We start from the raw sequence: 57671 nt of genomic DNA, 5'->3' as shown, positions 1-57671 counted from the left end.
TCTAGTCGCTCTAAAGTACGGGGAAAACCTGTCGCGGACACTGCCAGTAGTCGCCTTAGGCGGTGCTTGTTTGCTGCTGATTTGTGATATTTTTGGGCGGCTCGTCATTTATCCTTTTGAGGTTCCTATTGGCCTTACCGCAGGCGGGGTAGGCGGTGTGATATTCCTTGTGTTAATCATGAGGGGAGTAAGATGAGTACTGCGGCAAAGATTTGGACGACCTTGATAATGATTATATTGCTGGCGCTTATTTTCTTATTTATAGGCTCTGATTTAGATTTTAATTACTTAATTCCTAAGCGTTTGATGCGTCTAGCGACTATTGTTCTCGGTAGTATATGCTTAGCTTTTTCATCTATAATCTTTCAAACTATTGTTGGCAATCGTATTTTGGCACCTTCTATCATGGGCTATGAGGCTGTTTATTTACTGTGGCAAGTGCTGCTGCTGTTTGTGATGGGTACAAATGGACTGATGCTGCTGGGTGTCAGTGGTAATTTTATCGTATCAATCGTATTGATGCTGGCATATTCTTGGGCACTTCATCACTGGCTTTTCCCTCGATGTAAAAATGATGTCTATACCTTGTTGTTGTTTGGCTTGGTACTGACGATGGTCATCGGTACGATTACGCAGTTTATTCAGCTGCGTATTAGCCCCGGAGAGTTTTCGGTTTTTCAGGGGTTGAGCTATACCTCGTTTAATCGATCTCAGCCAGAGACTCTGTTTTATGGAGCGCTTGCGGTAGCCACCGTACTATGGGTTAGTCGTAAAACATTGCCTGTCTTAGATGTGATGGCGCTTGGCCGTGAGCAGTCGCTGTCTCTTGGTGTAAACCATCCTAAATACGTTAAGTTATATCTTGCTTTAATTGCCATTTTGGTGGCTGTGTCAACGAGCTTGATCGGTCCTACGGTATTTATGGGCGTGTTCATTGCCAACATCGCTTATGCGCTTGCAGGGAGTAACTGGCATAGAGTCACCTTACCCATCGCTTGCGCCATTACTATCGCCATATTTTTAATCGCTCAAATCTTTGTTGAGCATGTCTTTAATTATAAAACCAGTGTCAGTATTCTCGTCAACCTTGTGGGTGGCATCTATTTTCTCGCGCTGACTGTCCGTACTAGAGGGTTCACATGATTACCATCAACCATGTCCATAAAAACTATGGCAAAAAATCTGTGCTATCAGATATTAGCCTAGAATTTCAGGCTGGCAGTGTTACCTCTTTAATTGGTCCTAATGGTGCTGGAAAATCCACCTTGTTGATGATGATGGCAAGGCTATTGGAGCCAAGTAGTGGTCAGATATCATTCAATGATCGTGACATCCGTGAGATTGGTACTTCTGAATACGCGCATCACGTTGCGACATTACGGCAGTCTCCAGGGTTTAATCTACGATTAACCGTGGAAGAGCTGATCTCCTTTGGGCGCTTTCCGTATAGCCGTGGTGCGTTAACCACAGAAGATCGACGCATCATTGATGAGGCCATTGATTTTTTGGCATTAGAGCCTCTACGTCATTCTTATTTGGATGAATTAAGTGGTGGACAGCGGCAAATGGCTTTTTTGGCGATGACCATCGCGCAACAAACAGACGTGTTGTTATTGGATGAGCCACTAAACAATCTTGACATGAAGCATGCAGTACAAATCATGCAAGCCTTACGCCGTCTATGTGATGAGCAGGGGCGCACGGTTATTTTGGTGATTCATGATATCAATTTTGCAGCCAACTATTCTGACCATATTGTGGCGTTGAAGAATGGCACGCTTAGCTTTAGTGGTCTGTCTGAACAGGTCGTGACAGAAGCCAACTTAAGTGAGTTATACGATCTTGATTTTGAGATCATTCGTAGTGAACGTGGTTGCCTGTGCAACTACTTCAATTTATCAGGGGATGCAGTATGAATTTGAGTAAGAGAGATTGGGTTTGGGTACTGGTCATGTCGGCAGCGGTATCATTACAAGGATGCGAAAAAACTTCTACTGAGCTGACAAATGAGCCAGCACACGCGTCACAAAAACTTGAGACGCCCATCACGATCAAGCATGAGCTTGGTACTACTGTCATCAATAATCGACCGCAACGCGTCGCGGTACTGGATATGAATGAAGCTGATTTTTTGGATCAGCTCGATGTTCCGATTGCAGGAATGGTCAAAGACTATATTCCGCACTTTCTTTCGCAGTACAAAGCGGATGACGCAGTAGAGGACTTGGGCGCTATTGTTCAGCCAAATATGGAACGTATCCATGCGCTACATCCTGATCTGATTTTGATGACCCCGCTTCACGCCGCTAACTATCAAGAGCTGTCAGGGATTGCACCGACTCTACATTTCGATGTGAATTTTAATAACAGTCAGCAGCATATAGCCAGTGTTAAAAGCCACTTATTAACTTTAGGTCGTATTTTTGATAAGGAGGCATTGGCAGAACAAAAAGCCACGCAGTTAGATGCAAGAGTCAAAGAGGTTCAGGACTTCACAAAAAACCGCTCAGAAAAAGCACTGGTTGTCTTACACAATAATGGGGCTTTTAGCAATTTTGGGCTGCAATCACGCTATGGTTTTATCTTTAATGACTTGGGTGTCAAGCCTGCGAGTACGATTGTAGAGACCAGCCTACATGGACAGCCGATTTCTAGTGAGTTTATACAGCAGGCAGATCCAGACATTCTTTATATTGTAGACCGTACCGCTGTCATGGAGCATCGCGCTATTATCAATCCTGATGATGTGAGCAACCCTTTACTTCGTCAAACAACAGCATGGAAAAATGGTCGTGTTGTTTTTGTTGATGCAGATGCGTGGTATATAGCAGCCGCTAGCCCAACCTCATTAAACATCATAATGGACGATGTCCTCAAAGGCTATCAGCCAACGTCCTAGAGACACTCTAGGAACCTTCTAAGACGAACGATGTTTTTTAACGTAGGACTAGGACACGCTCTAGTGAATAATTAAGTGAGAAAGAGAGGGCTCTTTTTATCCTAAATTGTTAATGATTATCATTTGTGTTTTTATTCGCATTATTATTTTCCATCAAAACAAGAGGACGTTTCCATGCACCAACTTCAACACTTAGATCATAAAAATAGGGTCAAACAGCGGGCGACACTGACCAAACCTTCTTTCGCGCTCAATTATATCGTATCAGCAAGACTTGCCATGTCTTTGAGCCTAGTCGCTGGGACGGTATTCATCTGTATGCCATCAGCGTATGCACAGACAAATAGTAATGTGACACATAGTGAGCAAACCACTGAGTCTGGCAATGGAGCGCAAAACCCACCGTTAGAGGAGGATAACAACGTTCCTACAGTGACCTTGCCTGCGATAACAGTAGTGGCAGAACGCAACGACAATCCTATCTACTCAGGTGGGCAGGTGACCTATACCAATCACGCTGGATTCTTGGGAAATAAGGATTTTTTAGAGACGCCGTTTAGTGCCATCAGCTATACCGATAAATTTATTGAAGATCAGCAAGCCACCGATATTACGGCTGTCATCGCTGCTACTGATCCTGCCGTCTTTAGCAGTGGGGTTGGTGGCCAGAATCTTGAAAGTTATTCTATCCGTGGATTCTCTTCAGACGTTGGTGATGTTACGGTAGACGGGCTATTCGGTATGGCACCTTATTATCGTAGCTCACCTGAGATGTTTGAGCGTATCGAAGTACTCAAAGGGCCCTCAGCTTTATTGAATGGTATGCCGCCCAAAGGCTCAGTAGGCGGTGCAGTCAACCTAGTGCCTAAACGAGCAGGCGATGAGCCGTTGACGCGAGTGACGGCAAGATATTTATCAGACTCACAACTTGGTGGGCATGTGGATGTAGGACGTCGTTTTGGTGAAGACAAGCAGTTTGGTGTTCGGATTAATGGTGCTTATAGAGAGGGTGATAGTGCAGTAAATGATCAAAAAAAACAAGCGCAACTGGCTTCTGTTGCACTGGACTGGAAAGGAGAGCGTGCTCGATTATCGACAGATCTTTATCATAGTAAAGATCGTGTCGATGGACCGACTCGCGGTCTCACCCTAGCACCAGGATTGTCGATTCCTAAGCCGCCCAAACCAGAGACGCTACTGAACCCAAGCTGGGCATTTAATGATAGTGAAGATAAGGGGCTAATGATACGTGGTGAATATGATGTGACTGACGATTTAATGATTTATGGTGCGGGCGGAAATAGTAAAACAAAATTTAAGTCGCAGAGTGCCTCTGTCGCGCAGATTATCAATGCCGCAGGAGATTATCGGACTAACCTTGGAGAAGTTGATGATGAAGTCGAAAGACAGTCTGCTGAGATAGGGTTAAAAAGTAAATTCCAAACAGGACGAGTTAATCATCAATTGGCATTTAACATCGTTGACTATCAGGAAGATTATGATTTAAGTGCTAGAAGGGGTTTATTAGCTGAAGACTGGGTCACGAACATATATAAACCAGTATGGGAGTCGCGTAATATTCCCTTCAATTCTCCTGCGCTACTGAACACAAAAACGAATTTGACCAGCTATGGTCTTGCAGACACACTGTCTTTTGCTGAGGATAAATATCAGCTGACTTTAGGACTGCGACATCAACAGGTAGAAAGTAAACAAGCAGGTATGCTGGCATCAGCAAAGGATTACAACGAAAGTGCGACTACGCCATCAATAGCGCTACTAAGTAAAGTAAACGATCAAGTTTCTTTGTATGCTAACTATATAGAAGGTTTGAGCCAAGGTTCTACTGCACCGATAGATGCAGAAAATGCTGGTGAAATGTTTGCCCCTTATAAGACGCAACAAAAAGAAGTTGGCGTAAAGCTTGATCTTGGTGAGTTCTCACATACCCTAAGTGTTTATGAAATAGAGAAACCTAATAGCTATTTAGACCCTGTTAGTAATATCTTTTCTTATGCTGGCGAACAGCGTAACCGAGGTGTTGAATGGGGGTTTTTTGGCTCACCCATTGAAGATATACGCCTAATGGGTGGGGTTTCATATATTGATGCGAAGCTAACCAAGACGCTTGGTGGCGTTAATGAGGGTAATAGAGCTACAGGTGTCCCACAATGGCAGTCTAAGCTTGGTGTTGAATGGGATCTACCTTTTATTCAAGACTTGACATTGACAGCTAATGCAAACTCGATATCTAAGCAATATCTTGACGCAGGCAACTCACTGTCATTACCAGGTCGCACTGTATATGATTTAGGTGCACGTTATGCCACCTCTATTGATAAAAAGCCGCTGACATTAAGAACGAGTGTTGCTAACGTAACTAATAAAGCTTATTGGGCAAAGCCGCATTATACCAGTCTTGGCTTGGGTGAGCCGCGTACATTTATGCTGTCAGCCACAATGGATTTTTGATTTGAGTTAAGGCGTGTTTGTAATATCATTATAGATTAGTGAATTATAGTGCTAAAGATTTGCCGCACCCAAATAGGAAATTTATTAGCATATAATTCACTCTTCTGTGAGTTCAAGGCTCAAAAAGTAGATGAGACGTAGACTTAGCGATATCAATAATTACTCGTTATTCTACTGGCAAGTTGTTACCTAAAGCATAAATAGAATGGTGCCTATTGGAGTGCTTTTTATGGCACTTAAATTGCTAGCCACGTTAACCTTAGCATTGCTTGTGTTGGTAAATGAAGGAGTGAGCCACAGCTCCATAATCATGCTTAGCAGAACGAAAGTGACACCTACTGTACGCCCAGTATTTATCTCTCTTGCCGGCAAATTCATAAGACCGTATTGGACTAATATTAATGAAATGAGCAGTAGCATACTACCACGGCGAGCCACTTCTGGTAATTGTTGTTCTAAATCCATAGTACATCGACGTCGCCAGCAGCTTCCACCGCTCGTCCCAAGATCACAATCACCTTAGCTTGAGCATCCAGCTCATGACTACTACGCTAATCGTTGTCGAAATTAAGCAAACTAACAAAGCCACTGAAATAAAAATAGCAATGAGTTTGCCTTTTGAGAGGACGGCAATATAGTCAGTTCAATCTCATTTGGCGTTCTGGTACGTTTGGCATCTTCTATCGTACCAAGGCCATCATATGCTCTAAGAAGCCTTGTTCAGGCGCTTGGGTGATATGAATAATATATCAGTGTTGAGCCATATAGAAAGCTATTAATTGAATTATGGATACCGCTTAGATATCAAATCTTGAGTGACGCTGGAGTAGTATTTTTTCGGAAGCAATAGGGTTTTTAATATTGTAAATAATTATAGAAACAAAAATAATTATCATTTACAATATTGTTCACAAAGTTAGTACACACAGCATTATTAGCTAAATATAACTTTTACCACTCTTTGATCCTCCAATTAAGTGAAGTGAATATGAAACGCCACCATCAAGTTGCTCTATCCTTTCTTACCTTTTGTATCAGCCAGCAACTATATGCACAAAACAATGTCAGTGCTATGGACATCGCTTCAAATACGATGCTTTCAGAAGACTTAGCTGTCAACGCCGCCTCAAGTGAGTTACCAAACGCGACTTTAGATACCATTACGGTCACTGCTACAGCAAGGACAGGAACGGCTTTGGCACAAAAAATTAGTGAGATGCCCGCCGTCACACAGGTAATTACCGAAAATGAGCTACAAATGCAGGCGACAGGTAATCGTACTACTGGAGATATATTGGCTCAGCTGATTCCAAGTTTGGGGGCAAGTAGTGGCTCAACCAGTAACTATGGCACGACCATGCATGGCCGTCCCGTGCAGTTTTTGCTGAATGGTGTGCCATTGAGTGGCTCACGCAGCCTTTCACGCGAGCTAAACAGTATCGATCCTGCGCAGCTTGAGCGGGTAGAGGTGCTGTCTGGTGCGACCAGTATTTATGGGGCTGGCGCGGCTGGTGGTCTGATTAACCTCGTCACAAAATCTATGGTGGGTTATGGTCCTATTAGACAAACCAGAATCGGCGTCAGTAGCAGCCGTAATTTTGACTCAGATTCATTGGGCTATCATGTGGGGCAGACATTAGGCTATGGCGGTGAGCGAGTTTATGGTCGCCTAGATGTGGATTATGAAACGAAAGGCGGCAAGTTCGATAGTCATGATAATCGCATCAGCCCAGACGTCAATCAAACTGACCAACAAGATACCGAGTCGCTAAGTATTAATGGTAGCTTGGGTATAGAGCTCACTGACAGCCAACGTCTTGATTTGGCAGTGACTTACTATAATGATGAGCAGGATACTGACTATGGTCCAGATTATGGTAAAAATCTACAAGTATTATTAAAACCGAAAAAACTACCACCATCTTTAAAAGCGATTGACGGTGCTGACGTAGAAAACGAGCCTTATACGACTAAGACATCAGTCAACCTTAACTATAATAATGATGATATTGCAGGCTCAAATCTGAGCGTGACTGGGTACTATCGAGACGAAAAAGGCCGTTTTTATCCTTCTGGTAAAGTTTTCCCTGCACAAGCGGGCGAAGTCTGGGTGGCTAATGGCCTTACCGATGAGAGTACGCTAAAAGAATTACTGGGCGGGGCAGTCGTCGTCACTCAATCAGAAGCTAACATTGAGGTGATGGGTCTACGCGCCGCCATGCAAACGGATAGTAAAATTGCGGGTAAAAAGACGCTGTTTAGCTATGGTATGGATGTTGAGCGCGAAAAAAGCGAGCAAACTTATGAAGGTCAAGACTTAGATAAATTTAAGGCCAGTAACGGTCTAAGTGCTCAGCCAAGTGGTCTTAGCTATAATGGTGGACCAGATACCACCATTGATAAATGGGGCGCTTTTGTCAATGCCGATATAGACTTGACGGATAAGTGGCATACCAGTGCAGGCGTGCGCTATCAAAAATTGAAAGCAGAAACGGCTACTTTCACGCCCATTTATGAGCAATTGCTCGAAGAGTATTTTAATGATCCTCTCATCAACGGTGTCAGTAATGCTTACGGCATTGACTATCAGGCTGGTCAAGTGGAAAAGGGCAATACAGACCACGATAAAACCCTATTTAATATCGGTACCAGCTATCAATTAACCCCAAATGACCAAGTATTTGCCAATTTTTCACAAGGCTTTACGACTGCTGACATTCAGCGTGCGCTACGTGATGTACGGGCAGGCTTTGTCGTCAACTCAGACAATGTACAACCTATCGCAATCGACAATTACGAGTTGGGCTGGCAGGGCAAGCATGGCGATACAGCAGCACGATTGAGCGGTTTTTATAATAAATCAGATAAAACCGTGCGCTTTACCAATGACTATACGGTAGAAGTCGTCGATACTGATGAGCGCGTCTACGGAATAGAAGGTTCGCTCAGCCATGATATTGATGATCAATGGCAATTGGGTGGCAGTGTCGCCTATACTCGTGGTCAGTATGATAAAGATGGTGATTGGTTGGAGCTTGATGCCGTACGCTTGACACCCCTTAAAGGCACTGCATTTGCACAATACAACTTTGATGAAGGCAGCAATGTACGTCTACAAGCATTAGCAATTGGCGGTGATGATAAAGCCTTTAAGGATCAACAAAAAGATCCTGATTCTAGAGCATTACCAGTCACAGGTTATATGACACTTGATGTATTAGGACAAGTCAAAATGCCGGTAGGTCGAGTAAACTATGGGGTTTACAACTTACTCAATAAGGATTATCTAACGGTCTATCATCAAACAACCTATGGTGACTTGAATCGTCTACCTGCCTCGGGAACAACTTACGGATTGAGCTACACTGTGGATTACTAAAAATAATATCAGAAAACCTTTTACGCTAATTATTGGATAGCGTAAAAGGTTTTTACATTTTTCAAAATCAATGCCATTTCTTATAATAGTAAGCCTATAGCATTATCATATAGACTGTATTTAAACAGGCATTCAGTGACTAAGTTCATGAACTTCGAATATGATTAAAAATCTAATTTATCTATATCCTGATTCATAATAACTATCATTTATGTTAATCAACATTCTCCTAGCCGTTATTCGGTCTCAACTTTGTCTTTAAGTCTTTAAAAGACCTTTCAGTTAGTACACTGTCTATGAGTAAGGGTGTAGCAAAATACTGCTTCACTTTTTAACTCCTTGTTTAGTCTGTCTTGATTCTTCATAAACTTTTTATTTACTTCGTGAAGTCATTGTATTTCTCGCTTTTATTCTATTAATGTCTGAGACTGTGCTGATATGATATAGTCAGCGAAATACTAAACTGTTAGATATGATGCTCCCTTCGTTGTACTACTTGCATGATCTGCGGTTGCCGGTTTTTAATATGACTATTAAAAAAGATTTAATATATGGCTGCGAAAACCTTAAAAAACTATTTGGAAAAAATAGACGCTGGTGAAGCTATTAATCTTAGAGCTTTTCAGAAATTAATAGCGTCTATTTCATCCTTTGATGGATTTGCCGAGTCTGACCTACAATCGGTTAAAAAGGGTGCACATACTTACATCCTAAGTTATATCAACCCTGAAAAGTTGGCTTTTTTACACCATTATGCTGAGAGTCAAGGCGAAGATAGAGTCTCAGGAGCAATGCAAAATAATAGCCATGCATTTAAAGTAAATGGCTCACTACTCCTTATCCAAAAATACCAAAACCATCCTGACGTTCTGATATTCAAAGACGACGGTAGGATTCCTAAATATCAAACCAATAAGTCTGCGTTAATATTAGAAAACAGAGAGCTGTTTATTCATAGCGATAAAACATTTAAGTTTTTGAGCGAACACTACCAAATTACTGAGGATATGCGTAAAGACATTGACGTCATCTTTGGTGCAGGGACAGAGATTACTAATAGCTTACACCTTCCATTTTTAAGTCTTTATAACACCTTGTATTTATGTCTAGATCTTGACTTGGGCGGCATTAAAACGGCAACCTCACTGATTAATAACTTGCCATCAAGCATGGAGATTCACTTTGTCATTCCAAATGATGTCGAGTCTCGCCTTAAGCAAGTTATTGATAAATGTTCGCCCGAATATATGCAAAAGGTATACAACCTTGATGAGAATATGCCTCAAGCACTGCTCCCCTGCATACGCATTATTAAAAAACATAATACTATCTTAGAACAAGAGGCATATTTGTATGGCTACTGATTTTAATACTCATCACCTGTCTTTTAATGAGCTTACGGCTCACAATATAAATGCCCCTACTATGGATCATAAAGATAGTCCATTGATCGACAATGACTTAGAACAGGGTATTGATGACTATTTGAATGATGACTTTAGACTCAACTATTCTCTTAATAAGATTGTTTTAGTTAACTCCGCAAGTCATGCTTACTCAGAGATACCCATCGACGAGCCTTTAGTACTACTTGGTAAAAATAACCGCGGCAAAACCTCTAGTCTCGCCGCGACTAAGCTTATTTTATACCCTGAGGTCAATTTTAATAACTGTGAAAGCAAATTTAACTTTACGAACAAAGCAAATTTAACTTTACGAACAAAGCAAATGATTCCTACAGCAAGGAAGAGTCTTACAAACATTATTTTCCAATCAGTGAATCTTTTATCGCCGTAGAAGTAAAGAACCACGCTGGTTTATTTACGATGCTGCTATACCGTGTTGGAGATTATAAATACCATCGTTTGTTCTTCCCTGTGCCTTATGAAGAGATAAAGCCGTTCATATGGAATGAGCAGACCAATTACTTTGCTGATGAGTTAGGTATTAAAAGCCTGATAGAGATACAGAAAAAACTGGGTGGATTACACCTCACCACCAAGCAAGAATTACAAAATGTGATGTATGGTAATAGAGGATCTAAGACCAGCCATTTTTGTGTGGTGCCGATTAAAGACCAAAAAGAGGCGTCTATTCGCTCTTTTGTCAAAGTTTATGAATTAGCGTTTGATGCTGGTAAGGATGAGAAAAAGAAATTGCCCAATGCTATTGCGACTATTATCGAGATGCAGCGGGGACGAGACAAAGAGAAGCTGAACGAAAATGTACATGACCTTAAGATAGAGCGCGCGCAGCTATTTGAAGAAAGTTTAAAGATTAAAAGCTTAACGGAGAATAAAGACGACTATGAATTTATTCAAAAGCAGTTTGATGCTCTACATCTGGATGCAAAACATGCGGTCTTAGAGTACACGGCATTTTTACGAGAATTTAAATTAAAGCAGCAGCAGTATGCTCAAGATAAAATCGCTATTGGTGCTAGAAAGGAAGACATTGAGAGAGAACGCAATCATGCCATAGAAGAAGTAAAGCAAGTTGCAAATGAGATTACTAGATTGGGTACACTGCACAAAGCATTAAAAGAGGAAGTAGCACAGCTGCAGCAACAGAAAATCAAAGCTGAGAAAATATTAGGTCAATTTTCTCACAAAAGCCCACAAGATATTATTGCTGAAATGACTATCCAACGTCATAGGTATGACGAAACTTTTAAAGCCATGCAAGCTAAAGAAAATACAGTTATTTTAATTCAGCAAAAGAATAAGCAGAAACAGGACTTAGAGGAAAAAATAAAATCCGCTCAAAACGGACTTGATAATCATGACTTGTTACTTGCCAATCAGTTACCCTCCCATAGCGCTCATATATTAGGCAGTATTAATGAGGATTTTTTAAATATTACCGCTAATAGCCCATTGACGGAGGAAGCTCTACGTCAAATTAGTGATTTTACGGCGCTGTTTACGGTTGATGATGCTAATCATTTGTCCTTTTTATCGTGCACTTTACCTAATACATTTTATCACCCTTATGATGCTGATAAACAGCGCTCCCAGTTTGAAAAAACTATTACACAAGATAAGAAAGAAGCGTTTACATTGAGCCAAGAGATTGGAGAGTTAAACAGCGCACTGTCTCAGTTTGATACAGACATAGGTAAAAAGATTACTGAGGGGAAAAAACAAACCCTTAAGGAGCAGATAGTAGAGCTTGATACCAATATTACGCTACTTGAAGGATTATCCTTGATCAAAAGTCAGATAGAGGATAAAACACAGCAAATAAGCCAAAAAGACAAGGCGCTGGCAGAGGATCAAGACCTGCTAGCCATTAACGAGCAATCTAAAGCATCAACAGACAGTAAGTACAATCAAATCGTAGAGCAGTTCGATGACATTATTAGCTTTGGTAAAGAGGCTGAAAGCATTACAAGTCTGCTGGCAGGTGTGAGAAAATCGCAGGGATTGCCTTATCTAGCGGAAGACGATCCTGAGATAGCATCATATTTAGAAAATAATGATATTGAGATTAATTTAAATGCGGCATCTACAATCGCCAATAGCATAGGCGGGCTAAGTGAGCGTATTAACAGGCTTGTCAGCAAAGTGTCAGATTTTACAGAAGTGGTTTTGGTAGAGGGTATTAATCCGCACCAGCGTATTGAAGGTATCAATAGTCTGGGAGAGGTGATTCAGCAATACAAAAACTCCTTTGATACGCTTGAATTTCAAAAAAGCAATTATCATGACAAAATAAAAACCCATAATAGTGTGATTGATAACTTATTAAAAGAAATTACAGATTCGGCTGGATTACTACGTACGACGATTAGCTCCCTCAATAAAAAATTGAATGAGCATAAGATATCTAACTTACATCAAGTCTCTCTTAAGCTTAACTTAGCACCTGATTTTGCGAATTTGGAGCGTACCTATGCTAAGCACAATGCCAATCAAACTAGTCTTTTAGATGAGCGCTTTTATGAATCACTTATCAACTATGTTGAAAAGACTAGCCATTCAAACAGTCAACGTTTAAAAATGCGTAATTTGATTGATAGTATTGATTACGAGTATACGCAGGCGACGGGTGAAATCGAACAAAAGTCACAATCAGGCGGTACGACCAGTACCATTACCGCCTTAATTGCCACATTGCTGTTTAGTGAAGCTTTCCAAAAAGGCAGTAGCTTACGCATGCCTATTATTGTGGATGAAGTGGGCACCATTGACAAAGATAATATCAAGACCATTGTTGAACAGGTAAGCAATGCTGGATTCACTATTATATGCGCCAATCCGGGCTTGCATGCAGACACCCTACGCTATATCCCTAATTACATTCGAGTTGATAAAAGCTTGCTCGATGGCAAGCCCAAATCTCGTGATTGTATCTTCCATATTATGCCGAGCCAAATCAACCGTCAGGGGAGGGTTGTGCATGGTCATTAATCGAGAAGCGATATTAGCAGGTATATTAAAGCATAAATCCCATTTTTTTAGATTCGTTGATGTGATTAATGCCAACGAGACAGCGTTACAGTTTCCTATGACAGCGTATCTGAAATTTTACGAACAAGTTATTTATCAAGATGATGACTATGCCTTAAAAGATATCTTAAGTGTCGAGGCATTATTGCAGGCGAATGTATTCGTTAATATTGATGGTTTAACCAATATGGTAACGCTATCAAAAGACATTTATAACATCTTAGTATGGCTGGATATTTCTCGCAAAAAACAATTAGATTCTCAACCTTTTGAATCGCATCGACAAGACGTCGTTCGACTGGCAAATGAGTTGACGACTTTGCCCATTGAGGGTATTAACTTTAAAGAGACTTATGCTTTTTTCTATGAAAAACTTAGCGACATTCAAGTAGATATCTCTGAAAATATGCGAGTCCTAGATTACCGTGTCGATGAAATTGCAGATATGTATAAAAGCCGTGAAATGGGCTCATTAGAGACGGGTTTAGATGAGTTATTTCATAGAGCGCAGCATGTATATCATCGTAACATCACGCCTTGCCTTGAGTTTATTAACCCAAGCCTTGAATTAAAAGGGACTAAAAATCTATCAGAAACCTTAAAAGATCTTGAGCATTATTTTGAAGAAATAGGGGAAGTAGACAAGGCGAGAACACTACAGTTTCGCGTTGGCGCTATCTTCTGTTATTACAAAGACATCAGAGCCATTGCCAGTCGTTTAAACGCTTATTTGGTGAATTTAGCACAAGAAAGAGAGTTCTTTTTGAGTATGGAGCGCGCTTTTGGGGTGTTGGTTGAATCGCTAGTGCCTTTAAGGCATGGACGCCATCAGAATAAATACTTAAATGCGGACAGCGAGGTATTCAAGCTTGCCACAACCTTTGATGGTTTAGAAGATCATAAAAAAAAGTACGAGAAACGTTTTAACTATTCACCAAGTAGGGGACTGGATCATTTTAATAATTATTATGAGATGATGCTCAGACGTCCGTTGAAGCAAAAGCTGGATAATCCCTTACGTGCGTTACCACTAGAGATTGACATTGAAGAGGAACGCTGCGAACAAATATTGAGTATAACGTTATATGAGATAGCAGTGGATAATATGATTGAGAATGTACAACGCTATGTGTGGCAGAAGCTACAGGAGTTATTGCCTAATGCGGGCATAATAGATTTTTTGTATGCGCTCGAATACTTTTTAAGTGCACTGGATGACGCATGTGTGTCTCAGCGCCGCAACGATCGTGATAGGATTGATGATGGTGTTTATTATCTTGATTATATCATTTGGGATTATGCAGAAGCCTCACTTTAAACATCCTAACGTTACTTCAAATAGACAGGTAGCACGCTATTATGGCAAATTACACATTAAGCAAAGAGATATATAGCCATTTAATGAATGGAAAGATGCTCAATAAACATCTCCTTGATAATGCAGGTGATGACACCGTTAATCCATTATTTATTGAGATAATAGACAATAAAGATGAATACGTTAAACAGTATAAAATGAGCGGTTATCATCTGGTTATTGCACCAATAAATGATCCTGAGTATATTTGCATCGTTGCTACAGGCACGCTAGATGGCACAAAAACTGAACTAGCAATGAAAGCGATGACTATGTTGCTTGTTATTGGTCAATATATTAATCACCATAAATTTAAACTCAGTAAATTAACCAATGCAAAAAGTGGTGGCTTGACTGAAGATGATTTTTTGAAAATGGCAGACATGCCTCATGTTAAAGAGATATTGGAGAAGTCCAAACTCATCACAAAAGGTGAGCGGACGTTACAAGACGTGGTTATGAAACTATTGGTTCATCGAGATATTATGATTGAAGTACCTAGCAAAAAAGCTTATATATTAACCAACGCAGGCCATTCTTTTTATCAGGAGATTCAGCGTAAGTTTGACACTGAGTCTGAGCTAGCAAATGAAGAAGATAATACGACAATAGATACGCAAGCAAGTTAATATTCAGAACAGCAATGTGTTATGACTTGATTACCTAACTTGCCAATGTAGCTAATATGATAATTATATTTGGCTCATCAATCAGTTTTTATTGCCCATAAAAAACTCTTCACTATCTCTTTAATTTTAAGACCGCTTTATTAGTTTTTTTATATACATCAAAAACAGGCTTATTACTTAGTAGTAGTAAGCCTGTTTTTGATGTAATGAGTCTCGTAAATGTGCAACGAGCAGTTTTAACTTTTGATCCGGTTGTCTGGCCTTAGGATAAACCGCATATAGCCCCAGCTTCTTGCTGGTAAAACATTGTAAAATCTGCGTGAGTGTATTTTTCTGTATCTCCTCATAGATCAACACTTGTGGTAAAAAAGCGATACCTAAATCGCTAAGCGCGGCTTGTTTAATTGCACTCAGATGATTGCTATGAAACCGACCAGGGACAGATATTAATTGCTCTTTGCCGTCTATATATAGCGGCCATGTACTGTTAGCCGTATTATCAAACTTATAAACCAAGCACTCATGATTTTGTAACTGTTCAGGAGTTTGAGGCGCACCATGTTGCTCTAAATAGGCTGGAGTCGCGCATATAATCCACTGGCTATCTATAAGGCGCCTTGCAATGAGTGAAGAATCTTCAAGCACAGCGGTCCTTAGTGCCAAATCAAATCCTTCCTCTATCAAGTCAACCAATCGATTGGTAATTTGTAACTCTACTGATACTTCAGGGTGTTGTTTACAGAATTCGGCAATAGATTCGCTAAATATGAAATTCGCAGAGACCACAGGCATGGTTATACGTATATGACCTTTCATATCTTCGCCGTAACCCGTGACAGCATTTTCAGCTTCTTGAAAGGCGGATTTAGCAATTTTAGCTTTGTTATAAAGCGCCCTGCCTGCATCGGTTAAGCTCAACTTTCTAGTGGTTCTATAAAGCAGTTGTATATTTAAGTTCTCTTCTAATCTCGCAATGCGCTTGCTCACTACCGAGTTCGTCAATGATAATTTTTCAGCGACTCTAGAGAATGACCCTTCTTCGACAACTTGAACGAATAAAATCATGTCGTCAGCTTTGGTCACACTTGTTCTCCAATTTTAGTAATGTGTTTCTAATTATAGCAAAAAAGGAAAATAACATTGTCCATTGATGCAATATATCAATGAATTAACAAGGCGTAGACTATTTCAGGGCATTTTTAACATTGGGACATAAACTGTCGCAAGTCGTGCTCGGCTTTGTCTACAAGACAGCTTTAGTAAATAAGCAGTCCCTATTTGTGAATATTTAATACAACTTAGTCATCATAGATTCGTCAAAATAAAGGCTTCGATGACTTAGTTCAAGGAAGATCACACAATCAAAAGGATGTAATTTTGAATCAAACAATATATGGGCTTTTGGCATTACTGCCAATCGTTCTCTGTGGTATTTTTCTGATAGGTTTGCAATGGTCAGCTAAAAAAACAATGCCTATCATTTTAGTGGTTACCGCTGCGCTTGCCATTTTTATATGGGATATGACGCTTAACCGAGTGTCATCATCTATTATTCAGGGTTTGGTCATTACGGTTTCGGTATTGTGGATAGTCTTTGGTGCTATTTTTTTGTTGAATACATTAAAACATACTGGTGCAATCGCCGTTATCCGTGCTGGGTTTACTAATGTATCGCCAGATAGGCGTGTGCAAGCCATTATTATTGCATGGTGCTTTGGTTGCTTTCTTGAGGGCGCCTCTGGTTTTGGTACAGCTGCCGCTATTGCAGCGCCTTTGCTGGTGGCAGTAGGATTTCCGGCGCTGGGTGCGGTGTTGATGGGAATGATGATACAAAGTACACCTGTATCATTTGGTGCGGTCGGTACGCCTATTGTGATAGGGGTAAATGATGGGTTAGATAAAGCTGCCATTAGTGCTCAACTGGCACAACAAGGAGTACAGTGGGGCGAATTTTTACAACTGATTACCAGTCAAGTCGCCATTATTCACGGTGTCATTGGTACGTTTATGCCACTTTTTATGGTGATGATGCTCACTCGCTTCTTTGGTAAAAACAAAAGCTGGCGGGAAGGCTTTGCGATTTGGCCGTTTGCAATTTTTGCAGGCTTGGCATTTACAATCCCTTATATGATAACCGGTGTTTTTTTAGGGCCAGAGTTTCCGTCACTGGTCGGTGGCTTGGTCAGTATTACTGTCGTTGTTAATGCTGCTAAAAGAGGGTTTTTGGTACCAAAAACCACATGGGATTTTGAACCGCAAAAAAACTGGCCGAGTGAATGGCTTGGTAAGTTAGTGGTCAGTAAAGAAGATATTACGCTAACCTTGAGTGATAAGAAGATGTCCACCCTTATGGCGTGGTTCCCTTATTTATTGGTTGCCCTTTTACTGGTGTTTTCAAGAGTATTTACAGGCTTTCAGTCTTTACTTAACAGTGTAGCAGTAGACCTAACCTCGATTTTAGGTGAGACAGATATCAGTGCCAGTTTTAGTCCTTTATACTTACCGGGCGGCTTGTTACTAATTAGTGCTTTGGTTGCCGCCGCTTTTCAAACTAGAAAGCCCGTCAGCGCACTAAACAGTGCCTTTAAAGAATCAGGTAAGACTGTGTTAGGGGCAGGTTTTGTACTTATCTTTACGATTCCAATGGTTAGAATTTTTATTAATTCAGGCATAAACTTATCAGATGTGGCGAGTATGCCAGTCGCCAGTGCAGAGTTGTTTTCAGGTACTTTTGGCAATGTTTTTCCATTGATTAGTGCAACCATTGGTGCTTTAGGTGCATTTATCGCAGGCTCTAATACCGTATCTAATATGATGTTCAGTCAATTCCAATATGAAGCCGCCATGAGCTTACATATTTCACCTTCTCTAATCATCGCAGCGCAAGCGGTTGGTGCCGCAGCCGGTAATATGGTTGCCATACATAACGTGGTGGCTGCATCAGCAACGGTGGGTTTACTTGGTATGGAGGGCGCCACACTTAGGCGTACTATTTTACCCACCATATACTATGTGTTGTTCTGTGGCATCATCGTCATGGCCGCCATTTATATTTTTGGTTTTCAAGGTCCCTTGGCATCATGAGTGACACACCATTACAAGATAAGGAGCGTCATATATCTTCGTCAAATCAAGCTTCTCAAGGCATGCTTAGTCCTGATCAGGTGTTAGATAAACTAACCAACTTGCTAGGCGCGAGTAATGTACAAGCTGATCCAGAGAAAAATGAGCACTATAGAATGGGGTGGCGCTCTGGTGGCGGCAGTGCCTTAGCGGTTTTGTTTCCGCAAACATTGCTGGACATTTGGCGTAGCCTAGAAGTGTGCGTTGAAGGCGACTGTATTATCATTATGCAAGCGGCAAAAACAGGCCTGACTGAAGGCTCAACACCAAGCGGTAATGACTACGATAGACCCGTTGTGGTGATTAATACGCTTGCCATAAACCAGTTGTATTTGGTGAATGATGGCGAGCAAGTGATTAGCTTGTCTGGGGCGACATTGCATCAGTTGCAAAGTCAGCTTAATGCTGTCAATAGAGCGCCTCACTCTGTCATCGGTTCCTCGACGTTAGGTGCGTCTATTATTGGTGGTATATCTAATAACTCTGGTGGAGCTCTGGTTAAAAGAGGGCCTGCTTACACCGAGCTTGCATTGTTTGCCCAAATAAATGAACACGGTCAACTGGTGCTAGTCAATCATCTAGACGTTAAGTTGGGTGATACTCCTGAAGAAATATTAACGAATTTGCAAAACGGTCATTTTGATAGAAGAGAATTACCTGACACTGGTAAGCTCGCATCTGACAGAGAGTACATCGCCCGAGTAAAAGATGTTGATGCAAGCACGCCCAGTCGCTTTAATGCGGACAAGCGCAGACTGTATGAAGCAAGCGGCTGTGCTGGCAAGCTTGCCGTATTTGCAGTACGTCTTGACACTTATCCAATAGCGGCAAAAGAGCAAACTTTCTACATAGGCACCAACAGTGTGAGTGAGCTTGCACAGCTCAGAAGACAGATACTATCCCGCTTCGACAATATCCCTGAAGTGGGCGAGTATATGCATCGTGATATATTTGATGTCTCCGCTAAATACGGTAAAGACACGTTCTTGAGTATCAAGCATCTCGGTACAAATGCTTTACCTAGACTGTTCTCTATCAAAGGCGCTATGGATGCAAAATTTCATAAGTGGTCATGGATGCCAAAGCATTTCACTGACAAAGTCATGCAGTTTATCGCTACTCTATTTCCAAAGCATTTGCCCAAGCGCATGATGGAGTACCGTAATCAATACGAGCATCACCTCATCATAAAAATGAGTGATGAAGGGATAGCAGAGGCTCAAGATTTTCTGAAGACGTTTTTTGATGCGTCGGACACGGGTAACTATTTTGAATGTAGTCAGGAAGAATCAGAAAGCGCGCTTTTAAATCGTTTTGCCGCAGCCGGTGCCGCATTACGCTATGAAGTTATACATGAAAAAGAGGTCGGTGAGATATTAGCGCTGGATATTGCCATACCACGTAACGAGCTAGAGTGGCTTGAAAGCTTGCCTGAAGACATTGAAAAACACTTAGAAAAGAAGCTGTATTACGGACATTTCTTTTGTTATGTGTTTCATCAAGACTATATATTAAAGAAGGGCAGTGATGCCAAGCTTGTTAAAAAGATGATGTTAGAGCTATTGAGCGCACGCGGAGCCAAATATCCTGCTGAGCATAATGTCGGTCATCTATACGAAGCAGAGCCTGATTTGCAGAATTTCTATAAAAGTCTAGACCCAACCAATAGCTTTAATCCCGGCATCGGTAAAATGTCAAAAACCAAACGTAACTGCTCGTGCTGTTTGTAATAGGCAGTTTGGGCTAAGCTTGCTGCTTCAAAAACAAGCCAATTGCATCCATCGTTTAGCACTAATCAATAAATAATTAGAGATTCAAAAATATTACATAGATATCTAACAGAATAAGGGCAAGCGTATGATTATTTCATCTCCAAACGACTACAGGGCTGCTGCCAAGCGCCGACTGCCACCATTTCTATTTCATTATATAGATGGCGGTGCTTATGAGGAATATACCTTAAAACATAATGTTGAAGATTTATCAAAAATTGCCCTTAGACAACGTGTACTGAATGATATGTCACAGCTTAGTCTCGAGACGCAGTTATTTAATGAAACTCTGTCTATGCCTGTCGCGTTGTCACCCGTAGGTCTGACAGGTATGTATGCCCGCCGCGGAGAAGTGCAGGCCGCTATGGCAGCCGATCAAAAAGGCATTCCGTTTACCATGTCGACAGTTTCGGTTTGTCCGATTGAGGAAGTAGTGCCTAAAATTAACCGTCCAATGTGGTTTCAGCTTTACGTATTAAAGGACCGAGGTTTTATGAAAAATGCCTTGGAGCGTGCCAAAGCGGCGGGGTGTTCGACCTTGGTTTTCACGGTGGATATGCCGGTACCAGGGGCACGCTACCGAGATATGCACTCTGGTATGAGCGGTAAAAATGCCGCTATGCGCCGTTACTTCCAGTCTGTGATGCATCCGCAATGGGCATGGGATGTAGGACTGAATGGCCGTCCGCACGATCTGGGTAATATCTCTACTTATTTAGGCAAGACAACAGGATTGGAAGACTATATAGGCTGGCTAGGTAATAACTTTGACCCCTCTATTTCTTGGAAAGATTTAGATTGGATTCGCGAGTACTGGGATGGGCCTATGGTCATCAAAGGTATTTTGGACCCAGAAGATGCCAAAGATGCGGTGCGTTTTGGGGCAGACGGCATAGTCGTATCCAATCATGGTGGGCGACAACTGGACGGTGTTTTATCCAGTGCACGGGCGCTGCCTCCTATTGCCGATGCGGTTAAAGGAGAGATTAAAATTTTAGCCGACTCTGGCATACGTAATGGCTTAGATATTGTGCGTATGTTGGCTTTGGGCGCTGATATTTGCATGCTAGGGCGCGCTTTTATTTATGCTTTAGCAGCGGATGGCGGTGCAGGGGTAAGCAATTTGTTAGAACTGCTAGATAAAGAAATACGCGTCGCAATGACCTTGACTGGTGCCAAAACGATTGCTGATATTAATTCTGACTGTTTGGTAAAACTGGATAATTAAACTGAGGCTATAGAGTTTGTCAGTACATGAAGTGAGCTCATGCAGATAAGATACCGGAGATTAGAAGCCGTCAGATTGGTCGTTGATCACAAGCGCGAGGTTGCAGAAATTCCAATATCTAGGCTACCAACAATAGAATGTTAGGGTGTTTTGGTTGTTATGTGATGACTGGGAATGAGATGCTATGCAAAGGGCTTATTGTGCATTGTGAATGCTAATAGGTATATTATTAACGTAAAGTAAGTATTACGTTGAACCCCGGAGCTTATCTATATAATCAGCCCAATCTTGCATCATCAGTATTCGAGTATCAATTTCATCTAATCGGTTATAAGCGCCGCCATGCGTATCCTTTATTCGATGTCCTAATTGCAGCTCGGTCACGATATCTGAATAACGCAACTCAGGTTGCTCCATAAGTAAGGTTTTAGCTGATGCTCGAAAGCCATGAGCGCATTGCACATCTTTGTAGCCAAGCCTATGAAATATTTGTACTAGTGTTGCTTTGCTAATATAAGGATTGCTTGAGACACGTATCGATGCAAATACATGTTCTTTGTGACCTGTGATTGCTTGTATTTTTCGTAAGCGCTCAATTACTTGAGTGGCTAGTGGTACAACTAAATGAGATACCATGTCATCACGACCTTCGCCTTTAGTAGGAGAAAACTCCCATAGCTTATTATCCCAATCTATATCTTGCCAACGCATAGACCGCAAATCGATACTACGCACAAAGACATACGGTAGTAAATTCATCGCTTCTAATGTGGTTTTACTTGCACCTTTGAAATGGGACATATCGTTCAGGAGGGTAGCAAACTGATCAGGCTTGGTAATGGCTGGTAAGTGGTTGCCTGAACTGGCAGGTGCGAGCTCGCCACGTGTATCAATAGCTACATTTCTATCGCATAATCCTCTTGCGACAGCAAATGAGAAGACTTTTTCAGTATAAAGCCGAGTGCTGGCACCAACGAAGGTTGCTTGATTTTCATTGTTTTGAATCGCCTCACATACACTCAATATCATCTCGCTCGTGATATCATTCATTCTTAAGTCGCCAATTTCTTGGCACATGTATCCTAGACACAAATCCCAAAATTTAAGGGTTGAGTCACTAAACGCGCGCTTTCTAGATTTACTATGGTGACGACTTGACGTTTTGTGATCTCGCCACGCTTGTGTGATTTCAGAAAATGTGGCGTTCTTTAGATGAGCATACTTATTGACTTGCTCTTTTTTATGAATGGCTTTAGGGTCGGAGCCTTGTGCGACCATGCTAAGTATAGTTTCTGCTTTATACTTAGCTTCATATAGACTGATATCTTCGACCTTACCTAGCATCATTCTAGGGCGCTTACCATCGATATGGGGATGAGCGTACCGTAAGTAGTATTCCTTTTTACCATTTGGATAAATACGAATACTTAAACCCGCGATACCTGAGACACTGACCGAGTAATCTTTATCTCGGCATTCAAGTTTATTGATATCATTTAAATTATCGACAGCCATGATGTACATCCGTCAGCTTTATAAGCTAGGTAAATTGTGAATGTTAATCTATTATCTCTATACTTAGATTTAGAGCAATCTTTGCGCACGTTTTATAAATCCTGAGAAGCGTCTTCTGGGAAACGTAGATAGCTATTGGACACTAACATGGACACTGTTATTCATTAGTGAGTTTACAAAACCCTTTAAATGGAAGGTTGTAAAGTAGAATCATCCCCAACCTTCACTTGGGGATGATTATAGTATAACGACTGAAGGAAGAGTAGGCTATGCGTTTATTGAGCTTTAGGTTATTTTAATGGTTATTTTGGTCAAATAATTGAGGTTAATATAAGATGGATGCTTTGCCTAGCATTTGATTGCACATATTTTCGACAAAAACCATGCTCCTGTACGTGCACAGAATATAAAAATTAGGGGCATAGTACTGTTCTGTGCAAATTTGGCGGTTGTCAAATTAGTGCTTTAGATGAAATTATATTACGAATAGTGAGGGGTTTTTGATAACTTAAAACAAAAAGTATTACAGCTTAGTTGGTCATGATATTCGCCACTATAAGGTAGTTCCAAACCAGACTTGCAGACAGGCTAAGTAGGAGCATTGTAAGATCATACCTGCGCTATTAGAATTGATATGAAGTAACAGATAACCAAAAGAGTGATGATTTTTGAGCTAAGCTAATAATCTATAGGTAGTGATATCTTTATATGCCTAACGCATTGCAAAAGCATTCGTACCAAAGAGCCAGATGATTAAGAATAAGAGACTACGCAAAGGGCTAGCTATGCATGGTGAAGGTAATAAGCATATTAACCATAGTCGGAACAAGTTCATCGAACAGATTAACTTTGAATGAATGGTAGAATTACTGTATCTACAACACATAGGTTTGTGAAATACATGCAAAGAGGTTATTAGCGACTTGATCTAATATACTAAGCTCAATTAGGGCTCCGCGTATTAAACCTTCAAGACATATCAGCTAGTAGTTACGTTAGGAGTGATTACAGTATTTATTTGATAGGTGGTACATATTTTGGTCAAGAAATTATCAATCAGATTAATAATTTACCGTTTGATTATAATTCCATGAATTTACTATCAGGTATTGCTTATTTAACATAATATACATTATGCGAAAACAAACCAATAGCTTTAGAAGTTAGGCCCATAGTTTTATACAGTGCGATTTATAAGCTCTCAAGATTGTCTCTGTGATTTTTATTCAGGGTTTATAACTTTTTATATTTAGGTATTAATAAAAATAATGCTCAGCATTAGCTAGCGACAGGTTTCTAGTAAATGCTTGCGCAAAGACTTGCCATCTTCATCTAAAATCACATCTGCCACTCGGCAATTAGCATCGTCACCGGTACCATTACATGACAACTCATAATAGACATTGCTGCCATGTGTCAAACTCACTTGCACCAATCCTTGGTCAGTCATCGAAAACTGCTTGTCTTGGGCATAATCAGGATCTTGCGAATCCCACAATACATCATAATCAACATGACAAGATATTTTCTCTCTATCAAAATAGTCTTGCTCAATCTGCATCGCGGCTTGTAGATTTGGGTCGGCATACTGTTGCAATACGACCGGATTATCCATGCCTTGATTGCTGACGTCTTGCTGATACATGTTGCTAATGGTCGCTATTTTTATGGCTGCATAAGCCTGAGTTGACTCTGCTATATCAGCTATAGCAGAATTGGTCGCTATCAGTCCCATAGCTAGCAGCGTCAGTGAATAATGTGTTGGCATGGCGTTCTCTACGAGCTTCAATGATATAAGTGTTATAAACCATTACATCATAACCATATTATGACTCTGCTGTATTATCGTATCATTCCGGTTTATCTATTAAAAACGATCTATTACTTAATAACTTTTAAATAATAACTTTTAAATAATAACTTTTAAATAATAACTTTTTGCTTAGTAATCTTGTGAAATTTGCCCAATTATATTCACAGTAACGTATATTTCGCTAACCACTGCGATAAGGATGCTTTATGACCCTATTATCTACTTTCAAAGACCGTTCATCTAAATTAACCGTTGGCTGCGCATTGGCTTTGGCGCTAGCAGCAACTGGCTGTCAATCTTCTGCTGAATCCAATATAGCCACTCCAAATCAATCTAACGGCCATTCATCAACGCCTGTTGTCTCCGATATCAGTCAGCAAACCCTTAAGCAGCAAGCCTTACGTATTCAGCGCGCGCTTGCGAATAAAGACTTCGCTCGCATCACTAATGATATTCATCCAACCCGTGGCGTCCGTTTTTCGATGTATGCCTATGTGCGTCCTGAGACGGATAAAGTCTTTAACCGTGAACAATTCGCCCAATATTTGCAACAGTCTAAAATTCGTTTTACTTGGGGTGAAAAAGACGGTACGGGCGATCTACTCGTCACGCCACTACCTACATATTTAGACACGTGGATTGATGCTAGCAAATTTAACAATGCCAGTATCAGTATTAATGAGTTCCAACACAGTGGGAATATGATTAATAACCTAAAGAAAATTTATCCCAATTCAGAGGTTGTCGAGTTTTATCATAAAGGCTCGGAGGAATACGCTGGTATGGATTGGCGCATCATGCGTTTAGTGTTTGAAGAGTATGAAGGTAAACGCTATTTGGTCGCTATTGTGAATGAGCAATGGACAACTTAAATGTTTTTTATCTATAAAAACATAGGCTTAAAATAAAAATAAGCCAAAAAAAAGGCAGTGTCATGAAACCATGCACTGTCCTTTTTATGGATTTTTCTTGCTTATATATTCATTATCGAACATTAATAGTGACTATTAATGATTTTGATTAAAGTGGTGTTTGGCGAAAAAACTTCATCATTATGTCGTAAATATCAGGGTAAGCATCGACCAGCTTTTGCGGCGTCTCAAAAAACACTTCACTGAGCACTGCAAAAAACTCCGCTGGATTAGTCGCGCCATAACGATCAAGACCTGATTTATGATGGCTTTGAAAATCCTCAAAATCTCGTGTCATAATCTCAGTCCAGCGCGCAGGATCCATATCGGTTTGCAGTGGTGGAAAGCCGTTGGCACGACCATTTAACATATCAAGCTTATGCACAAACTCATGAATGACAACGTTATGACCATCGCGCTCTCCTGAATGTTTGGCATCCTTCCACGACAGGATAACGGGGCCGCGCAGCCACGCTTCGCCGCTACGGTGCTGACTACCTTCATGGACAATGCCCAGCTCATCGACAGTGGTAGTTTCACTCTTATAGGAACCAGGATAAATGATAATGGCTGACCAGCCAGCATACCATTCAAGGCTTAGGTTTAAAATAGGCAGGCAAGCTTGTAAGGCGATAGATTGCCTAACCGTATCGCTAATCTCAAAACCTTGTGCGCCCGTGATTGACTTATCCGCCAAAAATAACGTCGCCAGCTCAAACAAGCGTGTTAGCTCGTCCTCATTTAACCGATCAAGTATGACAATACGCTGAGCCGCTTGCAGCCAGTCAGCATGGGTAAACTCGCTGTTGTCCAATATGCGCTGCTCGCGCCAGTCTTTTATCATGCTAAACATATTGAAGTTCCTTTAATTTTGTCGTTAGACTGTGCTTTTTATTATTGGCGTTATGTGTTTTATGGGGTTAAGTGGTGCTGACAATAAGCCTGTTTATCAAGATTCTAACGACAGCATATTCATAATCAATTTAATCAAGGTTTCTTTTTGGTTGGGATCAGATTCAGCGACCAACAAGGTTAATGCGGCAAGCCCCGTGTTATTGATAACCATGTCACCTTTATCATTGAGCAGTCGATTATTACGATGCAAAAAATCTACAAACAAAAAAGCGCCGCTGCGTTTATTGCCATCGGTAAAAGGATGGTTTTTGACCATAAAGTACAGCAGATGCGCCGCTTTACTCTCGATGGTCGGGTATGCAGGCTCACCAAATACCGTTTGCTCTAAATTACCCAGTACGCTGTCCAAACCATCACCACGAGGCTTAGCAAATAGCTTAGTCGCCTCGCCTCTATTTATCAGCTGAGATTTTAAATCCGTCAGCGCTGCCATCGCCTCAGTCGGACTGGGTAAGATACCGCCATCCTCCCCTGCAGGATTATCAAGCAAGCCTTCATCATAACGCTGTAACCATAAGAATGTCTGTGTATAACGGCTGATAATTTCAACCAAGCCGCGACCTTCATCGGTTTTCAGCTCAGGGCTTTGCGCAGTTTTTCTGATTAAATTTAATGCTTGTTGTAGCTCGCTTGAGTTTTTATCAAAGCGCTCTTGATTGAGTGTATAGCCTTGAACCAAGTATTCACGTAAGCGCTGGGTTGCCCATATACGGAACTGAGTACCTTTTTTAGAATTAACCCGATAGCCCACAGAAATAATAGCATCTAGATTGTAAAAGCGAATGTTACGTCGAACCTGCCGACTCCCCTCTTGACGAACTACCGAGGATTGCTCGGTAGTTGCTTCTGGGTCTAACTCACCTTCTTTATAAATATTTTTTAGATGTAATCCTATGGTATCCGAGTCTTTTTCAAACAGCGTCGCCAATTGGGCTTGTGAGAGCCATAGTGTGTCGTGTTCTAAGCGTATCTCTATCTGCGCCTTCCCATCAGCGCTTTCATATATCTCTACTTTTGCTGTTTTATCATTCGTAGCACCAGTCATCTTGGTTTTTCCTTAACTTAATATACGCGCTTATGCTCAATGTATAAATCATACAGCGACTGCATGACAGAGTACATAATAATGACTATCCTGTGCTTGGTGTATCTCGCGGCGAATAACCGAAGTGCTGCTTATAAATACGTGAAAAATAACCTTGATCGGCATAGCCTACTCTATGAGCGACCTCATCTATAGTCACGTAGCTTTTGGTTTTTAAAATGTGATTGGCCTGCTTTAAACGCAATTCCTTGACCCATTCTGAAAAGCTATAGGGCAACTTAGAAAACAGTTTATGCAAGTATCTGACAGATATATGACAAGCAGCAGCGACCATCGCTGGAGTTAAAGCGGAGTTTTCTAGATGCAAATAAACGTAATTCTCGATGCGCTTTAGGTGCACCGATTGTATGGACGAGCTGGTACTCATCATCACCTCTTTCGGGGCGCTCAATGTCAATACAATAAGGTTAAGCAGCTGCTGCTCTAATATTTTTATCTCTAAATCACCCAGCTGACTGTTATGAATAAGCGCCAGTATTTGACCAATTTGAAATACCAGTAACCTGCCTGCCCCTTCATCAATAGACAGACTGCGGGCAAACTGCCGCTCTATAGTGCCCATTTGCGGGGTTAATAGCGCTAAAGGCACTTTAATCACATACAGTGATGCTTCGTGCAGATGATAAAACTCATAAGGTAAGCTGGACAGTTCAATAAAAAATTGACCGGGTTTAGAGGTCAGCTGCCGTCCTTTTTGGGTAAAACGGACGTCGCCTGTCATAGGAAAAGTAATTAAAATACTATCATCAATATAGCCAGAGCTCTGTCTGCCGCGATTATAGTGCACAGTATTAGCATGATAGTGCGAAACACCTATCTCTAGAAGCTTAGCATGTTGCAAAAAACCAGAAAACTTATTCGGTTGCCGAAAACTAACATCAAGATCAAAATAAGTCTCATTGATGGTATGTTTCCAATCGAAGGCACCTAAGGTTTGCATGCTATCCGTTGCTGGCATCTCTAACCCTGAGGGGCTTAGAAGATTTTTATTCATGGATAAATCATGTGCAGCGATGTCTTTTGTCTTATCTGCTAGCAAGGTTTGATGAGAGGTATTTTGATAATGGTCTGGCTTCTGATTTGCATTCATCCTTGAACACTCAATATATGGTATACAACTGTACTGATATCCTATCAGTTATTCATCAATAATCCTCTTTTATATCATAAAATAAAAAAAGGCTTTAGGCGTTAAGTGCTCTTTAATGCCTAAAGCCTTGAGGTGGTCTTTCTTTATAACCTGCTTTTATAGACTTGCTTTATGCTGCTCGAGTCAGTTTATAAGTCCCAGTCTCATGCAGCTCTGCTTGCCAGCCATTTTTAATGACCACGGTAGTGGTTGGCTCTTGAATGAGCGCAGGACCTGTGACTACAGCACCAGCACCGAATTTCTCACCGTCATAGATAGGCGTATCAATCCAGTCATAGGATTGATCAAACAGCATCTCGCGGCTACCCGTTTTAGCATTACTGATATCCCCTTGCTGCGGCACAAGGCTCGGTAGCTTTGGCTTACTGATCTTACCAATTACTGATACCTCAATGTTGACCAGCTCGACGTGACTATCACGCTCATCATAAGTATAAAGTTCACGATGGCGATGATGGAACAATTCTAAAATGGTGCTGACGCTATCAGCATCGAGCTTACCATTCGGTATCAGCACGTTACATTCATGCACCTGACCAACATAGCGCATTTCCATGGTACGTTCGATGGTGATATCTTCATCTGTAAAGCCATCTTCTAGCAGTTTTTGTACACCCTGCTCCTCAAGCTCTTGTAGCTTAGCATTGAGTGATTGCAATTCTACATCTGGTGCGAGAATCATCATTTGTGTCGCTAAGTAGTTATACTTGATATCAGAGATAATCTGACCAAAAGCACAGAGACAGGATGCGATTTTTGGTATTAAAATAGTTCCAATGCCCATCTCCTCAGCCAGAGCAATAATATGCATGCCAGCTGCTCCGCCTGCGCAGACTAGCGCAAAATCCCGAGGGTCATAGCCTTTTTCGATAGTAATACGGCGAATGGCATTAGACATGTTTTGGTTAACGATAGCACTGATACCAAATGCGGCATGATCTAACTCGATATTTAGCGGATCAGCGATGTGTGTTTGCACCGCTTGTACCGCTTTGTCTTTGTCTAAAGTCACACTACCACCTAACACCGCATTCGGCTGTAGATAACCCAATACTAAGTTTGCATCTGTGACGGTTGGCAAGTCACCACCTTTACCATAACATGCCGGTCCAGGAGTCGCGCCAGCACTCTGAGGGCCGACCTCTAGCATACCAAAGGTATTAACATGGCCAATAGAGCCACCGCCCGCCCCTAATGTCTCTACATGAATCATAGGTACGCCAATACGATTACGTAAGAAATCAATATCGCGGTTGAGGCTGGTTCTGCCTGCCTTCGCCATGGTGATGTCAAAAGAAGTACCGCCCATGTCGACCGTGATAATATCGTCAATTCCAAAAGGGCTGGCAATATACAGACCCGCTTGTGGTGCAGATGCTGGCCCCGAGTTAATGGCATTTACCGCACGCTCTCGCATGATACTACCAACTGCAAGCCCGCCATTAGACTGGAAATAACGTACGGGCTGCTCAGCGCCTAACGCCTTAAAATAGTCGTCAATCTTATGGACATAAGATGCCATAACTGGGCTTAAATAAGCATTTACTAGGGTCGTTGAGGTACGGGTGTATTCCTTAATCTGTGGATATACGTCACTACCACAGCAGACGAACACCCCTGGCATATGCTGCTCAACAAGCTCTTTGGTGCGCTGCTCATGCTGAGTATTACGAATAGACCAGACGAAGGAGATAGCAACAGCCTGAACGTCTTGCTGCTTTAACACTTTAATCGCATCGAGGATATCTTGCTCATTTAGCGGCTCGTGTTCAGTGCCATCAGCTAAGATACGACCACGGATAGGGAAGCGACGATCACGGGTAGCAATTTGCGGTGCTGGCGGATAGCTAGCATCATAGCGATACCCTTCTTCTTTATGCCCTAAGCGTATCTCGATACTGTCCTCGTGGCCTGCCGTACATAACAGGCCAACCTTTACCCCTTTCATCTGAATCAGGGCGTTTAGCGCAACAGTAGTACCATTGATACATAGGTCACAGGCTTGAATAATCTCTTCAATAGGACGGTCAAACTGTCTGGCTATTTGCTGTAACCCGTTGGCAATGGCTAAGGTACCATCCTCAGGGGTAGAAGGTGCTTTAAATAGATGAACATAACCACTTCTTTCGGCCAAAACAAAGTCAGTAAACGTCCCGCCAGCATCGACTCCAATACGGAAATCATTTTTCATAAGTCATCCTTAACTCAAATTATTTAATATCATCAGTTAGTTTTGGGTTTTATGCTGTCAGCTTACGACGTAAAGCATCCGTCTCTGCTTCATTGACTGCGAGCGTTTGTGGATCAATAACCACCCCGTACTCAGTCTTAGCCGCTGCTACTGATATGATTCTTTCTTCTACATCTTTTAATACTGCGAGTACCGACCGTGCAAACGAGCTGCCGTAGCCGCCACCGCCTGGATTGGTATTACGCGCACGGTCGCCTGGTTGAATTTCAGTCATTATATTTTGCTTGTGCAGATCGGTGACGCCATCCTTATGGATAATCTCTAAGCGCCCTAATTTCAGCTCAGGTGAGATTTGTTCTGCACCTGCAGCGCCCATTGTCGGATGCTCACGACCTTCCCCAAACGCCACTACTGTCATCTCATGACCTAAAGGCTCAACTTCCCATACGGTGCCGCAACCACCACGATACTCACCAGCGCCGCCACTGTCTTCTGCCAAGCCATACTTATGAATTAAGATAGGATACTGATACTCTAATAGTTCAATATCACCAGAGCTTAACGCGCCAAAGCAGCATAAAGGACCGCAAGCATGCCAGCCGTCCATTTGCTGAGTCGCGCCAGCACCAGAGATAATCGAAGCTAGAATCATAGTGACGTACTGTTCCCCTGTTTTTGGGTCAATACCTGAGATGTTGATACCAGAAGCATGACCCCAAGAAGCAATCACACGATCTGGCGCGGCATCTTCAAATGCCATACGCACGGCATCGGTCAAGGTTTCCATCGGCGTGGTGGTACAGTTGACATGAGGGGCAGGCTCTTTGGCATTACATAGCGTGCCATGCTCACCCAAGTCTACTGTGACACAGCGGTATAAACCTTCGTTGTACGGCGGGTCTACTTGGGCAAACATCATCAGACCTAGCAGTACACCAGACATCGAATTGCCTGCATAGGAGTTAATGAAGTAAGGTACTTGCGGTGGACTGGTAATCTTGATATGTACATCGCTGTTTTTAATCTCAATATCAGCGCTGATGGGCAAATCACCCAAACCATGACCTGAATCTTCTAATACCGCTTCACCATGATACTGGCCATCTGGAATAGATGAAATTAATGAGCGCATATGGGTATCAGCCATATTCTTTAGCTCTTCGATCGCCGCACGGACGGTCTCTACCCCATACTTGTCTAGCAACGCAATCATATTACGCTCACCAACCGCACAAGCCCCATATTGAGCATTAAGATCGCCTTCTTGGTTACGGCGAGAGCGCATATTACTATGAATCAAATTAATGACATCACGACGTCGAACGCCTTTTTCCCATATTTTAATAGGCGGAATGCGCAACCCTTCGGCGTATATCTCTTTAGCGTCTGGATTATATCCTGCTGGCACGGGACCACCGATATCAGTGACGTGACCTTTGCATACTGTCCAAAACACCAACTCGCCTTTATAAAACACTGGCTTATACATACAGCAATCTAGGATATGACTGCCCATCATCACGGGATCATTGTGATAAATAACGTCGCCTTCATGAATATCATCACCATAATATTCGGCAACGGCTTTCATGGCTGGCATGAGCGAGCCTAGATGAATAGGAATATCCTGACCCTGCAAAATCATCTCAGGCAGATGATCAAACAAGGCATTACTATAATCATGAGCTAGGTTAAAGACGCTAGAGCGTGCGGTTTTTTCTAAGGTTGTCGTCATCTCGCGCTGCGCCGTTTCTAAGGCACCACGTACGACGGACAAAGTAATAGGATCAATTGAAGTGTGAGCTTTGCTCATGTGAGACTCCCTGTCTAGAAATTTATATCAGAAGATATGAGTGGCTCTGTAAAATATAGCGCCCAATGTGGCCGTCAATACTTCACAATTACACTCATTCTTTGTCTGGTCGTCATCTATCCTAATGACGAAGCTTTTTTACTATAGCGAGGTTTTTGGTAAATTAATTGACTGACAGTGCAGAGTTTTTGACTGTGAGTGCACACCTGTATGAATAAGTCTTGTGATTTCAGCTTTTGGAGAGAATGTTAACAATAAAGAGCGTTTGCAATAAAAAAGACAATGCATCGGTTATGATGCACTGCCCTATGAATTTACGTCTTTGACTATTTATTAGTTTAGTTTTGAGTTTACAGCCACACTTAAGCGTATTAAATGTCTGACATCAAGAAAAAATGCCGTCGTCAATAATACAGTCTTAAGCATAATCGTGTGTACCACGAATAGGATAGTTGTTTTCTGGATTTCTGATAAAGGCTAGACCATTTGCCAAGGCTTCCAGCTCAGGTCTAGCAAAAGGAGCGTTGGAGATATCTACAATCTGAATCTCCCCTTCTGTATTAATAACAAACAAGCCGGGCTCTGCAAATGGATGATCGGTTTCTTTCTCTGAACGTGGGTTGGAGATATAAAGACCCAGCATTTTCATTTGTTCAACGGTCAGATCATAGGCGATAGGAAAGCTTACATTTATTTTTTCCAAATGACTTTCTACCTGCTCTTTGCTGTCACCTGAAACAGCGATGACGTCGACACCCGTTTCATTAAATGCTGATTTTAATGTTTCTAACTGATTGAGGTATTTGGTGCAAATGGGACAGTGTTGACCTCGGTAAACAACCACCATTTTCCAGTCATGACCATTTTCGGGCTTGCCTAATAGCGTCATGTCACCATTATAAGTGGGTACTTCGATATTGGGGAATGTTGCACCAGCAATGATTTTTGGGTTGTAGTTTGCTTGCATTGTTTTATCCTTATAGTTTTGAGTCAAAAACATTTAATATCAAATTTGAGTGTTTGCTCAATTTGGTATGTATTGATACTACAAGCAAAAAGCCGACGGTGAAGTCGGCTTTTTGTTATTAAATTGGTATAAATTGAAAGTTTTTCTCTCTGTAGATATATGACTGGTCAATGCTGAGCATTATATTCGCGCTCACCCTACTACCAAGCGCATCAATTGGGTACTAATATAGCCACCGAAAGTGCCTACCGCATAGCCCAGAATGCCCAAAAACACACCCACAGGTGCAAGCGATGGGTGAAACGCTGTTGCGACAATGGGTGCTGATGAGGCACCGCCAGTATTGGCATTGGAGCCGACTGCCAAAAAGAAAAACGGCGCACGAATCATCCTAGCCACAGCAAAGATAATGACAACGTGAATGCTCATCCATAATAAACCAATAAGGAGCAGTCGCCATTGCGAAACGATACCCGCAAGATTGATTTGCATACCAATGGCAGCAATTAAGATAAAGATAAATACCGTACCAATTTTGGAAGCGCCCACATGGTCGAGCCTACGAATCTTGGTAAAGGAAAAAATAACCCCTATCAAGGTTATAATCACAACCATCCAAAAGAATGAGCTGGCAAAGCTATATTGTACTGCCCAGCTATAGGGCGCAAAAAACCCTGCAATTTGCCCACCAACAAAGTGTGCGACACCCACCATAGCAAAGCATAAGCCAAACATCACCATCAAGTCATTTAAAGTTGCTGGACGAGCATTGTCACGCTCATAATTCTCAACCGCCTTAATCACTTTATCAATACTACTGGTGTCTGCCCTCAATAGCCTATCTATCTTATCGCTATGCTTCGCCAATACCAAGATAGCCAATAACCATAATGAAGCATTGGTGGTATCGACCAAAATCATCATCCCAAATAAATCATCACTGACGCCAAACAACTCTTTCATCGCTGCTTGATTTGCCGCGCCGCCGATCCAGCTACCCGCCACCGCCGAAAACCCACGCCATAGCGTGTCATCAGTAAACATCTCAGGCGATATCCATTTAGCGACACCTAAGCTTATTGGACCACTAATAATAATCGCGATACTAGCAGCAAAAAACATGGCGATGGCTTTCCAGCCTAGCCCCAATATCTTCGGTACATCCATCGATAAGGTCATTAACAGCAAACTTGCTGGCAACAGATACGTGGCAGTAAAGCCATAAATCTGTGAGCCGATACCGTCAGCGAAGACGCCTAAACTATTAAGCGTTGCAGGGATAAAGCAGCACAGCACAATACCCGGCAATACCGCATAAAAGCGCTGCCAGAATTTACCGGGTAATCCTTGGGTATAAAAAACCAAACCGATAATGGCCATAATGATGCCAAAAGCCAATGGCAGGCTATCAATAGTTAAATGAGAAATATCGGGCATCAAATAGCTCCGCAGCACACGATGAATAAAAGCTTGTTAGTATAGACAAGGCGAAAAAAACGCGCAAGCAGCGATCGAATAAACACAAAAAAGCCAGATAACGAGTATCTGGCTTTTTAGTGCTATCTTTAGGCGATCAAGTAATTAATAATTTTAATCACCAAATATAACAGTATTACGAGTTGTTACCACGGTTGCCGCCGTTTGGACGACCTTGACCACGGCTGTCAGAACGACCTGCTGGGCGACCTTGGCTGCCACTTGGACGACCGCGACCAGTTGCAGCGCGCTCACCACGTGGAACGCCAGTGCTATCACCGCGGCTAGGGCCACCAGTGCGCTTGCCTTGATAAGGCTTGCCACCTGAACGCTCATTTGGCTTACCAGATGAATCACGTGGCTTACCTTGATAGCCGCTGTCATTGCTAGCGCGTTGACCAGTTGATGAGCTGTCGCTTGAACGACCACGAGCATTAGCAGGATTACCTTGATAGCCACCGCTTGAACGACCACGGCCTTGACCATTACCACCACCGTTAGAGCGACCACGACCACGGCCACGACCATTACCTTTGTTTTCGCTAGGTACGTATGTTTTCTTAGGCTCCATGCCTTCGATGATACATACTTCCATTTTGCGATCTAAATAACGGTTGATAGCGTTTAGCTGTGGACGGTCATCCATGCTACATAAGCTGATAGCGATACCAGTACGACCAGCACGACCACAACGACCGATACGATGGACGTAATCTTCAGTTTGGCGTGGCAAGTCATAGTTGATAACGTGCGAGATTGCTGGGATGTCTAGACCACGAGCAGCAACGTCAGTCGCTACTAGGATTTTAACTTTACCATTACGCAAGTCTTGAACGATACGGTTACGCTTGCTTTGTGGCAAGTCACCATGTAGGAAGCTTGCTTTATGACCTGCTTCTTGTAGCTGTTTGGCCAGTTTTTCAGTGCTACGTTTGGTAGCAGCAAAGATAATGATCTGTTCCATATCTTGCTGGCAAACGATTTTGTCAAGTAAACGGTTTTTGTGATCGAAATCATCACAGTAGTACACTTTTTCTTCGATGTGTGCAGATTCTACTTTGATTGATACACGCTCAGGGTTCTTAGTGAAACTGGCAGCGATTTTACCTACTGGGCCATCCCAAGTTGCAGAACACATGATCGTTTGACGATCAATTGGTGCGGCACGAAGGATGTCACTGATGTCATCAGCAAAACCCATGTCTAGCATACGGTCAGCTTCATCAAGGACCAAAATTTCTAGGCTTGATAAGTCAACACGACCAGCATTGATATGGTCAAGTAGACGACCTGGGGTCGCAACGATAACTTGAACGCCTTTTTTCAACGCAGTGATCTGACCATTGTATGGTGCGCCGCCAACTAAAGGTACGCAGAATAGACCACGCATATCTTTAGAATAAGTACGTACGCTATCATGTACTTGCTGAGCAAGTTCACGCGTTGGCGTTAAGATAAGGGCTTTAGTTAGTTTATCAAAGCTAGTGGCACGGCTTAAACGGTCAAGTACAGGGATAACGAATGCCGCTGTTTTACCACTACCGGTTTGCGCAGACAATAGTAAGTCACGACCTGCTAGAGCAAAAGGAATCGCTTGTGCTTGAATAGGTGTTGGATTGGTATAACCACTGCGATCAAGCGCGGTCAAAATCGGCTTGGCAATGTCTAGTTCAGCAAAGGTAATTTGATCTTCATCAGTCGCGTCAGTAGTAGCCGCTTGATTATTAGTATCAGTATTTGGAGTGTCAGTGTTTTCGATGATGCCGTTTTCAGCGGCGATTGCAGATAAAATATCAGTCATGAGAATCCTTGGTAAGTATAAGTTGCTGTAAATTCAGCAAGCTTGATGCATACCACTGATAACCGTTCACCACGCTGCCTTTATTAAAGAATTACCGGACCACATGTAAGTGTCGATAATCAGAAGCCAAGCCAATAAAGCTTAGAGCCTCTACAATAAATGCGTTCGTGCTGTCTGACGTATTTTGGTGGTAGTGCCGAGTGTCTCATCCTTGTTTGATATAAGCGTATTATTAATGCTTTGTCCAAAGCAAATAATCGCGAATAACAACCAATTTAAACCACATTTATGGTTCGGTAGATAAGATATGAGTCAAAAATAACTGCTATTTTCATGACAGGTTATTCAAGTACACAAAATCATCGGCAACAATTACTTATGGTCATCCTAGACCCAAAATCGCAGGCGATGTTATCAATCTCATAATTCACGAAAGCCTAAGCTAACGTGGCGACGCAGTATAGCACAATAAAATATTATATGTAGCTATTTATTAAATTTCTCGGTAAATAAAGCAAAATTACTTATAGATGTACGCATTCAATATGCTGAGTAATAAGACAATCAGCAGTATTATTGGCGGCTATCGCACCATTTTAACTTCAGTGACATACGTCGGCAGCTGCCACGCACCGCCCGCTTCAATCATACGGCAAAGTCCTGTGGTACTTTCATGGCTTTTTTCAAATGCCTTACCTGTCCATACCCAATCAGTCTTGGTTAAACAATCACCAATGCCGCGACCTTTTTGTACGGAAGTGATTTTACCCTTATCATAGCCAGTGGCGTTGGTGGTTACCAATGTCGGTTTATAAGGTTTACTGTCATTGATGACCCAGATACCTGCACCAGTATTATAAGCACCTGTCCAGCAATCGTGTTGTGCCAACAGCTGTGAGCTATTCAGTCGGCTCACACGCCATGGTGATTTGTCTGATAGATTGGGACAGTCGCTATCCGCATCTTTCATTGTACTCTTCATCAGCGCCGCTAGCTGCGACGATTTCATCACAAACTTTCTATTGTCACTAGCGACGGCTTTCGGATTGGGCGCCACAAAGCGAAGTTTTGGTGCTGACTTGGGTGACAATACAGTGCTATTTGATTTGGCGGCACCATCAGTATTGATAAAGGCAGATGACGTCCCTACTCGACCTTGGGCTTCATCTGCTTTGAGCATGACGGCGCTAGCCCCTTTATCAGACAGTTGCCAGCGTGAGTTACGTAGCACTAGCTCAATTTTGCTTGACTTAGTCAGTGCTTCTAGTAGCGCTGTGACTTGTGTTGGGGTCAGGTCAGCATTACCTGCTGCAGTTGAAAAAGGCTTGGTTTCGCCATAGTCTCTACCATTGATGAACAATGATATACGATGACGATTGCCAAGTTGCATCAAGGCTTTAGATGAGCTTTCTTTAGCACCGCCCAGCTTTACCTTGCCATCCACACCAGCATTTGCACCTGCACGGCGTATGAGCAATACCGATATAGGAAATTCGCTATTGTTTTCTGCTTGATAGCCTGCCAGCCGGCACGTACGGGTATTGTCGCAGACTACCTGCCAGTCTTGATTGGTAAATTCAACGCCATTGCTGGCCATCGTCGCTGTACTAAATAAAGCTGCGCTGATAGCCGCAAACATAGGTAATCGTATTTTATTTTTTATCATCAATAAGAGTATCTTTTTTATTTTTTTAGGATGGGTGGTTAAGTTGGCTTTGTATTGCAATATTGAGTATCGATCAGCATCTATCTGTTGATCGTTATAAATGGCGCTGAGTTTGGTATTGATAACTTTTAATTCGCTAGCCATCGCCTGTCGTGAGAAGTTGATCCGTTTACGGTTATCATCCTTCATAATCATTATCCATCAATATAGTCAATCTTATTTCAATCAGATATTCTGTCTGATTTACTCAGTCTATTATAATAAGTGGCTCTATTCGCCTTGCTGATATCCCAATAATATTAAACCAATCAAATAAGCACTATAAATACCCGCTCATTAAGGTGTTATATGCTTGAGGTACTCAAGCTATCTTAACGTACTAAGGTTTCTATCTGTTGTACTAATGTATCATTGTGTAAACAGGTAAGTATATCTCTATTTTAATATAACCATATATGAATATAGAATAGCAAGATGTCGGATAAAATCAAGGCTGATAAGCAAATAGCCTATCAGCCTTGATTTTATTAATGCGTCTGTTATCGATAGGTTTAGTCAATAGGCTTTAATGACAGGTCTACGGCACGCTTAACGGCTGGACGTTCAGCAATTGCCTGTGCCCAGCGCTTCACATGCTTGTAGTCATCAACTTGTAGGAACTCGGCGGCATCATAGAGCTTTCCAAGCACCAATTGTCCATACCATGCCCAAATAATCATATCCGCAATATTATAATCGGCTTCGTTGTTACCACACATATATGTGCTGTCTTTTAGGTGGGTATCCAGCACATCGAGCTGGCGTTTGGTTTCCATGGTATAGCGGTTGATCGGGTACTCTAGCGGTTCAGGCGCATAAGCATAAAAATGTCCGAAACCGCCACCTAAGAACGGCGCACTGCCCATCTGCCACATGACCCAAGACAAACACTCTGCCCGTGCTTTGCCAAGTGATAAAGGCATAAATTGGTCAAATTTTTCTGCCAGATACATCAAGATAGCACCAGACTCGAAAAGCGCTATCGGCTCGCCAGCTATATCGGCAGAATGATCAACCAAGGCTGGAATTTTTGAGTTAGGGTTTATTGCTACAAAGCCAGAACCAAACTGCTCTCCTTGAGAGATATCAATTTTATAGGCATCATATTCAGCACCTTTAACACCAATCTCGGCAAGCTCTTCTAACAGGATATTAACCTTGACGCCATTTGGCGTATTCAATGAGTACAGCTGTAATGGCGCATCGCCTACTGGCAGCGCTTTCTCATAGCGCGCACCCGCTGTTGGGCGATTGATACTGGCAAACTTACCACCGTTTTCTTTGTCCTGCGTCCAAACCTTTGGCGGGACATATTTATCGTTTTGCCCATCGGTATGATTGCAAGCTTTGTTATTTTCCTGACTCATAATATATCCTCAGTTTATCTTTATCGTATTGTTGATGCTTCTACTTATATCGTCGGTAGTCAATTCCATCTCATATGATTGAGATGAGATTGGCTGTATTGCTTATCTATTGGCTTAAGTCGTTAGCGAGGGTTTACTATAACGATAACCAACCCTGATATTAAAGCCCTCTCTTGTAAGCAGTGTTAATATTATTACCTCTAAGCACAGAATTTTATAACCTCAACCGCCAGCCGTTACTTTGATTCCCTTTTATTATGATTGAGTCTTTCTTATACTACTCGGTTGGTATAGCGAATTAGTCGTCAATAGACTATTTTGTTCATTTTATGATGGGATATCTAATGAGATTTACATGGTAACGCTAACCCCGACACAAGATAAATACTTGCCCTATGTGCTAGCGGTGGCGCTATTTATGCAAATTTTGGATGCCACTATACTAAATACCTCATTACCGCAGATGGCACAGGCGCTGGGTGAGTCTCCATTAAAAATGCAGTGGGCGGTGATCAGTTATGCGCTAACTTTGGCCATATTTATTCCCATCAGTGGTTTTTTGGCGGATAAATACGGCACGCGCCGAGTATTTTTGGCAGCGATTATTATCTTTTGTATTGGCTCACTACTATGTGCTGCGTCACCAACGTTGGATTTTTTGATTGGTTCACGGGTTATACAAGGTATTGGCGGGGCGATGATGACGCCTGTGGCTCGCTTAATATTGGTCAAATCCTACCCACGCAATAAGCTGCTGACCGTCATGAACTTTGCGGTAATTCCTGCTTTGGTAGCACCGCTAGTAGGACCGGTCTTAGGTGGCTATATCGTACAATATACCAGTTGGCATTGGATATTTTTGATCAATATACCGATGGGCATTTTTGGTTTTATCATGGGCAAAAAACTGGTTCCCGCACTATTTGAGGATACCAAGCGGCTTGATTGGACAGGATTTTTATTGTTTGCCGCCGCTGCTTGTGGGTTTACGCTTGCTGTAGAGTTCGGCTCACAGACTGGTCGAGGGTTTTATGGGTTGCTGCTTAGTTTGGTGGCCAGTTTATTGATCGGCGCTTATATCTGGCACGCCAAGCGTCGTCAAGCACCGTTGTTCCCCTTGAGTTTGTTTGACATTCGCACCTTTCGTATTGGCATCACTGGTAACCTATTCACGCGCTTAGGTATTAGCGCTGTACCGTTTTTGCTGCCGCTGTTGCTGCAAGTGGTGTTTGAATATTCACCATCGCAGGCAGGTTGGCTACTCGCGCCCATCGCAGTCGGTGCTATCGGGATTAAACCCTGGGTCAGTAAAATTATTCAGCGTTATACTTATCGCAAAGTGCTGGTCTTCAACACGTTTTTGATGGGCACTCTCATCATTGTGTTGGCACAGTTTACCGATGCCTCACAGTGGTTATGGTTTATCCCTATTTTGACCATAATGGGCGCTTGTAATTCTATGCAATTCAGCGCGATGAATACGATTACTATCGGTGATTTAGAAGGCGCTCAAACCAGTAGCGGCAATAGCTTGATGGCGGTCAATCAGCAGTTAGCGATTAGTTTCGGTATTGCTTTTGGGGCAGCGGTACTGACGCTGTTACGTGAGCGCCTACAAATGGATACGCTGACAGCGTTTCAAACCACCTATTGGATACTTGGGGTCTTGACCATTCTCTCGGGGCTGTACTTCTTACGACTTAAGCCCGAAGATGGGCGCGGCTTATACTGAGCCGCTGATATTTAGATTTTGAATAAAGAGTTTGAAAAAATATTGATTAAGCGTTGCTTTTGTCAGCAGTGCTGATAGCACGCGTTGTCAAATATGAGACATAAAAATGCCAACATGTAAGTGATTATAAACCACAAGACACGCTGGCATTTTTAGAGCACAGTACGGCTCATTGCATCAATAATGAACCATTAAGGCGCGTCATCATCCATTTGTGATTGGATATAGCGCTCAACCCCAACGCTTTCGATCAAGTCTTCTTGAGTCTCTAACCAGTCTTGATACTCTTCATTACCATCTTTTAGCGTCACCAATAGCTGGCGTGACACATAGTCAGACTTTGTTTCACATAGAGTAATAGCATCGGTAATGATCTCGAACTTTTGTTTTTCTAAGCGCAAATTGCATTCGATAATCTCTGGCACATCTTCACCGATGAACATCTTGCCGTAATCTTGCAAATTTGGTAAACCGCCTAGCAATAAAATTCGGGCAATCAGCTCATCAGACCATTTCATCTCAGCGATGGATTGTTTGTAGAAACTCTCATTAAGGGCTTCTAATCCCCAATGGCGCGCAATGCGCGCATGTAAAAAGTACTGGTTGATGGCAATCAATGACTGTCCGAGCACTTTATTTAAAGCGCGAATAACCTCTTTATCCCCTTTCATTATCTCTCTCCCTTTCATGTCGTTATTTATGCTAAATACTATGGTTATTGTTCATATCTTCGTGACATTAAACAAGATTGGGAGTGACTTCAGCCATTTGGCTTTGCAGATAATTGGGCAGACTGATCATCTCAATTAAGCGCAACTGTTGCTCAAGCCAATGCGCATGATCTTCTTCAGTGTCTTTTAGTTGTTCTACCAACATCTCACGCGTGACATAATCGCGCTCTGCTTCACAAAGAGCAATACCGTCTTTTAAGTGCTGTTGTACTTGATACTCTAGCTCAAGGTCAAGTTGCAGCATTTCAGGAACTGTCGCGCCGATATTGATGGCATTGACCGTCATTTTCGGTGTGCCGCTCAACATTAGGATACGGCGAATAATAGATTGGGCATGTAGCGTCTCATCTGCCATCTCATGATGGATACGGTCGTACAATTTACCATAATGCCACTCAGCATACATTTCTGAGTGAATAAAATACTGGTCACGGGCAGCAAGCTCACCGCCTAACAAAAAATTCAAATAATCAATGACTTTTGGGCTACCTATCATAACCTATACTCCCCTATTTATATTTTACAGATCACCATACATTCATAATTATCCATATAAGGATAGTACTATTGGTAAACTGATCAGTAAAGATCAAAATCAACAAAACGTCTTACAACGTGAGACAGATATAGTAGCATATAGGCTCTATACAGCTTGTAATGTTATGAACTAAGAATAAGATGCTAATTGAGAATCATAATTAACTAGCTTTAGTAGTCACTGGTTTATCACAATAATGGCTGCTAATGATGCTCAATATCATTGTAGTAGGTGTATAGGTAAAGTTATATGGACGCTCGCAACTTACCCTTTATGTATAATGACCAAAGGATAAGTGCGGAATATTGAATGTATGTGATATCGAGGCGTACTAGTGATATTGGTGTAATGAGGTGATGAACAGCTGGGTAGTAAATCTCTGGTTTGATAACGCTTAAACAGCGTAAGCCAAGACATCGAGTCTCGCATGATACTCATCTAGGTAATCGTTAACCATCGGTTCGCAGCAGCCACAGCAAGTCGCAACATCGAGGGTATCTTTTAGACCGTCAAGGGTATCGATACCTGAAGCAATGGCTGCTTTGATTTGCTTTTCTTTTACGTCATTACAGATGCATACGTACATGGTCTGGCTCCTCTGAATACCGCTATTCGGTAACTGCTTTTATTGCTCATAAATTTAGTGCATTGATGATAAAAATGGTGAATAGAGTGTTTGTCTTGATATTCACGGTCATTTTTATGGCTTGATATATAATAACGATAACTATTATCATTTGCAATAGCATTTGATATATTATTGGTATAAAAGTACAGTCATGAAAGTAGAGTTATATTGCACGCAGTTAATTGATGTAAGTGAATATAAGCGTGCGTGTAACCGAATATGATGAAAGGTAGTAAATTAACGACGAACTGTAATTTAGCCCATTTTTTAATCGATTTTGTAGATAACTGCTGTTATATTGAACCCCTATTAACAAAGCCCAATTGGAATTGTTCTATGTCTGATAATAATTTTACGATACGACCTATCGAGTTATTTAAAGTCTTATCTGACCCGACGCGCTTAAAAATATTTCAAATTCTATTTAACAAAGAATCGCGCTGTGTTGGTGAGTTAGTAGAAATACTAGATCAACCACAGCCAACGATATCGCGTCATCTGAACCATTTAAAGAAACTCGGTATTTTAAGCTGTGTTCGCGACGGTACGTGGATGTGGTATGAAGTCGCTGACGACTTGCCAGAATGGTGCCAAGAGATTTTGGATATTACTTATAAACAAATATCTAGCAAAGATATCGATATGTCCAAGCCTGCTGAGATATGATGACTATCTAGCATTATTGCTATCAACATTTGATCTCAATAACGCTAGATACCAAATGAAATTGAGACCTGCTTTAACCCATAAAAAAAGACCTATTTATTGTAGGTCTTTTTTTATGGGTGATAATAGAAGAACTGCACCAAATTTTACTATGCCAAATCTAAAAAATCACTGATAAACGCATTGGCTGGCTGGTGTATCAGCTCCTCCGATGTGCCTACCTGCTCTACCCGCCCTTGATTCATGACCACGATCTCATCTGAGACGGCGCGGGCTTCTTCTTGATCGTGAGTAACCATGATACTGGTAATACCAAGCTCATGATGGATGTTCTTTAGCCACGTGCGCAGCTCTTTACGTACCTTGGCATCGAGTGCGCCAAAAGGCTCATCGAGCAACAATAACTTCGGCTTCACTGCTAAGGCACGAGCCAGCGCAATCCGTTGACGCTGACCACCAGAGAGTTGATGCGGATAAGCATTGGCCACTTGTGGTAACTGCACCAAGTCTAATAGCTCAGCAACGCGCTTATTGATATCTGCCTTACTTGGCCGCTCATTCTTTGGTAACAAGGTCAGTCCAAAGGCGACATTATCGGCGATATTTTTATGACGAAACAATGCGTAATGCTGAAACATAAAGCCAATATGGCGCTTTTGTACTGGCGTATTGGTCACATCCATCTCATCAAAAAATATTTGCCCTGAGTCAGCATATTCTAAGCCGGCGATAATGCGTAGCAACGTCGTTTTGCCACAGCCTGATGGTCCCAGCAAAGTGGTCAGCTTGCCAGTCGGCACGGTGATATTGATATTATCTAAGGCGGTAAACTGACCGAATTTTTTATTAACGTTGCGAATCTCGATGCTCATAATGGGTTCTCTTATTATATCTTTGGTATCGTGGCAGATTTTTTAGTTACCGCCTTTACATTATTAAATTAAATCTAATGCCAGCCCTTGTGCAGACCAAGTGTAGATAATTTTGCTTATCATTTATCCGAACTTTCAGTGGTTGTTGCATCAGTAGTATTGGTAGCCTTAGTAGCGTTGGCACTTACCAGTAACTCAGGCACACTTGCCAGCCGTTCGGACTTGGCAAATTTGCGCTCTTGTAGCTTAGTCATGACTTGTTGAATAAGCAACGTCACGAGCGCCAGCGCGGCAAGTAGACTTGATAAGGCAAAAGCGGCGGTAAAGTTATAATCATTGTAAGCAATCTCAACCAGTAGTGGCATGGTATTGGTCTCGCCGCGAATATGACCAGATACCACACTCACTGCCCCAAACTCACCCATTGCCCGCGCATTGGTCAAAATTAAACCATAAAGTAGTGCCCATTTGATATTGGGTAATGTCACATGCCAAAACGTCTGCCAACCAGTTGCGCCCAAGGTCAATGCCGCTTGCTCTTCAGAGTCGCCTTGCGTCTGCATCAGCGGTATCAGCTCACGTGCTACAAAGGGAAAGGTGACAAATAAAGTAGCGAGCACGATCCCTGGAACCGCATAAATAACTTGGAATCCCATGCTCTCAAGCCAGCCGCCAATGGTGGAATTGAGTCCGAATAGTAAAACAAACATCAAACCTGCAACGACGGGTGATACTGAAAATGGCAGATCAAGCAAAGTGGTGACCAGCTGCTTACCTTTAAACTGATAGCGCGTTACTAACCATGCGATTGCGATACCCATCACCATATTGATGGGTAAGACGATAGCCGCGGTAATTAACGTCAGTTTAATGGCTTGTAAGGCTTCTGGATCAACCAGCGAGGCAATATACAACTGCCAGCCACCTTTAAAAGCTTCATAGAACACAGCCAGCAACGGAATGACCAACATGATGACCATAAATAGCACTGCGATGACGATAAAGGTAAGGCGTATCCATGGCGTATCTTTAGTCGCTGCGTTGCTCTGGTAGTCGTAGCTATTAGATATTTGCATTAGCGAGCTCCTACACGGCGCGACAGTTTCCACTGCATGATGTTAATGGTCAATAAGATCACAAATGAGATCAGTAGCATAAATAATGCAACTGCAGAAGCCCCTTGAACATCAAACTGCTCTAGTTTACTAATGATAATGAGCGGTAAAATCTCTGATTGCATGGGAATATTGCCAGCGATAAAGATAACCGAACCGTACTCGCCAGTGGCACGAGCAAACATCATCCCTGCACCCATGAGTAAAGCGGGCAACAGCTCTGGCAAAATTACTTTGCGAAACGTCGTCAAGCGATTGGCACCCAATACCGCGGCTGCCTCTTCAAATTCAACCGATAGCTCAGCGAGTACAGGCTGTACCGCACGGACAATAAAGGGAAAACTGACCACAACCAAGGCGAGCCAAATACCTATAGGTGTAAAGGCGACCTGAATGCCAAATTTATCAAACCACTGTCCAATCAAACCATTAGGGGCATAAAGGGTCGCAAGCGAAATGCCTGTGACCGCCGTTGGTAATGCAAATGGTAAATCAACTAGCGCATTAATCAACGACTTACCCCAGAACTCGTAGCGTACGAGCACCCAAGCGACCAATGTGCCAAACACCATATTGGTGAGCATCGCTAAAAACGACATCCATAAGCTTAGCTTGATAGCAGCAGTGACTTGCGGTTGACTAATCGTCTCCCAGAATCCAGTCCAACCCATCTGAGTCGTGGTGTAGGCCATCATGGCAAACGGTAATACCACCAATAGCGACAAGCTAAAGACCGTGATACCCATGCTCAGGCCGAACCCTGGCAGCACATTGCGTTGGCGCAAACGTGTTAACCACCCTTTTTTTGCAGGGGCTTTGCTGGCAGGAGATGTTTTTGCACTCATAATGATGTCCTATTGCCTAACCAATCGTACTTAGCGATGATTACTATTTATTGTTATTGCTTCACGTGGGTTTTCACTATTGATACTTAAAAAGAGCACTTAACAGAAAGCATTTAACGATGATGTCGTCCATAAAACCATGCTATCAGGTAGTTATTAGTGTGCTTACGGTATAAAGGACATAGCGTATATGACCATGTCCTTTATGAGGTTCTGCATGACTAATGGTGTGACTGGCTGCATTTGCTAGCGCAGTAGCTTCTCTTATGCACTTAGCAAGTGATTACTGCGGTGCGTTAATGGCTAGCTGGTCGAATACACCGCCATCACTGAAGTAAGTACCCATGATTTCATCCCACGTGCCAAAGGCATCATTTGGACGGAAGGTTTCGATCGGTGGTAATTTATCACCATTTTTATCAAGGACGCTTTTGACGCTAGGACGCAAGTATAGATTGGCTGCTAGCTGCTGAGCAGGCTCGCTCCATAAGTAGTCAAGATAAGCCTTTGCAGCATCCGTTGTGCCTTTTTTATCTGTCACTGACTTGACAATCGCAACAGGGCTTTCTGATTTAATAGAGTACTTAGGATAAACGATGTCTACTTTACCAGCACCGAAATCAGTGGCAGCAAGGTTGGCTTCATTTTCAAAAGTCACTAGGACATCACCGATACCACGTTGAACGAATGTAGTGGTCGCGGCGCGCCCGCCATTCTCATAAACTTTGACGTTTTTAAGCATGTCTTTCACGTAGTTTTTGGCACTGGTCTCGTTTTTATCAAAAGCGTGCAAGCCATAACCATAAGCGCCCAAGAATGCATAACGACCATTACCCGTCACTTTTGGATTGGCCATGACAATCTCAACGCCTTCTTTGGTCAAGTCTTCCCAGTCATTGATGCCTTTTGGATTATCTTTACGGACTAAGAATACGATGGTGCTGGTAAAAGGAACGGCATTGTCTGGGAATTTGCTTTCCCAATCTGACTCAACCAAACCTTTTTTCTCAAGCAGCTCAATATCAGAGCCTTGGTTCATGGTAGCGACATCTGCTTGCAGACCATTGGCAACTGACAGCGCTTGTTTGCTTGAGCCACCATGTGACTGCTTGATTAGAATATTGCTGTTTGGATTTTCCGCTTTATAATGCTCAACGAATAATGGGTTGTAGTCTTTATAAAAGTCACGTGCCACATCATAAGAGACGTTCAGTAGCTCAATATTTTGACCTTCTGTGGCAGCTGTGCCATCTGTATTAGCAGTCGTTTCTGTCTCGCTATTGCTACAGCCAACCAGCCCCAAGGTTAATGCAACGCCTGCAATGCTCAAGACGTTACGTTTTTTACTTTTTTGTTGATATTGCAAAGCGTATGTCATAAATCCCTCAAAGGTATCTGTTAAGTAATGCAAGTATGCTAACAGTGCCATCTTATTATGTTTAATGATGAATATGCGTATGTTATTGCCAAAATGGAATAACAAAGGGATAAATACAAGGTTATCAATCACTTAAATAATATCGTTAATACATAACGCTGACACCCTACTAACTACCCGCTCTGGCTCATACAAATTGAGCACTTTGAGTATGTATCAGGCCATTGACAATCTCTTGACAAACGGCTCCCTACTTCACTCTTGCCAGCTGATCAAAACGCCCACCATCGACAAAGAAAGTGCTCATAATCTGCTCCCAAGAACCAAACACTGCTACCGGCTCAAAAGTCTCAACATCAGGCAAGGTTGCTTTGTGAGCTGCCAGCACTTGTGGGTTACTTGGACGCATATACATCTGTGCCATGAGCTCTTGTGCTGGGGTGTCCCATAAGCCTTTTAAGTAAGCATTCGCCGCTGCCGTCTTGCCGTCCTTGTCAGTGACGGCTGTTACGACCGCCACTGGGTTAGCAATCACAATAGAATAGCTTGGGTATACAATGTCAACTTTACCCTTTGCAAATTGCTGGGCGGCTAAATGCGCTTCATTTTCAGTCGTGATGAGCACATCCCCCAGCCCGCGCTGAGTAAAGCTGGTTGTTGCGGCGCGGGCACCATTGTCATAAGTGACCACGTTTGCCAGTAGTTTTTTGATAAAATCATCCGTTTTGGCAGGACTTTGTACCGTTTCTTTAAATTGATGTAATCCGTAACCATAGGCACCCAAAAACGCATAACGCGCGGTGCCACTGGTTTTCGGGTTTGGTATCACCACGTCGATATCGTTACGCGCCAAGTCCGACCAGTCTTTGATGTTTTTGGGGTTACCATCGTGCACCAATAGCACCATGGTACTGGTATAAGGCACCGCATTGTTCGGGAACGCTTGCTGCCAGTCAGCTGTGACCAAGCCTTTTTTAACCAACAGATTCATATCACTTTCTTGGTTTAAAGTGACTACATCTGCTTGCAGACCATTGGCAACCGATAATGCTTGTTTGCTTGAGCCACCATGTGATTGGTTGATATTGACCTGACTGTCTGAATGCTTTTGCTGATAATCTGTGCTAAATAAAGCGTTATAATCTTTATAAAAATCGCGTGATACATCATAAGAGACATTTAATAAACTGATATTTTTTGCATCACCCGTTGCGTTCGAGCCGTCTTGTTGAGTGGCTTCGGTAGGATTACAGCCTGTCATTAGCATGGCAAACGCCAGTACGCTACCAACTTTAACACTGATATTGGCGAGCGGCGTTGGCGTCTCTTTATCCTTAATAAGGGTATGGAGGTTAGCAAAATGATGCTTTTGAGATATTTGCTGAATACTTTTGTTATCTGGTTGCATGGGTGCTCTCGATAATGTTGATAGAAGCGTTTTCCACAGCATTAACAATCTTATTAATGCTCATAATTCTTTGGATGCGGTTCTATGGATAATGAGAAATATGCTAACAGCATGAGAGTCAAATGCTTAGTGACAAATGCGCTTATCGAGTGGTTAACTTGGCATAAGTCATTTTATTAATTATTTTACAAGGCTTATTTTTTCTAAGTATTTTGCGCTATAGTGATGAGCAGACACTTTTGAGTAAGTAATGGTATTGCTTACTATATAGACGAGCCTTTATGTAAACGATACTATCTCTAATATCCTTACAGCCACGCTGTTAGGCGTTGCGTTTAGATAACGACCATTCCTCTTAATCACTCCTTTATCAAAGGTACTTAAATGATCATGTCTCCACCTCGTCACTCACGCTTTTTTTCGGTATTTTTCACCACATCGGCGGCTCTGTTTGCCTTAAGTGGCTGTAATAACGTGACACCTAGCGTGAATCACCAAGCTATAAAACAACCGATAGCCGATGTCATGCCAGCTGTGCAAGCAGTCGTTGGAGATTATGCTGATGAAGGTTATGAAAAGCGCGCGCAAGGCTATGATTGGGTTGGCGTCATGGTACGGGCGGAGAGTGATCAGCAAATCAACATAAAGGTTCGCGCCCGTAGCGATATTAAAAAGCCCAGTTGCCAGTTTGATGGCAAGGCGACATTAATGGGTCAAGATGACGCGCACGGCATTATTTTCCAAAGCAAAGTCAATGACAGTACGGCATTCTTTCAATTTAAGGATGATAAGCTGACTATTGATAGTCAAGATAAATACGCGCTTAACTACTTCTGCTCTGGCGGTGGCACATTGGTTGGTGAGTATCAAAAGCTGACAACAGATTTAGAGATTTAATAGATAACGAACGCTAGCTTAGATAACAGGCGTTGAAAACCAGTATCAAAAAAAGGTGTCAGACTTATCATCTGACACCTTTTTTTTGATACTGGTTTGTATGCTGATAATCTTGGTTTACACCGCAGAGGCACCAACCAATTTTACTTCAGCACGTTCCTCTCTTGCGATACCAGCATAATAATCACGCAAAATTTGTAATACTTCTGGACGGCTAAAGTTGTCTGGTACTTCTTCATCTTCTGATAACGCTTTACGCAGCTTGGTACCTGATACTTTAACGTGTTCAGACGCTTCATGCGGGCAAGTCTTATCTGATGCCATGGCATTACAAGCATTACACCAGAACGTCCAGCCAATTTTTAGTGGTTGAGTGATAAGGTCATCTTTCCCAACCTGTTCAAAAATCGTTTGTGCATCAAATGCCCCATAATAATCGCCGACACCAGCATGGTCACGACCAACAATCAAGTGGCTACAGCCATAGTTTTGACGGAATACGGCATGCAATAATGCCTCGCGTGGACCGGCATAACGCATATCTAGCGGATAACCGGCTTGAATAACGGTGTCTTGTCTAAAGTAATTATCAATCAAGGTTTTGATGGCTTCTTGACGGACGTCGGCTGGGATATCACCAGGTTTGAGTGCCCCTAGCAATGAATGAATCAATACGCCATCACAGATCTCAATTGCAATTTTTGCCAAATACTCATGTGAGCGGTGCATTGGATTACGCGTTTGAAATGCCGCAACCGTTTTCCAACTCTTAGCGTCCAAAATAGCGCGGGTTTCTGCTGGCGTTTTGTAGATTTCTGGATATAACGTTGGGAACTCGCCTTCGCTCAATACCTCGACACTACCTGCGATATTGACTTCGCCTTGCTCTAAAACTTGTTGTACGCCCGGATGTTCTGGGTCTGTTGTGGTGAATACTTGCTGACACTCATGCTTTTTATCGATGGTATAGGTTTCTTCTACCGTCAAGATACCCATGATTTCGCCGTCTTGAGCAACCAAGGCTACTTTATCGCCTTGACTCAAACCATTTGCAGTCGCTTTTGGTGCAGACAAGGTGATCGGAATTGGCCAGAACAAGCCTGCATTGTCACCACTTTGTAAACGCATATCATCAACCACACCCTGCCAGTCTGCTTGATTCATAAAGCCATGCAACGGCGTAAAGCCGCCAATACCGAACATGATTAAATCACCACGCTCACGTGAGCTTAGAGTAATGGTCGGCAATGTGCTAGCAAGTTTTAATGCTTCTTTTCGTGCATCACCTTGTAATAGTAATGGCTTAAGCTCAGTGCTGCCATGCGGCGGAACAAGTTTTGATGGTTGCTTAGAGGTGATAGGTGTCATATTGATTTATAACCTTTATGGGTAGTGATAAATTTGATAAGCATAGGCTACCTAACTTTCGTTATGAAAATTTATGCTGTGTTTGGATATACATATGTCTTAAAGGAATTTATGTTTATAGACGCAAGCTTATATGATGTGACTCTGCATGGTTTACCTTGCGACTGGCAATAAGACCGATTACACACGCAAATCATTTTCGTCACTGCTTTTAAGACTAAAAACAAAATTGAGATTACGTCATGTATCAATATAATTACGCTGACCAAACCTTGGTAGAAGAAAGAGTCGCTCAGTTTCGCGACCAAACCGAACGGTTTTTGGCAGGTGAGCTGCCAGAAGAGCAATTTTTGCCGCTGCGCTTGCAAAACGGCCTTTATATTCAGCGTTATGCACCGATGTTGCGTATCGCCATTCCTTACGGGCTACTTGCCAGCTACCAATTGCGAAAATTGGCTGAAATTACTCGTAAATATGACAAAGGTTATGGGCACTTCACTACCCGTACCAATATCCAGCTGAATTGGCCAAAGCTAGAAGACGTGCCAGATATTTTGGCAGAGCTGGCATCAGTACAGATGCACTCGATCCAAACCTCGGGCAACTGTATTCGTAACACAACCACCGATCCATATGCTGGTATTCATAAAGAAGAAATCGCTGACCCACGTCCCTATTGTGAGATTATTCGTCAGTGGTCAACCTTCCATCCTGAGTTTGCTTTTTTGCCGCGTAAATTTAAGATTGCTGTCATCGGTACCAATGATGACCGCGCGGCAACCCAAGTACATGATGTCGGTCTGCATATCAAAACCAACGATGAGGGCGAGATTGGTTTTGAAGTATTGGTCGGTGGTGGTCTAGGACGTATTCCTGTTCTTGGTAAAGTCATCAATAAGTTCTTGCCGCGTCAGCATCTGCTTAGCTATTTAGACGCCATCTTGCGTGTCTATAACTTGCATGGTCGCCGTGATAAAGGCAGTAAATACCGATCACGCATTAAGATATTGGTTGAGAGCATGGGCGGCCCTGCCTTTGCCAAATTGGTCAATGCTGAGTGGGAAGCTCATACCAAAGATGGTTCGCTTACCTTAACTGATGAGAACTTTGCGACGGCGAGCAGCTTTTTTAGTGAGCCTGACTATCTGTCGTTTGATGCGCTACAAGTACAGTCTGAGCTACAACAGCAATTAAATGCTGATAAAGATTTTGCCAATTGGTACAACCAAAACACGGTAGCGCATAAAGTCGCTGGTTATCGTGCGGTCGTTATTTCGCTCAAAGCAGGCTTGGTCGATGGCAAATATGTGCCCTCTGGTGATGTCAGCGAGTCGCAGATGGATGCACTGGCTGATCTGTCTGACAAATACAGCTTTGGTGAGCTGCGTGGTACTTATCAACAGAATCTGGTATTCGCTGATGTGCAAACCAACACTCTCTATGAATTGTGGCAGCAGCTAGCAGAGTTGCATTTAGCACGCGCTAATATCAATACCCTAACAGATATGATTGTCTGCCCAGGTTGGGACTACTGCTCGCTTGCTAATGCGACGACACACAACATCGCTGAACAGATCGAAAAACAGTTCGATGATTTGGACTACCTGTATGATTTGGGTGAGATTCGCTTAAACATGTCTGGTTGTATCAATGCTTGTGCGCACCATCATACAGGTGACATTGGCATCTTGGGTGTGGATAAAAAAGGTGAGCATTGGTATCAGATCAGCATTGGCGGCAATTCCAGTGACGATGCCAAACTTGGCAAAATCTTAGGTAAGTCTGTCCCTGCTCTTGAGGTTGCCAATACCATACAGCAGATCGTCGATGTCTATGTAGACTTGCGAGCCAGTACCGACAATGATGTCGAAAGCTTTGGTCAATTGGTTGAGCGCGTTGGTATTGATCCATTTAAGGAGAAGGTCTATGGCTAATCACCATATTTTGGACAGTCATGGCGTAGATATCGGCAGCCAAGATACATGGCATGTGCTCACTACGGACGCGCTACCAGAGAGTATTGTATCAACAAACATTACGTTGCTTGAGTTGCTACAAAGGCAAGAAAAGCCCGATGTGATTGTACCGCTCGCTGATTTATTGGATAACTCAGGCGTGCAGGTCGGTGGTCTGGTTAAAGAGATTTATGAGCTGATTGTACAGCACAGTAGCCGCCTTGGATTGTGGGTGACGGCTGACACCGATGCTGATGCGTTAGAAGGTCTTAGTGAGTTCTTATCAACGCAGGCGCTTATCGTGATTGATGTACCGAAATTCGCTGATGGTCGCAATTTTAGCTTTGCACGTACCCTACGCCAAATTGGCTACCAAGGTGAGATTCGGGTGGCTGGCGCGTTTGGCCGTGATCAAATCGCATATCTACTGCGCATGGGTGTTGATAGCTTTGTATTGAGCGAGCATGACATGCAGCCAGACTCTAAATTCGGTATTGAGCAAGCATTTACTGCCCTTGCCAGTAGTTATGATGGACAAAGTGCTTCGGATTTACCGATGTTTGCTAAACCGTCAGAACCCTCAATCGCCTAGCTTTAACACTGATCATAAATTTTAATTTTTAATCGACACTTTTATATTAACAACCATTAAGGAAGGTATTATGAGCCAATTACATCCAAGTTTAGACCTCGACCAAGCCAACCAAGCATTGCAAGGCAAGTCGCCTGAGCAAATCGTTGAGTGGGCATTAAGCCAAGCGAAAAACCCAATCATCACGACTAACTTCCGCCCATACGAGTCAGCGATTCTGCATTTGGTGGCCAAGCAGCGCCCTGACATCACCGTATTGTGGGTAGACTCAGGCTACAATACTGATGCCACTTATCAATTTGCCAATAAAGTCATCCGTGATTTAAACTTAAACGTCATCACTTATATTCCTAAGCAAACAGCGGCGTATCGTGACGCGACCATGAACGGCATCCCAGGTATCGACAACCCACAGCATGATGAATTCACTGACCAAGTAAAACTGGAACCCTTCCGCCGTGCGCTAGATGAGTTAAAGCCAGATGTTTGGTTCAATGCCATTCGTAAAGATCAAACCGAATTCCGCCAAGGTCTTGATGTACTTAGCCTATCAAAAGATGGCGTGTTAAAAGTAGCACCATTGTTTGAAAACACTGACGCCGATTTAGATGTTTATCTCGAAGAGCATAACTTACCGAATGAATTTGATTACTTTGATCCGACGAAAGTAGAAGAAAGCCGTGAGTGTGGTTTGCACACGCAACTTTAGGTATTTCGTAGTTTTACGATAAAAACACTTCTTAGATATAAGAGGTGTTTTTTTATTGTCATAGTAGATTCAATATCTCAGTCCCACAAAATTTGAATCTATAATCCAAGCGCTACCGCCAAAACAATGAGGACACACTTAAGTATCAAAATTATCGAGCTAACTGCCAACCGCCTTTCTCATCTCTTTTACCCATGACTGCCAAAACCAACACTAGACTTAACATCAGTAATAAGTACCAAGAGCCCAGCTTACCCCAACCTACCATATGCCATACATTTGCTTGTGATGGATAACGCCAAATATTGGTAAAAGTAGCAATATTTTCTGCCAACCAAACCAAAAAAGCGAGGAACAACAGTAATGGTAAAAATGGACATTGATATTGCTTGGTATCACGCAATTGAAGATTATTTTTGTGATGGATTTGAAAAAACACTCTGGTTTTCCAAAATAAAATTATCGAAGCGATGAACAATATATTGCGAATATCAGGGACAAAAAACTTAGTGAAGAAGTTGGCATAAGAAAAAATAACCAATAAACTCACCCATAGTAAACGTGGTAAGTCGGTAAAAGAGGCATTAAACAATCTTAAGCCACGCGCTAAAAAACTACCTACTGCCGAATACATAAATCCGGCAAAAAGTGGCACAGTGGCAACTCTAAAAATGGATGGTTCAGGATAATACCAAGAACCAATTTTGGGATGGGTTAAAAACAGCTCCATTGCCATGGCCATGATATGAAAAATAGCAATGACCCATACCTCACGCGGCGTTTCTAATTTGAAATAAACCAAAAAAACCTGAATAATCAAAGCATAAGCCAATAACAGATCATAGCGATAGATACCAGAAATTGACCAACTTATTTGATGAGTCAGTACAAAAGCCAATAATAAAAGTATGCCAAACAAAGCAGACGCTAAACTTAGCGCGGCGCCACGCGGAATAATGTTCAACACCTTAGTTTAGCACTACAATCATATTGACTACCGTTTATTGCTTTAACAGCTCGCTTAATACGCTATGGTGAACCATGACATACATCTTCCTCTTCCTCACAATAGCTTATTATGTAAAGTATTCATTAGAGGCCGCCAAACTATAGCAAATACTCCGCTTAATAGACAATTTTCTATAGTTTTTGAATATCTCTATCTGTATAAAGAAGTCAGCATTTGAATAATTAACGTTTCTTGAACGTTTTATTGTCTAACATTGCGGTATTCTATAGCTTGCCTTAGTGGCTGCTCGGCATTAAACCGATGCTATAAAGCCACATCATGGACAAAGTTACTCATCCTTTTTTATTTCCTTATAGGCACTCGCGCTCATCAATATGGATATTTATTATGTCTTTTATAAAAAAAATCGATTCACTCTATGAAAAACTGCACGATAAGCTACCAACGGTAGGCAAGACCGCCTCTTTTTTAACTGGTACGAGTGTTCTTACTGCCAATAGTGCGATGGTGGGTCTGCCCATCTGGACTTTGGGAGCGGCAAAAGTATTGACGGGAGCAAAAGCTGCGGATGATGCGCTGATTGCGATTACCAAATACTGGATTAATAGTAATAACGCCGTCATTGATCATGCCCTGCCTCACAAAGACTGGCGCATTAACCTGCCTGACGACCTGAGCGAAGACAAGCAGTATCTATTGGTAAGCAACCATCAATCATGGGTTGATACCAGCATTGTGCAATATATCAGCCAAGATACCCTGCCTTTGACACGGTTTTTTACCAAGTTTAATCTGATTTATATCCCTGTCATCGGTCAAGCCTTTTATTTCTTAGACTTTCCGATGATGAAGCGCTTTTCTGCCAAAGCGATGGCCAAGAATCCAGAACTTAAAAAACAAAACTTGCTTGAGGCTAAGCGGGCATGTCGTCAATTAAAGGACAAACCTTTCGCGCTATTAAACTATTTGGAAGGTACGCGCTTTACTAAAGAAAAACATGACCAACAAAAATCCCCTTATCAGCATTTGTTAAAACCACGGGCTGGCGGTTTGTCATTAGCAATTAATGCGTTAGGCAATGAGTTGGATTCTATCTTGGACGTGACCATTGTCTACCCAGACGGCGCGCCTGACTATGATGATTTATGGAAAGGTAATATTCGCCGTTTGGGCGTCGATGTGACTCGCTTAAAGATACCAGATGAATTATTTTCTGCCATCATGGACG

45 protein-coding genes and 1 pseudogene (2 of these 46 running past the window's edge) are annotated in these 57671 nt (G+C 42.3%); 22 read left to right on the top strand and 24 right to left on the bottom strand.

From position 1 onward, the window contains the following. From JMW64_RS07415 to JMW64_RS07395, 5 genes are all read left to right on the top strand, one after another. On the top strand, positions 1–196 hold the 3' end of the coding sequence (locus tag JMW64_RS07415; protein WP_193007411.1) for an ABC transporter permease. Its footprint begins 743 nt before the window's first position; the window shows 196 of its 939 coding nt (coding positions 744–939); the start codon falls outside the window, past its left edge; its stop codon occupies positions 194–196. Between the two features lie 32 nt (positions 197–228). Further along, the gene (locus JMW64_RS07410; RefSeq protein WP_372860370.1) at positions 229–1143 is read left to right on the top strand and encodes an iron chelate uptake ABC transporter family permease subunit; all 915 of its coding nucleotides are present in this window, start codon (positions 229–231) and stop codon (positions 1141–1143) included. Continuing rightward, the gene (locus JMW64_RS07405; RefSeq protein ID WP_193007409.1) at positions 1140–1916 is read left to right on the top strand and encodes an iron ABC transporter ATP-binding protein; all 777 of its coding nucleotides are present in this window, start codon (positions 1140–1142) and stop codon (positions 1914–1916) included. The genes JMW64_RS07410 and JMW64_RS07405 overlap by 4 nt, the downstream gene beginning before the upstream one ends. Then, the gene (locus JMW64_RS07400; protein ID WP_201553850.1) at positions 1913–2899 is read left to right on the top strand and encodes a siderophore ABC transporter substrate-binding protein; all 987 of its coding nucleotides are present in this window, start codon (positions 1913–1915) and stop codon (positions 2897–2899) included. Before JMW64_RS07405 ends, JMW64_RS07400 begins: the two co-directional genes overlap by 4 nt. 174 nt (positions 2900–3073) lie before the next feature. Continuing rightward, complete coding sequence (locus JMW64_RS07395; RefSeq protein ID WP_198329933.1) at positions 3074–5371, top strand: TonB-dependent receptor; 2298 nt, start codon at positions 3074–3076, stop codon at positions 5369–5371. 189 nt (positions 5372–5560) lie between these two features. Here JMW64_RS07395 and JMW64_RS07390 read toward each other — a convergent pair whose 3' ends face one another. Beyond that, on the bottom strand, positions 5561–5836 hold the full coding sequence (locus tag JMW64_RS07390) for a hypothetical protein (protein WP_193007407.1): 276 nt from the start codon (positions 5834–5836) through the stop codon (positions 5561–5563). A 523-nt stretch (positions 5837–6359) separates the two neighbouring features. Between JMW64_RS07390 and JMW64_RS07385 the strand changes: the two genes are divergently transcribed. The 6 genes from JMW64_RS07385 to JMW64_RS07360 all read left to right on the top strand — a co-directional run bounded on the left by JMW64_RS07385 (position 6360) and on the right by JMW64_RS07360 (position 15187). Then, entirely contained in the window at positions 6360–8750 is a 2391-nt protein-coding gene (locus JMW64_RS07385; protein WP_193007406.1) for a TonB-dependent receptor, read from the top strand. 551 nt (positions 8751–9301) lie between these two features. Then, on the top strand, positions 9302–10114 hold the full coding sequence (locus JMW64_RS07380; protein WP_201553849.1) for a hypothetical protein: 813 nt from the start codon (positions 9302–9304) through the stop codon (positions 10112–10114). Beyond that, the gene (locus tag JMW64_RS07375) at positions 10104–10547 is read left to right on the top strand and encodes a hypothetical protein (RefSeq protein WP_201501272.1); all 444 of its coding nucleotides are present in this window, start codon (positions 10104–10106) and stop codon (positions 10545–10547) included. The genes JMW64_RS07380 and JMW64_RS07375 overlap by 11 nt, the downstream gene beginning before the upstream one ends. Before the next feature lie 29 nt (positions 10548–10576). Continuing rightward, positions 10577–13162, top strand: coding sequence for a hypothetical protein (locus JMW64_RS07370; RefSeq protein WP_201553848.1), 2586 nt, complete (start codon positions 10577–10579; stop codon positions 13160–13162). Beyond that, the gene (locus tag JMW64_RS07365; protein WP_193007400.1) at positions 13152–14519 is read left to right on the top strand and encodes a hypothetical protein; all 1368 of its coding nucleotides are present in this window, start codon (positions 13152–13154) and stop codon (positions 14517–14519) included. Before JMW64_RS07370 ends, JMW64_RS07365 begins: the two co-directional genes overlap by 11 nt. A gap of 41 nt (positions 14520–14560) precedes the next feature. After that, positions 14561–15187, top strand: coding sequence for a condensin complex protein MksE (locus tag JMW64_RS07360; RefSeq protein ID WP_201553847.1), 627 nt, complete (start codon positions 14561–14563; stop codon positions 15185–15187). Between the two features lie 177 nt (positions 15188–15364). On the opposite strand, the gene JMW64_RS07355 is transcribed toward JMW64_RS07360, so the two are convergent. Beyond that, on the bottom strand, positions 15365–16270 hold the full coding sequence (locus JMW64_RS07355) for a LysR family transcriptional regulator (RefSeq protein ID WP_201501268.1): 906 nt from the start codon (positions 16268–16270) through the stop codon (positions 15365–15367). Positions 16271–16564: 294 nt separating this feature from the next. Between JMW64_RS07355 and JMW64_RS07350 the strand changes: the two genes are divergently transcribed. From JMW64_RS07350 to lldD, 3 genes are all read left to right on the top strand, one after another. Then, positions 16565–18271: an L-lactate permease gene (locus tag JMW64_RS07350; RefSeq protein ID WP_193007398.1), complete on the top strand. Its 1707-nt coding sequence runs from the start codon at positions 16565–16567 to the stop codon at positions 18269–18271. Beyond that, complete coding sequence (dld, locus tag JMW64_RS07345) at positions 18268–20040, top strand: D-lactate dehydrogenase (protein ID WP_445260950.1); 1773 nt, start codon at positions 18268–18270, stop codon at positions 20038–20040. The genes JMW64_RS07350 and dld overlap by 4 nt, the downstream gene beginning before the upstream one ends. A gap of 127 nt (positions 20041–20167) precedes the next feature. Further along, positions 20168–21310 carry an FMN-dependent L-lactate dehydrogenase LldD gene (gene lldD, locus JMW64_RS07340; protein ID WP_193836978.1) on the top strand — a complete coding sequence of 381 codons (1143 nt, stop codon included), beginning with the start codon at positions 20168–20170 and terminating at the stop codon, positions 21308–21310. A gap of 246 nt (positions 21311–21556) precedes the next feature. Here the strand turns inward: lldD and JMW64_RS07335 are convergent, their stop codons facing one another. Both JMW64_RS07335 and JMW64_RS07330 read right to left on the bottom strand, forming a co-directional pair. After that, entirely contained in the window at positions 21557–22825 is a 1269-nt protein-coding gene (locus tag JMW64_RS07335; RefSeq protein ID WP_193836979.1) for a tyrosine-type recombinase/integrase, read from the bottom strand. A gap of 1282 nt (positions 22826–24107) precedes the next feature. Continuing rightward, positions 24108–24593, bottom strand: a complete 486-nt coding sequence (locus JMW64_RS07330) for a hypothetical protein (RefSeq protein WP_201553846.1) — start codon at positions 24591–24593, stop codon at positions 24108–24110. Between the two features lie 251 nt (positions 24594–24844). Between JMW64_RS07330 and JMW64_RS07325 the strand changes: the two genes are divergently transcribed. Further along, complete coding sequence (locus JMW64_RS07325; RefSeq protein WP_201553845.1) at positions 24845–25510, top strand: hypothetical protein; 666 nt, start codon at positions 24845–24847, stop codon at positions 25508–25510. Between the two features lie 148 nt (positions 25511–25658). Here JMW64_RS07325 and JMW64_RS07320 read toward each other — a convergent pair whose 3' ends face one another. The 10 genes from JMW64_RS07320 to yghU form a co-directional block, all read right to left on the bottom strand. Then, positions 25659–26402: a M90 family metallopeptidase gene (locus tag JMW64_RS07320; RefSeq protein ID WP_201553844.1), complete on the bottom strand. Its 744-nt coding sequence runs from the start codon at positions 26400–26402 to the stop codon at positions 25659–25661. A 96-nt stretch (positions 26403–26498) separates the two neighbouring features. After that, on the bottom strand, positions 26499–27509 hold the full coding sequence (gene rhuM, locus JMW64_RS07315; RefSeq protein ID WP_201553843.1) for a virulence protein RhuM/Fic/DOC family protein: 1011 nt from the start codon (positions 27507–27509) through the stop codon (positions 26499–26501). An 85-nt stretch (positions 27510–27594) separates the two neighbouring features. Next, positions 27595–28659, bottom strand: a complete 1065-nt coding sequence (locus tag JMW64_RS07310) for an AraC family transcriptional regulator (RefSeq protein ID WP_201553842.1) — start codon at positions 28657–28659, stop codon at positions 27595–27597. Between the two features lie 169 nt (positions 28660–28828). Further along, positions 28829–30910 carry a caprolactamase subunit alpha gene (gene capA, locus JMW64_RS07305; RefSeq protein WP_201553841.1) on the bottom strand — a complete coding sequence of 694 codons (2082 nt, stop codon included), beginning with the start codon at positions 30908–30910 and terminating at the stop codon, positions 28829–28831. A gap of 49 nt (positions 30911–30959) precedes the next feature. Continuing rightward, positions 30960–32723, bottom strand: a complete 1764-nt coding sequence (capB, locus tag JMW64_RS07300) for a caprolactamase subunit beta (RefSeq protein WP_201553840.1) — start codon at positions 32721–32723, stop codon at positions 30960–30962. Positions 32724–33141: 418 nt separating this feature from the next. Then, entirely contained in the window at positions 33142–33690 is a 549-nt protein-coding gene (locus tag JMW64_RS07295) for a peroxiredoxin-like family protein (protein WP_201553839.1), read from the bottom strand. Positions 33691–33882: 192 nt separating this feature from the next. Next, positions 33883–35127 carry a DUF819 family protein gene (locus JMW64_RS07290; RefSeq protein WP_201553838.1) on the bottom strand — a complete coding sequence of 415 codons (1245 nt, stop codon included), beginning with the start codon at positions 35125–35127 and terminating at the stop codon, positions 33883–33885. 175 nt (positions 35128–35302) lie between these two features. Then, the gene (locus tag JMW64_RS07285; protein ID WP_201553837.1) at positions 35303–36967 is read right to left on the bottom strand and encodes a DEAD/DEAH box helicase; all 1665 of its coding nucleotides are present in this window, start codon (positions 36965–36967) and stop codon (positions 35303–35305) included. Between the two features lie 583 nt (positions 36968–37550). Then, a complete protein-coding gene (locus JMW64_RS07280; RefSeq protein WP_227694115.1) occupies positions 37551–38822 on the bottom strand; it encodes a DUF1176 domain-containing protein in 1272 nt (423 codons plus the stop codon). Positions 38823–39184: 362 nt separating this feature from the next. Further along, a complete protein-coding gene (gene yghU / locus JMW64_RS07275; RefSeq protein WP_045447313.1) occupies positions 39185–40039 on the bottom strand; it encodes a glutathione-dependent disulfide-bond oxidoreductase in 855 nt (284 codons plus the stop codon). A 355-nt stretch (positions 40040–40394) separates the two neighbouring features. On the opposite strand from yghU, the gene JMW64_RS07270 reads away from it, so the two are divergent. Next, entirely contained in the window at positions 40395–41771 is a 1377-nt protein-coding gene (locus JMW64_RS07270) for a DHA2 family efflux MFS transporter permease subunit (RefSeq protein WP_198329923.1), read from the top strand. Positions 41772–41962: 191 nt separating this feature from the next. Here the strand turns inward: JMW64_RS07270 and bfr (JMW64_RS07265) are convergent, their stop codons facing one another. From bfr (JMW64_RS07265) to JMW64_RS07255, 3 genes are all read right to left on the bottom strand, one after another. Beyond that, complete coding sequence (bfr, locus tag JMW64_RS07265; RefSeq protein WP_201553836.1) at positions 41963–42442, bottom strand: bacterioferritin; 480 nt, start codon at positions 42440–42442, stop codon at positions 41963–41965. Between the two features lie 67 nt (positions 42443–42509). After that, a complete protein-coding gene (gene bfr / locus JMW64_RS07260; RefSeq protein ID WP_045447320.1) occupies positions 42510–42998 on the bottom strand; it encodes a bacterioferritin in 489 nt (162 codons plus the stop codon). Positions 42999–43434: 436 nt separating this feature from the next. Beyond that, on the bottom strand, positions 43435–43626 hold the full coding sequence (locus tag JMW64_RS07255) for a (2Fe-2S)-binding protein (RefSeq protein ID WP_198329921.1): 192 nt from the start codon (positions 43624–43626) through the stop codon (positions 43435–43437). Between the two features lie 378 nt (positions 43627–44004). Here JMW64_RS07255 and JMW64_RS07250 point away from each other — a divergent pair, with 378 nt between their 5' ends. Further along, positions 44005–44334, top strand: coding sequence for an ArsR/SmtB family transcription factor (locus JMW64_RS07250; RefSeq protein WP_045456178.1), 330 nt, complete (start codon positions 44005–44007; stop codon positions 44332–44334). A gap of 152 nt (positions 44335–44486) precedes the next feature. Here JMW64_RS07250 and JMW64_RS07245 read toward each other — a convergent pair. The 5 genes and pseudogenes from JMW64_RS07245 to JMW64_RS07225 form a co-directional block, all read right to left on the bottom strand. Then, positions 44487–45206: pseudogene (locus JMW64_RS07245) on the bottom strand (sulfate/molybdate ABC transporter ATP-binding protein); the annotation flags it as partial. Between the two features lie 119 nt (positions 45207–45325). After that, positions 45326–46282, bottom strand: coding sequence for a sulfate ABC transporter permease subunit CysW (gene cysW, locus JMW64_RS07240; RefSeq protein ID WP_198329919.1), 957 nt, complete (start codon positions 46280–46282; stop codon positions 45326–45328). Then, entirely contained in the window at positions 46282–47166 is an 885-nt protein-coding gene (gene cysT, locus JMW64_RS07235) for a sulfate ABC transporter permease subunit CysT (protein ID WP_198329918.1), read from the bottom strand. The genes cysW and cysT overlap by 1 nt, the downstream gene beginning before the upstream one ends. Positions 47167–47449: 283 nt before the next feature. Next, positions 47450–48544 (bottom strand): sulfate ABC transporter substrate-binding protein, encoded by a 1095-nt coding sequence (locus JMW64_RS07230; RefSeq protein WP_201553834.1) that lies wholly within the window; start codon positions 48542–48544, stop codon positions 47450–47452. 250 nt (positions 48545–48794) lie between these two features. Continuing rightward, entirely contained in the window at positions 48795–49952 is a 1158-nt protein-coding gene (locus JMW64_RS07225) for a sulfate ABC transporter substrate-binding protein (RefSeq protein WP_265089804.1), read from the bottom strand. Between the two features lie 390 nt (positions 49953–50342). On the opposite strand from JMW64_RS07225, the gene JMW64_RS07220 reads away from it, so the two are divergent. Continuing rightward, entirely contained in the window at positions 50343–50849 is a 507-nt protein-coding gene (locus tag JMW64_RS07220; protein WP_227676745.1) for a hypothetical protein, read from the top strand. A 117-nt stretch (positions 50850–50966) separates the two neighbouring features. Here JMW64_RS07220 and sat read toward each other — a convergent pair whose 3' ends face one another. Continuing rightward, positions 50967–52217 carry a sulfate adenylyltransferase gene (gene sat / locus JMW64_RS07215; RefSeq protein WP_201553833.1) on the bottom strand — a complete coding sequence of 417 codons (1251 nt, stop codon included), beginning with the start codon at positions 52215–52217 and terminating at the stop codon, positions 50967–50969. Between the two features lie 242 nt (positions 52218–52459). Between sat and JMW64_RS07210 the strand changes: the two genes are divergently transcribed. The 3 genes from JMW64_RS07210 to JMW64_RS07200 all read left to right on the top strand — a co-directional run bounded on the left by JMW64_RS07210 (position 52460) and on the right by JMW64_RS07200 (position 55473). After that, positions 52460–54151, top strand: coding sequence for a nitrite/sulfite reductase (locus JMW64_RS07210; protein ID WP_201553832.1), 1692 nt, complete (start codon positions 52460–52462; stop codon positions 54149–54151). Then, entirely contained in the window at positions 54144–54764 is a 621-nt protein-coding gene (locus JMW64_RS07205) for a DUF934 domain-containing protein (RefSeq protein WP_201553831.1), read from the top strand. Before JMW64_RS07210 ends, JMW64_RS07205 begins: the two co-directional genes overlap by 8 nt. Positions 54765–54834: 70 nt before the next feature. After that, complete coding sequence (locus JMW64_RS07200; RefSeq protein WP_055125453.1) at positions 54835–55473, top strand: phosphoadenosine phosphosulfate reductase domain-containing protein; 639 nt, start codon at positions 54835–54837, stop codon at positions 55471–55473. Between the two features lie 151 nt (positions 55474–55624). Here the strand turns inward: JMW64_RS07200 and JMW64_RS07195 are convergent, their stop codons facing one another. Further along, on the bottom strand, positions 55625–56440 hold the full coding sequence (locus JMW64_RS07195) for a DUF817 family protein (protein ID WP_201553830.1): 816 nt from the start codon (positions 56438–56440) through the stop codon (positions 55625–55627). A gap of 390 nt (positions 56441–56830) precedes the next feature. On the opposite strand from JMW64_RS07195, the gene JMW64_RS07190 reads away from it, so the two are divergent. Continuing rightward, positions 56831–57671: the 5' portion of an acetyltransferase gene (locus JMW64_RS07190; protein WP_201553829.1), read on the top strand. It continues 110 nt past the right edge of the window; 841 of the gene's 951 nt are visible here — the first part of the coding sequence; its start codon is at positions 56831–56833; its stop codon lies beyond the right edge, outside the window.

It is taken from the genome of Psychrobacter immobilis (genome assembly GCF_904846065.1).
Classification (GTDB): Bacteria; Pseudomonadota; Gammaproteobacteria; order Pseudomonadales; family Moraxellaceae; genus Psychrobacter; species Psychrobacter immobilis_H.
Note: the sequence above shows the minus strand (reverse complement) of the source record. Positions and strands in the feature narration are given on the sequence as shown.

Excerpts from the sequence above, each read along its gene's own strand:
- JMW64_RS07335 (WP_193836979.1), bottom strand. The coding sequence starts at position 22,825 with ATGGCTGTCGATAATTTAAATGATATCAATAAACTTGAATGCCGAGAT.
- yghU (WP_045447313.1), bottom strand. The coding sequence starts at position 40,039 with ATGAGTCAGGAAAATAACAAAGCTTGCAATCATACCGATGGGCAAAAC.
- JMW64_RS07360 (WP_201553847.1), top strand. The coding sequence starts at position 14,561 with ATGGCAAATTACACATTAAGCAAAGAGATATATAGCCATTTAATGAAT.
- JMW64_RS07210 (WP_201553832.1), top strand. The coding sequence starts at position 52,460 with ATGTATCAATATAATTACGCTGACCAAACCTTGGTAGAAGAAAGAGTC.
- JMW64_RS07405 (WP_193007409.1), top strand. The coding sequence starts at position 1,140 with ATGATTACCATCAACCATGTCCATAAAAACTATGGCAAAAAATCTGTG.
- JMW64_RS07230 (WP_201553834.1), bottom strand. The coding sequence starts at position 48,544 with ATGACATACGCTTTGCAATATCAACAAAAAAGTAAAAAACGTAACGTC.
- JMW64_RS07200 (WP_055125453.1), top strand. The coding sequence starts at position 54,835 with ATGAGCCAATTACATCCAAGTTTAGACCTCGACCAAGCCAACCAAGCA.
- JMW64_RS07250 (WP_045456178.1), top strand. The coding sequence starts at position 44,005 with ATGTCTGATAATAATTTTACGATACGACCTATCGAGTTATTTAAAGTC.
- JMW64_RS07325 (WP_201553845.1), top strand. The coding sequence starts at position 24,845 with ATGACCCTATTATCTACTTTCAAAGACCGTTCATCTAAATTAACCGTT.
- JMW64_RS07395 (WP_198329933.1), top strand. The coding sequence starts at position 3,074 with ATGCACCAACTTCAACACTTAGATCATAAAAATAGGGTCAAACAGCGG.
- JMW64_RS07295 (WP_201553839.1), bottom strand. The coding sequence starts at position 33,690 with ATGCAAGCAAACTACAACCCAAAAATCATTGCTGGTGCAACATTCCCC.
- JMW64_RS07390 (WP_193007407.1), bottom strand. The coding sequence starts at position 5,836 with ATGGATTTAGAACAACAATTACCAGAAGTGGCTCGCCGTGGTAGTATG.
- JMW64_RS07225 (WP_265089804.1), bottom strand. The coding sequence starts at position 49,952 with ATGCAACCAGATAACAAAAGTATTCAGCAAATATCTCAAAAGCATCAT.
- JMW64_RS07290 (WP_201553838.1), bottom strand. The coding sequence starts at position 35,127 with ATGCCCGATATTTCTCATTTAACTATTGATAGCCTGCCATTGGCTTTT.
- JMW64_RS07370 (WP_201553848.1), top strand. The coding sequence starts at position 10,577 with ATGCTGCTATACCGTGTTGGAGATTATAAATACCATCGTTTGTTCTTC.
- JMW64_RS07285 (WP_201553837.1), bottom strand. The coding sequence starts at position 36,967 with ATGACTGATATTTTATCTGCAATCGCCGCTGAAAACGGCATCATCGAA.
- JMW64_RS07400 (WP_201553850.1), top strand. The coding sequence starts at position 1,913 with ATGAATTTGAGTAAGAGAGATTGGGTTTGGGTACTGGTCATGTCGGCA.
- dld (WP_445260950.1), top strand. The coding sequence starts at position 18,268 with ATGAGTGACACACCATTACAAGATAAGGAGCGTCATATATCTTCGTCA.
- rhuM (WP_201553843.1), bottom strand. The coding sequence starts at position 27,509 with ATGACTGGTGCTACGAATGATAAAACAGCAAAAGTAGAGATATATGAA.
- lldD (WP_193836978.1), top strand. The coding sequence starts at position 20,168 with ATGATTATTTCATCTCCAAACGACTACAGGGCTGCTGCCAAGCGCCGA.
- cysT (WP_198329918.1), bottom strand. The coding sequence starts at position 47,166 with ATGAGTGCAAAAACATCTCCTGCCAGCAAAGCCCCTGCAAAAAAAGGG.
- JMW64_RS07410 (WP_372860370.1), top strand. The coding sequence starts at position 229 with ATGATTATATTGCTGGCGCTTATTTTCTTATTTATAGGCTCTGATTTA.
- JMW64_RS07255 (WP_198329921.1), bottom strand. The coding sequence starts at position 43,626 with ATGTACGTATGCATCTGTAATGACGTAAAAGAAAAGCAAATCAAAGCA.
- JMW64_RS07365 (WP_193007400.1), top strand. The coding sequence starts at position 13,152 with ATGGTCATTAATCGAGAAGCGATATTAGCAGGTATATTAAAGCATAAA.
- JMW64_RS07330 (WP_201553846.1), bottom strand. The coding sequence starts at position 24,593 with ATGCCAACACATTATTCACTGACGCTGCTAGCTATGGGACTGATAGCG.
- bfr (WP_201553836.1), bottom strand. The coding sequence starts at position 42,442 with ATGAAAGGGGATAAAGAGGTTATTCGCGCTTTAAATAAAGTGCTCGGA.
- bfr (WP_045447320.1), bottom strand. The coding sequence starts at position 42,998 with ATGATAGGTAGCCCAAAAGTCATTGATTATTTGAATTTTTTGTTAGGC.
- JMW64_RS07385 (WP_193007406.1), top strand. The coding sequence starts at position 6,360 with ATGAAACGCCACCATCAAGTTGCTCTATCCTTTCTTACCTTTTGTATC.
- JMW64_RS07310 (WP_201553842.1), bottom strand. The coding sequence starts at position 28,659 with ATGAATGCAAATCAGAAGCCAGACCATTATCAAAATACCTCTCATCAA.
- capA (WP_201553841.1), bottom strand. The coding sequence starts at position 30,910 with ATGAAAAATGATTTCCGTATTGGAGTCGATGCTGGCGGGACGTTTACT.
- capB (WP_201553840.1), bottom strand. The coding sequence starts at position 32,723 with ATGAGCAAAGCTCACACTTCAATTGATCCTATTACTTTGTCCGTCGTA.
- cysW (WP_198329919.1), bottom strand. The coding sequence starts at position 46,282 with ATGCAAATATCTAATAGCTACGACTACCAGAGCAACGCAGCGACTAAA.
- JMW64_RS07380 (WP_201553849.1), top strand. The coding sequence starts at position 9,302 with ATGGCTGCGAAAACCTTAAAAAACTATTTGGAAAAAATAGACGCTGGT.
- JMW64_RS07320 (WP_201553844.1), bottom strand. The coding sequence starts at position 26,402 with ATGTTTAGCATGATAAAAGACTGGCGCGAGCAGCGCATATTGGACAAC.
- JMW64_RS07205 (WP_201553831.1), top strand. The coding sequence starts at position 54,144 with ATGGCTAATCACCATATTTTGGACAGTCATGGCGTAGATATCGGCAGC.
- JMW64_RS07220 (WP_227676745.1), top strand. The coding sequence starts at position 50,343 with ATGTCTCCACCTCGTCACTCACGCTTTTTTTCGGTATTTTTCACCACA.
- JMW64_RS07270 (WP_198329923.1), top strand. The coding sequence starts at position 40,395 with ATGGTAACGCTAACCCCGACACAAGATAAATACTTGCCCTATGTGCTA.
- JMW64_RS07375 (WP_201501272.1), top strand. The coding sequence starts at position 10,104 with ATGGCTACTGATTTTAATACTCATCACCTGTCTTTTAATGAGCTTACG.
- JMW64_RS07280 (WP_227694115.1), bottom strand. The coding sequence starts at position 38,822 with ATGAAGGATGATAACCGTAAACGGATCAACTTCTCACGACAGGCGATG.
- sat (WP_201553833.1), bottom strand. The coding sequence starts at position 52,217 with ATGACACCTATCACCTCTAAGCAACCATCAAAACTTGTTCCGCCGCAT.